The sequence below is a fragment of the Streptomyces zhihengii genome, assembly GCF_016919245.1.
In the GTDB taxonomy this organism is placed as follows: domain Bacteria; phylum Actinomycetota; class Actinomycetes; order Streptomycetales; family Streptomycetaceae; genus Streptomyces; species Streptomyces zhihengii.
Genome location: NZ_JAFEJA010000001.1, coordinates 4,811,659 through 4,868,387 on the forward strand (window position 1 = coordinate 4,811,659; position 56,729 = coordinate 4,868,387).

52 protein-coding genes and 1 tRNA gene (1 of these 53 running past the window's edge) are annotated in these 56,729 nt (G+C 72.8%); 33 read left to right on the forward strand and 20 right to left on the reverse strand.

Going from position 1 to position 56,729, the window contains the following annotated elements; genetic code table 11:
- Positions 1–250: 250 nt before the first annotated feature.
- Together JE024_RS20370 and JE024_RS20375 are read left to right on the forward strand one after the other, a co-directional pair.
- Positions 251–919: a TetR/AcrR family transcriptional regulator gene (locus JE024_RS20370; protein ID WP_205374958.1), complete on the forward strand. Its 669-nt coding sequence runs from the start codon at positions 251–253 to the stop codon at positions 917–919.
- A gap of 180 nt (positions 920–1,099) precedes the next feature.
- Positions 1,100–2,623 carry an MFS transporter gene (locus JE024_RS20375; protein ID WP_205374959.1) on the forward strand — a complete coding sequence of 508 codons (1,524 nt, stop codon included), beginning with the start codon at positions 1,100–1,102 and terminating at the stop codon, positions 2,621–2,623.
- A 249-nt stretch (positions 2,624–2,872) separates the two neighbouring features.
- Here JE024_RS20375 and JE024_RS20380 read toward each other — a convergent pair whose 3' ends face one another.
- Positions 2,873–3,388, reverse strand: a complete 516-nt coding sequence (locus tag JE024_RS20380; RefSeq protein ID WP_205374960.1) for a MarR family winged helix-turn-helix transcriptional regulator — start codon at positions 3,386–3,388, stop codon at positions 2,873–2,875.
- Positions 3,389–3,486: 98 nt separating this feature from the next.
- Between JE024_RS20380 and JE024_RS20385 the strand changes: the two genes are divergently transcribed.
- On the forward strand, positions 3,487–4,269 hold the full coding sequence (locus JE024_RS20385; RefSeq protein WP_205374961.1) for a dioxygenase family protein: 783 nt from the start codon (positions 3,487–3,489) through the stop codon (positions 4,267–4,269).
- Positions 4,270–4,706: 437 nt separating this feature from the next.
- Positions 4,707–5,705, forward strand: coding sequence for a sigma-70 family RNA polymerase sigma factor (locus JE024_RS20390; protein WP_205374962.1), 999 nt, complete (start codon positions 4,707–4,709; stop codon positions 5,703–5,705).
- A 260-nt stretch (positions 5,706–5,965) separates the two neighbouring features.
- Here JE024_RS20390 and JE024_RS20395 read toward each other — a convergent pair whose 3' ends face one another.
- The gene (locus tag JE024_RS20395) at positions 5,966–6,925 is read right to left on the reverse strand and encodes a helix-turn-helix transcriptional regulator (protein ID WP_205374963.1); all 960 of its coding nucleotides are present in this window, start codon (positions 6,923–6,925) and stop codon (positions 5,966–5,968) included.
- Between the two features lie 62 nt (positions 6,926–6,987).
- On the opposite strand from JE024_RS20395, the gene JE024_RS20400 reads away from it, so the two are divergent.
- Entirely contained in the window at positions 6,988–8,541 is a 1,554-nt protein-coding gene (locus JE024_RS20400) for an MFS transporter (protein WP_205374964.1), read from the forward strand.
- 83 nt (positions 8,542–8,624) lie between these two features.
- Here the strand turns inward: JE024_RS20400 and JE024_RS20405 are convergent, their stop codons facing one another.
- Complete coding sequence (locus tag JE024_RS20405; RefSeq protein ID WP_205374965.1) at positions 8,625–9,383, reverse strand: DUF6227 family protein; 759 nt, start codon at positions 9,381–9,383, stop codon at positions 8,625–8,627.
- Positions 9,384–9,527: 144 nt separating this feature from the next.
- Positions 9,528–10,598, reverse strand: a complete 1,071-nt coding sequence (locus JE024_RS20410) for a P1 family peptidase (RefSeq protein WP_205374966.1) — start codon at positions 10,596–10,598, stop codon at positions 9,528–9,530.
- 244 nt (positions 10,599–10,842) lie between these two features.
- Between JE024_RS20410 and JE024_RS20415 the strand changes: the two genes are divergently transcribed.
- The 6 genes from JE024_RS20415 to JE024_RS20440 are packed head-to-tail and all read left to right on the forward strand — an operon-like array spanning position 10,843 to position 16,322.
- Positions 10,843–11,964 (forward strand): MFS transporter, encoded by a 1,122-nt coding sequence (locus JE024_RS20415; protein WP_205374967.1) that lies wholly within the window; start codon positions 10,843–10,845, stop codon positions 11,962–11,964.
- The gene (locus JE024_RS20420; protein WP_205374968.1) at positions 11,961–14,273 is read left to right on the forward strand and encodes a molybdopterin oxidoreductase family protein; all 2,313 of its coding nucleotides are present in this window, start codon (positions 11,961–11,963) and stop codon (positions 14,271–14,273) included. The genes JE024_RS20415 and JE024_RS20420 overlap by 4 nt, the downstream gene beginning before the upstream one ends.
- An 8-nt stretch (positions 14,274–14,281) precedes the next feature.
- Positions 14,282–14,881 (forward strand): 4Fe-4S dicluster domain-containing protein, encoded by a 600-nt coding sequence (locus JE024_RS20425; RefSeq protein ID WP_147986884.1) that lies wholly within the window; start codon positions 14,282–14,284, stop codon positions 14,879–14,881.
- Entirely contained in the window at positions 14,878–15,654 is a 777-nt protein-coding gene (locus JE024_RS20430) for a QcrA and Rieske domain-containing protein (protein WP_205374969.1), read from the forward strand. Before JE024_RS20425 ends, JE024_RS20430 begins: the two co-directional genes overlap by 4 nt.
- Positions 15,651–16,085 (forward strand): hypothetical protein, encoded by a 435-nt coding sequence (locus JE024_RS20435; protein ID WP_244883003.1) that lies wholly within the window; start codon positions 15,651–15,653, stop codon positions 16,083–16,085. Before JE024_RS20430 ends, JE024_RS20435 begins: the two co-directional genes overlap by 4 nt.
- A gap of 33 nt (positions 16,086–16,118) precedes the next feature.
- Positions 16,119–16,322, forward strand: coding sequence for a hypothetical protein (locus tag JE024_RS20440; RefSeq protein ID WP_205374970.1), 204 nt, complete (start codon positions 16,119–16,121; stop codon positions 16,320–16,322).
- 137 nt (positions 16,323–16,459) lie between these two features.
- On the opposite strand, the gene JE024_RS20445 is transcribed toward JE024_RS20440, so the two are convergent.
- The 6 genes from JE024_RS20445 to JE024_RS20470 all read right to left on the reverse strand — a co-directional run bounded on the left by JE024_RS20445 (position 16,460) and on the right by JE024_RS20470 (position 22,717).
- Entirely contained in the window at positions 16,460–16,966 is a 507-nt protein-coding gene (locus JE024_RS20445; protein WP_205374971.1) for a large conductance mechanosensitive channel protein MscL, read from the reverse strand.
- A 138-nt stretch (positions 16,967–17,104) separates the two neighbouring features.
- Positions 17,105–17,929, reverse strand: coding sequence for a hypothetical protein (locus JE024_RS42095; protein WP_307840704.1), 825 nt, complete (start codon positions 17,927–17,929; stop codon positions 17,105–17,107).
- 142 nt (positions 17,930–18,071) lie between these two features.
- The gene (locus JE024_RS20455) at positions 18,072–18,947 is read right to left on the reverse strand and encodes an S-methyl-5'-thioadenosine phosphorylase (protein WP_205374972.1); all 876 of its coding nucleotides are present in this window, start codon (positions 18,945–18,947) and stop codon (positions 18,072–18,074) included.
- 189 nt (positions 18,948–19,136) lie between these two features.
- Positions 19,137–19,457 (reverse strand): FmdB family zinc ribbon protein, encoded by a 321-nt coding sequence (locus JE024_RS20460; RefSeq protein ID WP_205374973.1) that lies wholly within the window; start codon positions 19,455–19,457, stop codon positions 19,137–19,139.
- Positions 19,458–19,525: 68 nt separating this feature from the next.
- Positions 19,526–20,797, reverse strand: coding sequence for an MFS transporter (locus tag JE024_RS20465; protein WP_205374974.1), 1,272 nt, complete (start codon positions 20,795–20,797; stop codon positions 19,526–19,528).
- A gap of 408 nt (positions 20,798–21,205) precedes the next feature.
- Positions 21,206–22,717 carry a potassium/proton antiporter gene (locus tag JE024_RS20470; protein ID WP_205376639.1) on the reverse strand — a complete coding sequence of 504 codons (1,512 nt, stop codon included), beginning with the start codon at positions 22,715–22,717 and terminating at the stop codon, positions 21,206–21,208.
- A 218-nt stretch (positions 22,718–22,935) separates the two neighbouring features.
- Here JE024_RS20470 and JE024_RS20475 point away from each other — a divergent pair, with 218 nt between their 5' ends.
- Positions 22,936–25,773, forward strand: coding sequence for a penicillin acylase family protein (locus JE024_RS20475; RefSeq protein ID WP_205374975.1), 2,838 nt, complete (start codon positions 22,936–22,938; stop codon positions 25,771–25,773).
- Here the strand turns inward: JE024_RS20475 and JE024_RS20480 are convergent.
- Positions 25,739–26,356: a 5-formyltetrahydrofolate cyclo-ligase gene (locus JE024_RS20480; protein ID WP_244883196.1), complete on the reverse strand. Its 618-nt coding sequence runs from the start codon at positions 26,354–26,356 to the stop codon at positions 25,739–25,741. The two genes, JE024_RS20475 and JE024_RS20480, sit on opposite strands and share 35 nt — an antisense overlap.
- Before the next feature lie 94 nt (positions 26,357–26,450).
- Here JE024_RS20480 and galU point away from each other — a divergent pair, with 94 nt between their 5' ends.
- The 7 genes from galU to JE024_RS20515 all read left to right on the forward strand — a co-directional run bounded on the left by galU (position 26,451) and on the right by JE024_RS20515 (position 31,878).
- Positions 26,451–27,383 carry a UTP--glucose-1-phosphate uridylyltransferase GalU gene (galU, locus tag JE024_RS20485; protein ID WP_205374976.1) on the forward strand — a complete coding sequence of 311 codons (933 nt, stop codon included), beginning with the start codon at positions 26,451–26,453 and terminating at the stop codon, positions 27,381–27,383.
- A 4-nt stretch (positions 27,384–27,387) separates the two neighbouring features.
- Complete coding sequence (gene glp / locus JE024_RS20490) at positions 27,388–28,689, forward strand: molybdotransferase-like divisome protein Glp (protein WP_205374977.1); 1,302 nt, start codon at positions 27,388–27,390, stop codon at positions 28,687–28,689.
- 73 nt (positions 28,690–28,762) lie between these two features.
- On the forward strand, positions 28,763–29,254 hold the full coding sequence (moaC, locus tag JE024_RS20495; protein WP_205374978.1) for a cyclic pyranopterin monophosphate synthase MoaC: 492 nt from the start codon (positions 28,763–28,765) through the stop codon (positions 29,252–29,254).
- On the forward strand, positions 29,251–29,787 hold the full coding sequence (locus JE024_RS20500) for a MogA/MoaB family molybdenum cofactor biosynthesis protein (protein ID WP_205374979.1): 537 nt from the start codon (positions 29,251–29,253) through the stop codon (positions 29,785–29,787). Before moaC ends, JE024_RS20500 begins: the two co-directional genes overlap by 4 nt.
- Entirely contained in the window at positions 29,784–30,437 is a 654-nt protein-coding gene (locus tag JE024_RS20505; RefSeq protein ID WP_205374980.1) for a GNAT family N-acetyltransferase, read from the forward strand. The genes JE024_RS20500 and JE024_RS20505 overlap by 4 nt, the downstream gene beginning before the upstream one ends.
- A gap of 136 nt (positions 30,438–30,573) precedes the next feature.
- A complete protein-coding gene (gene sepX / locus JE024_RS20510) occupies positions 30,574–31,698 on the forward strand; it encodes a divisome protein SepX/GlpR (RefSeq protein WP_205374981.1) in 1,125 nt (374 codons plus the stop codon).
- A gap of 106 nt (positions 31,699–31,804) precedes the next feature.
- A tRNA-Ala gene (locus JE024_RS20515) sits at positions 31,805–31,878 on the forward strand.
- 199 nt (positions 31,879–32,077) lie between these two features.
- On the opposite strand, the gene JE024_RS20520 is transcribed toward JE024_RS20515, so the two are convergent.
- Positions 32,078–32,563, reverse strand: coding sequence for a GNAT family N-acetyltransferase (locus JE024_RS20520; protein WP_205374982.1), 486 nt, complete (start codon positions 32,561–32,563; stop codon positions 32,078–32,080).
- Between the two features lie 88 nt (positions 32,564–32,651).
- On the opposite strand from JE024_RS20520, the gene JE024_RS20525 reads away from it, so the two are divergent.
- Positions 32,652–33,449 (forward strand): exodeoxyribonuclease III, encoded by a 798-nt coding sequence (locus tag JE024_RS20525; RefSeq protein WP_205374983.1) that lies wholly within the window; start codon positions 32,652–32,654, stop codon positions 33,447–33,449.
- Between the two features lie 58 nt (positions 33,450–33,507).
- On the opposite strand, the gene JE024_RS20530 is transcribed toward JE024_RS20525, so the two are convergent.
- Positions 33,508–34,137 carry a MerR family transcriptional regulator gene (locus JE024_RS20530; protein WP_205376641.1) on the reverse strand — a complete coding sequence of 210 codons (630 nt, stop codon included), beginning with the start codon at positions 34,135–34,137 and terminating at the stop codon, positions 33,508–33,510.
- Between the two features lie 184 nt (positions 34,138–34,321).
- On the opposite strand from JE024_RS20530, the gene JE024_RS20535 reads away from it, so the two are divergent.
- The 3 genes from JE024_RS20535 to JE024_RS20545 are packed head-to-tail and all read left to right on the forward strand — an operon-like array spanning position 34,322 to position 37,667.
- Positions 34,322–35,884: a flavin-containing monooxygenase gene (locus JE024_RS20535; protein WP_205374984.1), complete on the forward strand. Its 1,563-nt coding sequence runs from the start codon at positions 34,322–34,324 to the stop codon at positions 35,882–35,884.
- Positions 35,881–36,789: an alpha/beta fold hydrolase gene (locus tag JE024_RS20540; protein WP_205374985.1), complete on the forward strand. Its 909-nt coding sequence runs from the start codon at positions 35,881–35,883 to the stop codon at positions 36,787–36,789. Before JE024_RS20535 ends, JE024_RS20540 begins: the two co-directional genes overlap by 4 nt.
- Positions 36,786–37,667 (forward strand): SDR family oxidoreductase, encoded by an 882-nt coding sequence (locus JE024_RS20545; protein WP_205374986.1) that lies wholly within the window; start codon positions 36,786–36,788, stop codon positions 37,665–37,667. The genes JE024_RS20540 and JE024_RS20545 overlap by 4 nt, the downstream gene beginning before the upstream one ends.
- 182 nt (positions 37,668–37,849) lie before the next feature.
- Here JE024_RS20545 and JE024_RS20550 read toward each other — a convergent pair whose 3' ends face one another.
- Positions 37,850–41,161, reverse strand: a complete 3,312-nt coding sequence (locus JE024_RS20550; protein WP_205374987.1) for a S41 family peptidase — start codon at positions 41,159–41,161, stop codon at positions 37,850–37,852.
- A gap of 233 nt (positions 41,162–41,394) precedes the next feature.
- On the opposite strand from JE024_RS20550, the gene JE024_RS20555 reads away from it, so the two are divergent.
- Both JE024_RS20555 and JE024_RS20560 read left to right on the forward strand, forming a co-directional pair.
- Entirely contained in the window at positions 41,395–41,970 is a 576-nt protein-coding gene (locus JE024_RS20555; RefSeq protein WP_205374988.1) for a TetR/AcrR family transcriptional regulator, read from the forward strand.
- A 175-nt stretch (positions 41,971–42,145) separates the two neighbouring features.
- Positions 42,146–44,317: an MMPL family transporter gene (locus tag JE024_RS20560; RefSeq protein ID WP_205374989.1), complete on the forward strand. Its 2,172-nt coding sequence runs from the start codon at positions 42,146–42,148 to the stop codon at positions 44,315–44,317.
- Positions 44,318–44,612: 295 nt separating this feature from the next.
- On the opposite strand, the gene JE024_RS20565 is transcribed toward JE024_RS20560, so the two are convergent.
- Positions 44,613–45,047: an SsgA family sporulation/cell division regulator gene (locus JE024_RS20565; protein WP_244883005.1), complete on the reverse strand. Its 435-nt coding sequence runs from the start codon at positions 45,045–45,047 to the stop codon at positions 44,613–44,615.
- A gap of 198 nt (positions 45,048–45,245) precedes the next feature.
- Here JE024_RS20565 and JE024_RS20570 point away from each other — a divergent pair, with 198 nt between their 5' ends.
- The 7 genes from JE024_RS20570 (at position 45,246) to JE024_RS20600 (ending at position 51,013) form a co-directional block, all read left to right on the forward strand.
- Positions 45,246–46,325: an energy-coupling factor ABC transporter permease gene (locus JE024_RS20570; protein WP_205374991.1), complete on the forward strand. Its 1,080-nt coding sequence runs from the start codon at positions 45,246–45,248 to the stop codon at positions 46,323–46,325.
- Between the two features lies 1 nt (position 46,326).
- Complete coding sequence (gene cbiQ, locus JE024_RS20575; RefSeq protein WP_205374992.1) at positions 46,327–47,088, forward strand: cobalt ECF transporter T component CbiQ; 762 nt, start codon at positions 46,327–46,329, stop codon at positions 47,086–47,088.
- Positions 47,076–47,864 carry an energy-coupling factor ABC transporter ATP-binding protein gene (locus JE024_RS20580; RefSeq protein ID WP_205374993.1) on the forward strand — a complete coding sequence of 263 codons (789 nt, stop codon included), beginning with the start codon at positions 47,076–47,078 and terminating at the stop codon, positions 47,862–47,864. The genes cbiQ and JE024_RS20580 overlap by 13 nt, the downstream gene beginning before the upstream one ends.
- Positions 47,861–48,352 (forward strand): MarR family winged helix-turn-helix transcriptional regulator, encoded by a 492-nt coding sequence (locus JE024_RS20585; protein ID WP_205374994.1) that lies wholly within the window; start codon positions 47,861–47,863, stop codon positions 48,350–48,352. Before JE024_RS20580 ends, JE024_RS20585 begins: the two co-directional genes overlap by 4 nt.
- Before the next feature lie 117 nt (positions 48,353–48,469).
- A complete protein-coding gene (locus JE024_RS20590) occupies positions 48,470–48,919 on the forward strand; it encodes an organic hydroperoxide resistance protein (RefSeq protein ID WP_205374995.1) in 450 nt (149 codons plus the stop codon).
- Positions 48,920–49,022: 103 nt separating this feature from the next.
- Positions 49,023–50,186, forward strand: a complete 1,164-nt coding sequence (locus JE024_RS20595; protein ID WP_244883197.1) for a serine hydrolase domain-containing protein — start codon at positions 49,023–49,025, stop codon at positions 50,184–50,186.
- Complete coding sequence (locus JE024_RS20600) at positions 50,183–51,013, forward strand: SDR family NAD(P)-dependent oxidoreductase (RefSeq protein ID WP_244883009.1); 831 nt, start codon at positions 50,183–50,185, stop codon at positions 51,011–51,013. The genes JE024_RS20595 and JE024_RS20600 overlap by 4 nt, the downstream gene beginning before the upstream one ends.
- Here the strand turns inward: JE024_RS20600 and JE024_RS20605 are convergent.
- From JE024_RS20605 to JE024_RS20620, 4 genes are all read right to left on the reverse strand, one after another.
- Positions 50,937–51,722 (reverse strand): DUF817 domain-containing protein, encoded by a 786-nt coding sequence (locus JE024_RS20605; protein WP_244883010.1) that lies wholly within the window; start codon positions 51,720–51,722, stop codon positions 50,937–50,939. The genes JE024_RS20600 and JE024_RS20605 overlap by 77 nt on opposite strands.
- A 77-nt stretch (positions 51,723–51,799) precedes the next feature.
- Complete coding sequence (locus tag JE024_RS20610; RefSeq protein ID WP_205374998.1) at positions 51,800–52,651, reverse strand: EamA family transporter; 852 nt, start codon at positions 52,649–52,651, stop codon at positions 51,800–51,802.
- Complete coding sequence (locus tag JE024_RS20615) at positions 52,648–53,166, reverse strand: YbaK/EbsC family protein (RefSeq protein WP_205374999.1); 519 nt, start codon at positions 53,164–53,166, stop codon at positions 52,648–52,650. Before JE024_RS20615 ends, JE024_RS20610 begins: the two co-directional genes overlap by 4 nt.
- Positions 53,167–53,342: 176 nt before the next feature.
- Positions 53,343–54,980 carry a penicillin-binding transpeptidase domain-containing protein gene (locus JE024_RS20620; RefSeq protein WP_205375000.1) on the reverse strand — a complete coding sequence of 546 codons (1,638 nt, stop codon included), beginning with the start codon at positions 54,978–54,980 and terminating at the stop codon, positions 53,343–53,345.
- Between the two features lie 238 nt (positions 54,981–55,218).
- Here JE024_RS20620 and JE024_RS20625 point away from each other — a divergent pair, with 238 nt between their 5' ends.
- The gene (locus tag JE024_RS20625; RefSeq protein WP_205375001.1) at positions 55,219–55,899 is read left to right on the forward strand and encodes a hypothetical protein; all 681 of its coding nucleotides are present in this window, start codon (positions 55,219–55,221) and stop codon (positions 55,897–55,899) included.
- Positions 55,900–55,977: 78 nt separating this feature from the next.
- Here JE024_RS20625 and JE024_RS20630 read toward each other — a convergent pair whose 3' ends face one another.
- A protein-coding gene (locus JE024_RS20630) for a dolichyl-phosphate-mannose--protein mannosyltransferase (RefSeq protein WP_205375002.1) crosses the window boundary here: on the reverse strand, positions 55,978–56,729 show its final stretch. Its footprint extends 985 nt past the window's final position; only the last 752 of its 1,737 coding nucleotides appear in the window; the start codon falls outside the window, past its right edge; its stop codon occupies positions 55,978–55,980.

Sequence of the window (56,729 nt, forward strand, 5' to 3'; positions counted from 1 at the left end):
TGTCGATCAGCCTCAGTCGGGCGGGTGCGCGGCGCGCGCCGGGTGGTCCGATCGGGGAGTCTTCGGGGCGCGGGGGATTGAGAAGCGCGAGAGTGACGCAGGTCACATCGAGCTCGGGAAATAACCGGGGATCGTTTCCCCGTTTGCACCCCTGTCCCCCGCGAAACGGGGATGGGCTCCCCGCTTACGGGGCGGCCCCGCACACGCACCCGGCGCACCCGCCGGAGTACGACCGGAAGGATGTGGAGCCGTGGGTACCGCCGCCACCGAGACGCCCCGCGTACCGCGACCGAGGGCCGACGCCCTGCGGAACCGTGAGCGGATCGTGTCGGCCGCGCGCGAGATGTTCGTCGAGTTCGGACCGGAGGTCCCGCTGGACGAGATCGCACGCCGCGCCGGCGTCGGCAACGCCACGCTCTACCGTCACTTCCCCGACCGGCAGGTCCTCGTCCGCGAGGTCGTCGTCTCCGTGATGTCCCGGACCACCGAACAGGCGGAGCGGATGACGGCCGAGGAGGCCGACCCGTTCACCGCCCTGCGGCGGTTCGTGCACATCGCGGCGGACGAGCGCGTCGGCGCGCTGTGCCCGATGCTCTCGGGCGACTTCGACGCCGACCACCCGGATCTCCACACCGGCCGCGAACGCCTCGACCAGGCGGTGCTGAGCCTCGTGGAGCGCGCGCAGTCGGCGGGCCGGATGCGCGCCGACGTGGCCGTCGGAGACCTGATGGTCGCCCTCTCCCAGCTCACCCGGCCGCTGCCGGGCACGGGCTGCCTGAGCATGGACCGATTCGTCCACCGCCATCTCCAGCTGTTCCTGGACGGACTCGAGGCGCCCGCGCGCTCCGAGCTGCCGGGCGCGGCCGCGACCCTCGAAGACCTGCGGAGCACCGCCATGACGGAGACGGAGCGCGGCTGACGCCTCGGCGGCACCGACCGCTCCCGCCGGACCGCACCCCACCCGGGCGCCCGTCCCGGCCCCTTCACCTCACCCCGCCCCGGGGCGTCCCGACGCCGTGACGCCCACCCGGCGGACTTGTTCACCGACCTTCCGCCGCGCCCTCGCGCGACCCTTTTCCGTACAGAGGTGGCCAGACCCATGCCGAAAACTCCTGACATATCACTGCCTGATCCGAGTCGCTGGAAGGCCCTGGTCTTCATCGCCCTCGCCCAGCTGATGGTCGTGCTCGACGCGACGATCGTGAACATCGCGCTGCCGACCGCCCAGCAGGACCTGGGGATCTCCGACGGGAACCGGCAGTGGGTCATCACCGCCTACGCCCTGGCCTTCGGCGGTCTGCTGCTCTTCGGCGGACGCATCGCCGACCTGTGGGGACGCAAGCGGACCTTCGTGGTCGGCCTGATCGGCTTCGCCGCCGCGTCCGCGCTCGGCGGAGCGGCCACCGGTGAGGCGATGATGCTCGGCGCCCGCGCACTCCAGGGCGCCTTCGGCGCGCTGCTCGCGCCCGCCGCGCTCTCCCTGCTCGCCGTGATGTTCACCGATGCCAAGGAGCGCGCCAAGGCGTTCGGCATCTACGGCGCGATCGCCGGTGGCGGCGGCGCCGTGGGCCTGATCCTCGGCGGCTTCCTCACCGAGTACCTGAACTGGCGCTGGACCTTCTTCGTCAACATCCCGTTCGCGATCGTCGCCGCCGTCGGCGCGTACTTCGTCATCCGGGAGCCCGCGGGCACCCGCAACCGGGCCTCGCTCGACATCCCCGGCGTCGTGCTGTCCACGCTGGGTCTGGTCGCGCTGGTCTACGGCTTCACCCGGGCCGAGTCGGCCGGCTGGTCCGACTCGCTGACGGTCGGCATGTTCGTGGCCTCGGCCGTGCTGCTGCTCGCCTTCGTCGTCACCGAGGCCAAGGTGGCCGCCCCGCTGCTGCCGCTGCGCGTCCTGACCGAGCGCAACCGCGGCGGTGTCTACCTCTCGCTGGGCCTCGCCGTCATCGCGATGTTCGGGCTGTTCCTCTTCCTGACCTTCTACCTCCAGGTCGTGAAGGAGTACTCGCCCGTGATGACGGGCTTCGCCTTCCTGCCGATGATCGTCGGCATGATCACGGGCTCCACCCAGATCGGCGCCCGGCTGATGACCCGTGTGCCGCCCCGGCTGCTGATGGCTCCGGGCTTCCTGCTCGCCGCCCTCGGCATGCTGCTCCTCACCCAGCTCGACGTGAACAGCTCCTACGCGGGCCTGATCCTGCCCGCGCAGCTCATGCTGGGCCTCGGCATGGGTACGGCGTTCATGCCGGCGATGTCGCTGGCCACGCACGGGGTGGACCCGGCCGACGCCGGAGTCGCGTCCGCCATGGTCAACACCTCGCAGCAGGTGGGCGGCGCCATCGGCACCGCGCTGCTGAACACCATCGCCGCGTCCGCCACCACCTCGTACATCGCCTCGCACGCCGCGGGCGCGAGCGACCCGAGGGTCCTGGAGCTCCAGGGCATGGTGCACGGCTTCTCGTCCGCGATCTGGTGGGCCGTCGGCATCCTGGCCGCCTCCGCCGTGATCGCCGCGACCTTCGTCAACACCGGCCGTCCGGGCGGCGGTTCGCCCGTCGCCGGCTCCGGTGCCGGTGAGGGCGCCGAGGACGAGGTCCGGATCCCGGTCGTCGCCCACTGAGGCGCGCCGGGGCCGCGGAAGGCCGCGGACCACGCCAGGGGCCCCGCACGGTGCAGACCGTGCGGGGCCCCTGGCGTCGAGGTGCGGCGCATTCCGGGGGTGCATCGCGGTTCGGCGAGGGCCGGCGAGCTGTGTCGCGGTGCCCTGCGGTGCGGTGTGGACTGTCGCGGTGCCCTGCGGTGCGGTGTGGACTGTCGCGGTGGGTGAGGCGAGGTGGGGTGCAGTCCGGCGAGGTGCCGGCGCGGTCCGTCAGCGCAGCCAGGGGAGGTCCGCGCCGGTGTCCTGGGGCTGGAGGGCCTCCGCCATCACCTGCATGATGTCGCCGAGCTGCCGGACCTGTTCGGGCGAGAGGCGGTCGAAGATCGCCTGGCGCACGGCCTCCACGTGTCCCGGCGCGGTCCGCCTGAGGACCTCGAAGCCCTCGTCGGTGAGGACCGCGTTCTGTCCCCGCCGGTCGGAGGGGCAGTCCTCGCGGCGCACCCAGCCGTTCTTCTCCAGGCGGGCGACCGCGTGCGAGAGGCGGGAGCGGGTGATCTTCGCGTCGATGGCGAGCTCGGTCATCCGGCGCCGGCGGTGCGGTGCCTGGGAGAGCTGCACCAGCAGGCCGTAGTAGACGTGCGGCATGCCCGCGTCCCGCTGCAGCTGGCGGTCGAGATGGTCCTCCAGGAGAGTGGTGGCGTGCAGGTAGGAGCGCCATACGCGCTGCTCGTCCGCGGTCAGCCAGCGCGGCTCGTCGCCGCTGCCGCCGATGGATGCCGTGTTCATGCGTCCCACTGTACGACCCCATCCTTGAATGTTGAACTAAATGGGTCTAGAGTGATTTTGAGCTTGAAAGTTCAAGTAGATTGGGAGCAGGAGCCGTCATGAATGCCACCCCCGCCGCGGAGCGCATGCCCGCCCTCTACCTCTCCCACGGCGCCCCGCCCCTCGCGGACGACCCCGTGTGGCCCGGCCAGCTCGCCGCCTGGTCGGCCGGCCTGCCCCGCCCCACCGCGATCCTGGTCGTCTCGGCGCACTGGGAGGAGGCCCCGCTCGCCCTCGGCGCCACCGAGACCGTCCCCCTGGTCTACGACTTCTGGGGCTTCCCCGAGCACTACTACCGGGTCCGCTACGAGGCCCCCGGCGCGCCCGCCCTCGCCGACTCCGTCCGCAAGATGCTGCGCCGCGCCGGCACCCCTGTGCAGGACGTGCCCGAGCGCGGCCTCGACCACGGCGCCTACGTGCCCCTCGTCGAGATGTACCCGGACGCCGGCATCCCGGTGCTCCAGATCTCCATGCCGACGCTCGACCCGGTCGAGCTCCTCGATATCGGCCGCCGCCTCGCCCCGCTGCGGGACGAGGGCGTGCTGATCGTCGGCAGCGGCTTCTTCACCCACAACCTCGCCGCCCTGCGGCACGGCGGGACGCCCGGCTGGTCCAGCGAGTTCGACGACTGGGGCCGCGAGGCCCTCGCCCACGCCGATGTGGACGCGCTGCTCGACTTCGAGAACAAGGCCCCGGCCGGCCGCCTCGCCCACCCCCGCACCGAGCACTTCGCCCCCCTCTTCGTGACCCTCGGTGCCTCGGAGGGCGAGCTGGGGACGGGGCGCAGCGTGATCGACGGCTTCTGGATGGGTCTGGCCAAGCGGTCCGTGCAGTTCGGCTGAGACGCGGCGCGGGACCGGAGGCCGGCGATACCGGTGAGGCCGGGGCGATGCCCGGAAAACGGCCGGGCATCGTCCGTGGACGAAGGGGAACCCTCCTGAGCAACCAGGAGGCGGCGGGGGCCGTCTTCCGGGGTGGGAGATCGACCGCGGACGGCGCTGTCCGGGGTGGATGCCGCGGTGCCGTACGTGACGGCCGTCTCACGCGCCCACCGGTCACCGGTGGACGCGAGGTCGTCGGATCACCCTCCGTGCCCGCTCTGACCTGCGCTTCGGTGGGAGGTCCGGTCGTCCCGTCTGCCCTGGTGGCCGGGCAGGGTACTGCATGATCACGGAAATCGATGCACCGCATGGGAATTCTGTCCGGATTCCAGTCGTTGTTTCCATCGGATGCAGGGCACCCGAAAGGGTGTCGCGACCTACTTTGCAAGGGAGCTCGCATGGCAACCCGTGCCGTCGCCCGTCGTCAGGCCGAGTCCGGAGGGACCGACAGGGCGGGCAGCGTTCGCGCCGTGGGCGGAGAGATCGCCGACCGCGACCTGGTCGGCATGTATCTCGACGAGATCGCGCGGACGCCACTGCTCGACGCCGCCAAGGAGGTCGAGCTTTCCCAGACCATCGAGGCGGGCGTCTACGCCCGTCAGATCCTGGACGGGGACGTGGAGAGCGAGGCCCAGGGGGCCACGCGTGAGGAGCTCGAGGCGCTCGCCGAGGCCGGTGAGCGCGCCAAGGACATCTTCATCCGCTCCAACCTGCGCCTCGTCGTCGCCGTGGCCCGGCGCTACCCGCGCAGCGGCCTGCCGCTCCTCGACCTGATCCAGGAGGGGAACGCGGGCCTGGTGCGCGCCGTCGAGAAGTTCGACTACGCGAAGGGCTTCAAGTTCTCGACCTACGCCACGTGGTGGATCCGCCAGGCGATCACCCGGTCCATAGCCGACCAGTCCCGCACCATCCGGCTCCCCGTCCACCTGGTGGAGGAGCTGGGCCGGATCCGCCGCGTCCAGCGCGAGTTCAACCGAGAGCACGGCAGGGACCCGGAGGCCGCCGAGGTGGCGGAGGAGCTGGGCTCCACCCCCGAGCGCGTCGTCGACGTGCTCGACTGGGCCCGTGACCCGGTCAGCCTGAACATGGGCGTGGACGACGCGGGCGAGACCCAGTTCGGCGACCTGCTGGAGGACACCTCGGCGGTCTCGCCCGAGCAGTCGGTGCTCACGCTGCTGCGCAGCGAGGAGCTCGACGGCCTGATCGGCAAGCTGGACAACCGCACCGCCTCGATCATCCGGATGCGCTACGGCATCGAGGACGGCCGGGAGCGCACGCTCACCGAGGTCGGCAAGGAGCACGGGCTGACCCGGGAGCGGATCCGCCAGATCGAGAAGCACGCGCTGCTGGAGCTGAAGAAGATGGCGCGCGACACGGGCTTCGACGCGGCGGCCTGATCTCCGGCCGCGCACGCCGGCCCGGCCCTGGCCGCGCCTGCCCCCCGGCAGGCGCCGACCACGACCGGGCGCCCGGTACGGCACCCGCCGGACCGGGCGCCGCCGTGTGCCGGGGCGCCGGCCCGACACCTGCCCGGCGGCGGCCTGCCCGCCGCGCGCACCGGACGGCACGCCCGGCCGGGCCCGGTGTTTGCGGACCGTCGTGAGCATCAGGCGAGTCACCCGGCCGGGCCCGGTGCCTGCCCGGACCGCCGCGCGTCTCAGGCGGTCGCCCGGCCGAGCCTGGTCGCCAGGCCCGCCATGTGCTCCCGCAGCGCGGGCGGCCCGTGCACGGTGAACTCGCAGTCCACCAGCGCCAGCCGCAGCGCCAGCCACTCCACCGAGTCCGCCGACCGGGTGCGCAGCCGGCAGGCGTTCTCGCCCGCGGGCACCGGCGCCCCGAGATGCTCGGGCAGCCGCGCCGCCACCTGCGGCGCCGGCGCGCGGAACGTCACGTCGATCTCGTGCTCCGGCTGCTGGCGCGACATGGTGTGACCGAGCAGCTCGGCCGCGTCGCCGACCGGAGCCGGCCGCGGGGTGAAGCGCGCCCCCGTCGCGAACGGCTCCGTCACCCGGTCCACCCGGAAGGTGCGCCAGTCCTCGCGCTGGAGGTCGAACGCGACCAGGTACCAGCGCCGCCCCGTGGAGACCAGCCGGTACGGCTCGACCAGCCGCTTGGTCTCGGCCCCGTCACCCGCCCGGTACGCGAAGCGCAGCCGCTCCTGGCCGGTGACCGTGCCCGCGATGGCCGTCAGGATGTGGGGGTCGATCGACGCGCCGTCGCCGCGGGCCAGCGGGAGCGTCGCCGCCTGGAGGGTGGCCACCCGGTGGCGCAGCCGGGACGGCAGCACCTGCTCCAGCTTCGCCAGCGCCCGTACCGATGCCTCCTCGATGCCCTCGATGGCGTGGCCGGCTCCGGCCCGCAGGCCGACGGCGATGGCGACCGCCTCCTCGTCGTCCAGCAGCAGGGGCGGCATGGCGGCCCCGGCGACCAGGCGGTAGCCGCCCACGGCGCCCTTGGTCGCCTCCACCGGGTAGCCGAGATCCCGCAGCCGGTCGATGTCGCGCCGGATCGTGCGCGGGCTGACCGTCAGCCGTTCGGCGAGCTCGCTCCCGGGCCACTCGCGCGGGGTCTGGAGGAGCGAGAGCAGATGCAGAAGTCGTGCCGGAGTGTCCGTCATGTCCCTCAGGATGCCCGTCATCTAGGCCGTGATCTGACCTATATGGCTTCCAGAATGCTCGTATGAGTTCACAGCAGGCACCCAAGCCCGCCGCGACGGGCGCGGCATCGGACCGCAGGCGATGGATCGCCCTCGCCATCGTCATGACCGCGGCGTTCATGGATCTGGTCGACGTCACGATCGTCAACATCGCCATCCCCAGCATCGAGCGCGACCTCGGGGCCTCCTTCGGCGCCATCCAGTGGATCACCGCCGGATACGCGCTCGCCTTCGCCGCCGGCCTGATCACCGGCGGCAGGCTCGGCGACATCTACGGACGCAGGCGCCTGTTCCTGACCGGCATCACCGCGTTCACCGTGGCCTCGGCGCTCTGCGGCTTCGCACCCAACTCGGAGATGCTCGTCGCAGCCCGGCTCCTCCAGGGCGCGTCGGCCGCGCTGATGGTGCCGCAGGTCCTGGCGATCGTGCACGTCACCTTCCCGGCGCACGAACGCGGCAAGGTGTTCGGACTCTTCGGCGCGATCGTCGGCCTCGGCGCCGTCTCCGGACCGCTTCTCGGCGCGCTGCTCACCCAGTGGAACCTCTTCGGCCTCGAATGGCGCCCGATCTTCCTGATCAACCTGCCGGTCGGCGTCGCCGCCCTGATCCTCGGCCGGAAGTACATCACCGAGTCCAAGGCGCCCCGCGCGCTCCGGCTGGACCTGGTCGGCGTCGCCCTGGTGACCCTCGCGCTGCTCATGCTGGTCTACCCGCTCACCCGCGGCCGCGAGCTGGACTGGCCGCTGTGGGGCCACCTCTGCATGGCGGGCAGCGTGCCGGTGTTCGCCGCGTTCGTCGTCTACGAGCGGTACAAGACCCGCAAGGACGGCTCCCCGCTGGTGGAACTGTCGCTGTTCCGGGTGAAGAGCTTCGCCGCCGGCATCGCCGTCCAGCTCACCTTCGGCATGGTGATGGGCATCTTCTTCCTGGTCTGGACGCTCTACATGCAGATCGGCCTCGGCTGGAGCCCGCTCAGGGCCGGTCTGACGGGCGTGCCGTTCTCCGTCGCGGTGTCGGCCGCCGCCGGCATGTCCGTCCAGCTCCTGGTGCCCCGCTTCGGGCGCAAGGTGCTCCAGGCGGGCGCGGCGACGATGGCCGCGGGCATGCTGCTCTACATCTGGGAGGCCGGCCGCTACGGCACCGCGATCCACTCGTGGCAGATGATGCTGCCGCTGGTCGTGATGGGCGTGGGCATGGGTCTGATCGTCGCGCCGCTGACCGACGCGGTGCTCTCGGAAGTGCCCCGGGAGCACGCCGGTTCGGCCTCCGGGCTCATCAACACCACCACGCAGATGGGCAACGCGCTGGGCCTCGGCCTGGTGTCCGTGGTCTTCTTCGGCGTGATCGACGAGGAGAAGCTCGCGCCGAGCGCCATGGGCCAGGCGTTCACCGACGCCTTCCAGAACTCGCTGTGGTGGGTGGTGGCGGTGCTGGGCGTCATCTTCGCGGTGATGTTCGCCCTGCCGGCCAAGCCGAAGCAGCACCTGGAGGCCGGTGCGGCCGACGAGCCGGAGAGCGGCGCCGGGGAAGCGGCCGGGGAGCGGCCCACCGAGCCGGAGCCTGCTCTCGCCCGCTGACCTCGCGCCGGTCGGTCCACCGGCACACCCGCCCGCCCGGCAGGCCCTCGGCCTGCCGGGCGGCGGCGCGTTTCACCGCGGGGTCAGCGCACCCGGGTGCGCAGTTCCATCGCCTCGCGGGCGGCCCGCTCGTCCTCGTAGACCTCGCACATGTGGCGGCCGTCGGGAGTCGCCGTGTGCTCGACCTCCCACAGGCTGGTCTCCGTGCCGTCGATCAGCAGGAAGGCGTGCTCGTAGAGGGTGAAGCCCGCGTCCTTGCCCAGCACGCGGTACTGGCGGCCGAAGACCTGGGTGATGTGGTGGGCGAACGCGGCCCGCAGCCGCCGGCCGGCCTCCTCCCCGGGGCGGTCCTCGTTCTCCGCCCGGCGCAGCACCCGGCGGGCGTGGTCCGCCGAGTCGTCGAGGACGTAGACCGGCGGGAGCGGCGGCGGGGGCGGCCCCATGAGCGAGGTGAGCAGTTCGAGGTCGGCGTCCATGTCGAAGCCGGTGGCGCCGAGGTCGTCGCCGAAGCCCGGGAAGCCCTCGGGCAGCCGGGACGCCGCGAGTCTGGCCTCGGACTCCTCCGCGTACAGCTCGTGCTGGTCGGCGCGGTCGCGCCCGGTGCTGTGCACCAGCTCCCACAGCGTCAGCGAGCCGCCGTCCCGCAGCAGGTAGGCGTGGCGGTACATGGACCGGTGCAGCCCCGCGGTGTGGTGCGAGAAGTGCAGCGAACTCACATGCGCCAGCGCCGAATCGAGACGCTCGACCATCGCGTCGGGCAGATCGAAGGAGTTGAGCGCCCGACCGAGGAGTCGCGCGAGATGAGCCCCGGTCGTCTCGTACGGATCGATGAGATCGTTCAAGAGGTGTCTCCAGGCCGTCGCCACACGTCACTTGCTGATTGCTAAACGTAGCGCTTGGGTCGGACAACGCGGTCAAGGTTCAGGTAAAACGACGGGGGACCCGGTGCAAGTTCCGGGAGACGTAAGGGCCTTGGCCGGGATCGGTCAGCCGGCCCCGTAGAGATCCCGGTACGAGGGGAACCAACCCCCCTGACCCTCGACCCCTTCCGCCGCGCGGACCGCCCGGACGATCGCCTCCGTGACGGTGTCGGCGCCCGCCGCCAGGATCTCGTTCAGCGCCAGCGGGTCCTCCTCACCGAGCGCCTTCGCGCCCGTGGCCAGGGCGAACACCGTGTCCCCGTCGTTGAGGAGATGCACCGGCCGCACGGCGCGGGCGATGCCGTCGTGCGCCGTGCCGGCGAGTTTCTGGGCCTGGGCGCGGGTCAGGTCCGCGTCCGTGGCGACCACCGCGAGGGTCGTGTTCAGGGGGGCGGGGCCGTTGCGTTCACGGGCCTCGGCCAGCCGGAGCTGCGCGGCGGCATGTACCGCGGGCGATGGACAGGTGGCGCGTTCGGTGACGTACGCGCCGTACAGCGCACCCGTGCGCGGGTCCACCGCCGAGCCCACCGCGTTGGCGACGACGAGGGCCGCCACCGTGACGCCGGAGTCCAGCACCTGGGACGCCGTGCCGACGCCGCCCTTGAAGGCCCCGATCACCGCGCCCGTGCCGGCGCCCACCGCGCCCTCCGGCACCGGGGCGCCCTCGGCCGTCGCGGCCGCGGCCTCCACCGCCGCACGGCCGGTCGAGGCGTCGGGCCGGGCCCGCCAGTCGCCCCCGCGGCCGAGGTCGAAGACACAGGCCGCCGGGACGACCGGGACGACCTGCGACGGGTCCGGGCCCACGCGCACGCCGCGCTGCCGCTCCTCCAGCCACGCCATCACCCCGGCCGCGGACTCCAGGCCGTAGGCGCTGCCGCCGGTCAGCACGACCGCCTCGACGCGCTGGACCAGGTTGCGGGGATCGAGCGCGTCGGTCTCCCGCGTCCCGGGACCCCCGCCACGCACGTCGACCGCCGCGACGGCGCCCCCGGCCGGGGCGAGCACGACCGTGGTGCCGGTGAGCGCCCGCGCTCCGGGGACCCGCGCATGACCGACCCGCAGACCCCGCACATCGGTCAGCCCGCCGCCGGCCCGCCCGTGCGCGCTGCCCGTCCCGCTGCTCTCGTCGACGTCCATGGTCCTCACGGTAGTTGAGCACCCGGCCTCGGCGAGAACGGTGCGGCGGCGGGGCAGGGCGGCCCGGGCCGGCCCGTGAGAGCTCCCGTGGCGCGGGCGCGGCCGGCCCTCGGTCGACTGCGCGCCCCGGCCGCGTGCCCCGGCCGGTGGCGGACCGGAGGGCGGCTGCGGGTGCCCGCGCCACGGCTCACCCCGCTGACGTACATAACGGGCTATTGGTGTCAAAGCAACCTAACGTGGCTCCGTGACCGAGCCACCAGAAGCCCCCGCCGAACCGGCGAAGCCGTCGGTCCCCCCGGCCGCCGCGCCCGCCGCCCCCGCCGAATCGGGGAGCCGCAGTCCGCTGCCCGTGGCGCAGCGGGCGACGCTCGCCGGTGTCGCCGTGTCCCTGCTGCTGATCCTCGCGATCGTCTTCGGCAGCCGGATGCTGAAGGACTTCGACTCCGCCCTGCTGCCCTATGCCGTCGCCACCGTCTTCCTCGCCTTCGGTGTCGCCTACCGCTACACGGTCTGGGTCTCCTCTCCGGGCGCGCGCCGGCTCTTCAAGGAGGGCTGGCGCAGCTTCTTCTCCGCGGCCAACTTCCGCCGGGCCCCGACGGCCCTGCCGAAGATGATCGCCACCTACCTCGGCTTCCAGAAGTTCCTCGGTGCCAGGTCCCACGCCCGCTGGGCCGCTCACCAGCTCATCTTCTGGGGCTGCGTACTCGCCGCGCTGATCACCTTCCCTCTGACGTGGGGCTGGTTCACCTTCACCTCCGGCACCGGCTCGGGCCCCGGGTACGAGATGCGCATCTGGGGCCTGAAGGTGCTGGGCTTCGACGCGCTGAACTTCTTCGGCTGGATCATGTTCCACGGCCTGGACATCGCCGCGGTCCTCGTCATCCCCGGGGCCTCCTACTTCCTGTGGCGCCGGATGAAGGACCGCGGAGCCATCACCGGCCAGCGCTTCGCCTACGACCTCGTCCCGCTGATCGCGCTCATCGTCATCTCCGTGACCGGGCTGCTGCTCACGTTCTCGTCGCTCTTCCTGCACGGCGGCGGCTACGAGTTCCTCGCGATCCTGCACATGGTGTCGGTGGTCTTCACGCTGATCTACATCCCGTTCGGCAAGTTCTTCCACATCGTCCAGCGGCCGGCCGCGGTGGGCATGCAGCTGTTCAAGTACACCTCCCGGCAGGAGGACGAGGACTTCGCCTGCCGTCGCTGCGGCCAACCCGTCGACACCACCGCCTACGTCGAGAACCTCCAGGGCACGATGCGCGACCTGCGGCTCGACTTCGCCGAATGGGCCGAGTACTGCCCCCGCTGCAAGCGCGTGCTCCGCGGCGGCGCGTACCTGACCCATGTCAAGAAGGGCTTCAAGTGACCGCCGAGCAGCACCGGGCGCCCGTCCCCCTCGACCCGTCCATCGCGCCGCCGGGCACCCGGAACTTCCGGGACGCCGGAGGCATCCCGGCCGACCAGTGGCACGCCGACCAGAACGGCGAGACCCTGGTGCCCACCCACTGCTGCTTCTGCGGTGTCCAGTGCGGCATGTATCTCCGCGTCGACCACGGCGGCAAGGTCTTCGGCGTCGAGCCCCGCAACCACGACATCAACCGCATGCGGCTGTGCCCCAAGGGCATCAACGCCTACCAGCAGGTCAACCACCCCGACCGGCTGACCGCCCCGCTGATGCGCCGCAGCCGGGACGAACCCTTCCGGGAGACGTCCTGGGAGGAGGCGCTCGACTTCACCGTCTCGGAGATCCGGCGGATCCAGGACACCTACGGCAAGGACGCCTTCGGGCTGCTCGGCGGCGCCAGCCTGTTCTCCGAGAAGACGTATCTGGTCGGCAAGTTCGCCCGGGTCGCCCTGCGTACCCGCCATGTCGACTACAACGGCCGGCTGTGCATGGTCTCGGCCGCCGGGGCGAACAAGCTGGCCTTCGGCATCGACCGGGCCGGCAACCCCTTCTCCGACATCCTCCTCACCGACTGCCTGCTGATCGCCGGCTCCAACGTCGGCGAGTGCTTCCCCGTCATGACCCAGTACGTGTGGGGAGCCCGGGACCGCGGTGCCTCGCTGATCGTCATCGACCCGCGCGAGACGGCCGTCGCCCGCACCGCCGACATCCATGTGGCACTGAAGCCCGGCACGGACGCGGCCTTCTTCAACGCCGTGCTCAACGTCGTCGTCGAAGAGGGCCTGACCGACGAGGCGTACCTCGCCGAACACGCCACCGGCTGGGCCGAGGTCCGGGCCAAGGCGGCCGAGTACCCGCCCTCCCGGGCCGCCGAGATCTGCGGCGTCCCGGCCGAGCAGATCGTGCAGGTCGCCCGGACCTTCGCGGGCGCGGAGAAGGCCATGGCCTGGCACGCCCGCGGTATCGAGCACCACTCCCAGGGCGTGGAGAACTGCCTGACCGTCATCAACCTCTGCGTCGCCACCGGCCACATCGGCAGGCCCGGCGCCGGATACGGCACCATCACCGGCCAGGGCAACGGCCAGGGCGGCCGGGAGCACGGACAGAAGTCCGACCTGCTGCCCGGCGGCCGGTCGATCATGAACGAGGAGCACCGCCGGCAGATCTGCGAGATCTGGGGCATCGACGAGTCGGACCTCCCGCCCGCCGGCACCTCCATGATGGAGATGGTCTGGCAGATGCAGCGCGGGGAGATCCGCGGTCTGATCGGCATCTGCAACAACCCCTTCGTGTCGCTGCCCAACTACCGGGTGGTGAAGGAGGGCTACGACGCCACCGAGTTCCACGCCCAGTTCGACTTCTTCCTCTCCGAGACCGCCGCCAACGCGCATGTGGTCTTCCCCGTCACCACCTGGGCCGAGGACGAAGGCGTGATGGCGAACGCCGAGGCCCGGGTGGTCAAGCACAACAAGGCGCAGGAGCCGCCCCCGGGCGTGCGCACCGACACCTGGGTGATGTGCCAGCTCGCCCAGCGGCTCGGCGCAGGCGACAAGTTCGCCTTCGCCGGCTCCCGGGAGGTCTTCGAGGAGCTGCGGATCGCCTCCGCCGGCACGGTCAACGACTACTACGGCATCACCTACGAGCGCCTGGAGGAGACCGGGGGCATCGCCTGGCCCTGCCCGTCCACCGACCACCCCGGCACGCCCCGGCTCTTCGAGGACGGCAGGACGTACCACCCCGACGGAAAGATCCATCTCCAGGTCGTCGAGTGGCACCCCCCGATGGACCCGTACAGCGACGAGTACCCCATGTCCCTGACCACCGGCCGTACCGTCGCCCACTTCCTCTCCGGCAACCAGACCCGCCGGCTGGGAGCCCTCGTGGAGCAGACGCCGCGGCCCTGGGTGGAGGTGCACCCCTCGCTCGGCTTCCGGTCCGGAGACCCGGTGCGTGTCGTCACCCGGCGCGGCAGCGAGGTCTTCCCCGCCCTCGTCACCGAGGCCATCCGGCCGGACACGGTCTTCGTGCCCTACCACTGGCCCGTGCCGACCTCCGCGAACGCCCTCACCATCGACGCCCTGGACCCCCGTTCCAAGATTCCCGAGTACAAGGTGTGCGCCTGCCGGGTCGAGGCCGGCGACGCGGTCGACCTCGTGCCCGCGCCGCCCGTCGCGCCGGGGCACACGGCCTACCCCGAGACCCAGGTGTCCCGCACCGACCCCCTGCCGCCCACGGCCCCCCAGGGCCGGGGCACCGCCGAGAGGAGCTGAGGCCGGTCATGATGGGCAGAACGATCTTCATCGACCCCGGGCGGTGCATCGGCTGCCAGGCCTGCGTGTCCGCCTGCCGCGAGTGCGACTCGCACCGCGGCAAGTCCATGATCCACCTCGACTATCCCGACGAGGGCCACACGGTCGCCTCCCTTCCGACGGTCTGCATGCACTGCGAGGACCCGGTCGCCCCCTGCGCCGAGGTGTGTCCGGCCGACGCGATCCTGGTCACCGCCGACGGAGTGGTCCAGCAGGCCGACACCACCCGCTGCATCGGCTGCGCGAACTGTGTGAACGCCTGCCCCTTCGGGGTACCGAAGATCGACCTCCAGGCGAAGCTCCAGATGAAGTGCAACCTCTGCTACGACCGCACGGCCTACGGCCTCGCTCCCATGTGCGCCACCGTCTGCCCCACCGGCGCGCTCTTCTACGGCACGGTCGAGGAACTCCAGGCGGAGCGCCCCGGCGTCCAGGTCGCCGACTCCTTCACCTTCGGCGACGTCGTGGTGAAGACGGGCGTCGCCATGGTGGTGCCCGCGGACAAGGTCCAGTGGCCCGTGCCCGGAGGGCTGCCCATCGTCCAGATCAACGGAGCCGATGTCACATGAGCGTCACCCAGCAGCCCGCAGCGGGCGACTCCGCGCCGGACGCGGCCCAGGAGGCGCTCCACGACAGGATCGCCGCCGACGCCCTCACCACCCGCCGGGACTACCTCCGTATCGTCGCCACCGTCTCGGGCGGTCTGGCCGTCGGCGGCATCGGTGTGGCGGGCGGCGTGCTGCACCGCCACGGCGACAACGACGAACTGCCCCGGCCGAAGAAGATCGCCGAGAGTCTCGCCCCCGGTGAGTCGCTCGCCTTCCGGTACCCGGGCGAGGACGACCGGGCCGTGGCCGTACGGCTCATGGACGGCACGCTCGTCGGATACTCGGCCATCTGCACCCATCTGGCCTGCGCCGTGCTCTGGCGCGCGGACCGGGGCCCGGAGGGAGAGCTCCTCTGCCCGTGCCACGAGGGCGTCTTCGACGTCCGCACGGGGGAGGTGACGGCGGGCCCTCCGCCGCGCCCGCTGCCGAAGGTGATCGTCGACGAGGACGCCGACGGTGCCGTCTGGGCGCTGGCCACCGTGCGGTCGGGGGAGACCGACCGCGACGCATGGTGCCGGCAGTTCGCCGAGCGCGATCCGGAGCGGGCGGAACTGCTGGAATGCCCCGGAGTCAGCGCGTCTCGGACCCGGGCCGGCACCCGGGACGCCGGCGTGCCCCGCTGGGGCGCACGGAACGGGGGCCCCTCGTCCCCGACCGCCAGGCGGCCGGGGAGCGCGGCGCCGGGCACCTCGTCGCCGGGCGGCCGGGACAAGCGGACCGGGGAGGGCACATGAGCCACGCCGCGGACCCGGGCGGGCCCGTCGGCCCCGACGGGCCGACCCACCACGGCGACGGACCGCTGCTGCCCGCCGCGGGCGATGCCCCCGTCTACCGGCCGGGCAGTGCCGACCCCCGGCTCAACCGGCCCCTCCACGAGCGGTATCCGCAGATCCGGCCCACGAGCGGCTATGGGGACCCCAGGGTCACCCGTACCGGGCCGGGGCCGGGAGCGGGCAGCGAGCAGGAGCCCGAGCGGGCCGCCCGCCTCAACGCGCGGATCGCGCTCGCGTGCACGGTGGTCATCGGCCAGCTCTGGGGCCTGACGATCATCGTCAACGAGTGGATGCAGGGGGACACCGGCACCGCCTGGTGGGGTGCGGGCTTCCTGTGTCTTTCGTTCCTGGTGGTTCTGGCGCTGTGGTGGGTCGACCCCAAGGACCGTTGACCCGGGGGGCCGGGGCGGCCGTACCCTGGAGGCATGAGCACCGCCCCCGCCCCCGGTCCGCGAGACGCGAAGCAGCCGGGCAGGCCGCAACCGAAGCCTGCGCTGGTCTTCGACGATCCGCTGGACCAGCAGTCCGCGGACGACACGGACCGCGGGTGGGGTGAGCGGCCTCATGGCTCCGACAGCGCCGCCGATCTCGCGCGCTTCCTCGACGAGAAGCCGCCCCACCACATCTGACAGCGGCCGCCGGGCGGCCGGCTCCGGGCCTCGAAGATCTGGAGCCGGCCGCTCCGTGCGTGAGGCCGGTCGCGGCCCTGAGGCCGGCGGCGGCCCCGCGATCAGCCGCGGGCCCGAAGCCTGCGGCCTCTCCGAGATCAGCCGCGGTCCTGCGGCGGTGCGGAGGGGCCGCCCGCGAGGCCGGAGCCACCGGCGGAGCGCTGTGCGACGACCGCGTCGCGGATCTCCTTCAACACCTCCAGCTCGGTCACCTCCAGCGTCTCCTTCACGCCTTCCTTCGCCCTGCGCTGCGCCTCCCGGCGGGCCAGGTACTTGGCCATCGGAAGCACCATCAGGAAGTACACGACGGCCGCCGTGATGAGGAACTGAAGGGTCGCGCCGAGGACCGAGCCCCACGCGATCTGGATGCCTTCCATCTCGCCGTCCGCACCGACCCGGCACGGCGCCTTCAGACACGACGTGTAGGAGTCCAGGTCCTTCGTGCCGAACGCTCCGACAAGCGGGTTGATCACACCCTTCACCACCGCGTTCACGATGTTGGTGAAGGCGGCACCGATCACGACGGCGACCGCGAGGTCGATCACGTTTCCACGCATCAGGAAGGCCTTGAAGCCTTCGAGCAGACTCGGCTTGCTCTCGCTCACGAATGAGCCTCTTTTCACATGTGCTGTTGGGGAGGGGGACAGTTGCGCAACCTACGGCAGCACCCTGTCGCCCTGTCCAATCCACAGCCGTGAAGAGGTGACCTGACAATACGTCAGTACGAGTCACGGCCTTTTTCGTCAGCACACCGTCACCGCCAGTCGTGACGTGGCCCCGGCTCCCGCGAGCGCCGTGGCGGTCGTGCGCGGGACGGAGAGCACCACCAGCGCTCCGGCCTCCGGGGAGCCGTCACCGGTCTCCGGCACCTCGGTGACCCGGACACAGGACGCCACGATCTCGGCGGGCGGCTCGTCGCCAGCGACGGACTCCGCCGCGGCGATCACATCGACCCTGTCGCCGGGGCGCAGCAGACGCACCGTCGCCGCGTCCGCGATGCGCACGGCGGCGGACACCAACTGCTCGCCCGCCTGCGGCTTCCGCGCCGATGCGGGTGCCGATGCCGGTGCGGCGGCGGTGGGCGCGGGTGCTCCCGGGCCCCTGGCCTCCGCGCCGCCGTCGTCGGCGCCGTGGGCGGTGGACGCGGCCAGCGCGGCCGCGGTGACGGCGAGACCCGCGGCCATCGCCCGGCGCTGCCTGCGCAGCGCGCGCTGAAGCCGCAGGGCACTGCCTCGGACCTTGAGCGGCTCGAAGGGCGGAACGCCCTGGAGCTGCGGGGCGTCGTGATCCGGCGGTGCACAGCTCGGGGAGTGGCCGCCCGTGCGCCGCCGACCGGCCGGGACCGGCCCCGTGGCGCCGCCGGCCGGGGCTGCGGCGGAGGGGAAGCCCGAGGGCGAGGAAGGGGCGGAGGCGAGGTCCGACGGCGAGGAGCCGGTGGAGGCGAACGTGTCGGGGAAACCCGAGGACGTGGAGCCGGCCGGAGGGGCCGTGGTGGAGAAGTCCGTGGCCGAGGCCTCGGCGGAGGGATCCGCGGTGGCCGGGAACGGGGGATGGGTCGGGAGTGCCATGTCGGTGGACCGCCTGTCGTGAGTGGGGACCGGGCCTGCCGCCCGTGTCCTGCACCGCTCACGATCCCGGTTCCCCGAAGCGCCCGCCGGGGCCTGTGGACAGGCCCCGGCTTGTGGACAACTCCGCCACCCGCAAGGGTGATCAGGGCAGTTCGATGCCCAGGTCCGCACCCGCCAGGGCGTTTCCGCACGGACAGTCCCGTCCGTCGCCGGCCGGCAGGGCGGCGACCGCGTCGAACAGGACGTTCCGCAGCCGGTCGACATTGGACGCGAATACCGCGAGGACCTCCTCGTGGGAGACGCCCTCACCGGCCTCGGCACCCGCGTCCAGGTCCGTCACCAGCGTGATCGACGTGTAGCAGAGCTCCAGCTCACGGGCGAGCACCGCCTCGGGGTGCCCCGTCATGCCGACCACCGACCAGCCCATCGCCGCGTGCCAGCGGGACTCGGCGCGGGTCGAGAACCGCGGGCCCTCGACGACCACCAGGGTGCCCCCGTCGACGGGCTCCCAGTCGCGGCCCCGGGCCGCGTCGAGGGCGGCCTTGCGCCCGCGGGGGCAGTACGGGTCCGCGGGGGAGACGTGGACGACGTTGGGGACGGCGCCGGAGGGCAGCGGCAGGCCGTCGAAGTAGCTCTGCGCGCGGGCCTTGGTCCGGTCGACGAACTGGTCGGGCACCAGCAGGGTGCCGGGCCCGTACTCCGGCCGCAGTCCGCCGACCGCGCACGGCCCGAGGACCTGGCGGACGCCGACCGACCGTAGCGCCCACAGGTTGGCGCGGTAGTTGATCCGGTGCGGCGGCAGATGGTGGGAGCGTCCGTGGCGGGGGAGGAAGGCCACCTTGCGGCCGGCGACCTCGCCGAGGAAGAGGGAGTCACTGGGAGGGCCGTACGGCGTCTCGACCTGGACCTCGGTGACGTTCTCCAGGAAGGAGTAGAAGCCCGAGCCGCCGATGACCCCGATCTCCGCGGAGCCGGGACGGGGGTCTGTGCCGGAGTCTGCGTTCGCGTTGGTCGCCATGGCCGTCACAGTAGCCGCAGTGGATCACCCTGCGGACGGTGCCGGGGGAGGTCGCGGCGGACCGCGCCGCGCGGTCGGCCGAGAGGGCCGCGTGCCCGTGTCGGCGGGAGGTGCCGGGAAACGCCGAGGACCCCGCCGTGGCAGGGCCACGGCGGGGTCCTCGGACCAGGTGTCCGGGGAGCCGCTCAATCAGGCGGCGGAGCCCGAGGAGCTGGACGTGCTCGAGGAGGAGGTGGTCGACGAGGCGGCCGGCGCGGCGGCGGGCTTCGTGTCCGACGACTTGGTGTCCGCGGACTTCGACGACGACGACGCCGGCGAGCTGCTGGACGAGGCGCCACGGCTGTCGTTGCGGTAGAAGCCGGAGCCCTTGAAGACGATGCCGACCGCGGAGAACACCTTCTTGAGGCGTCCGTTGCAGTTGGGGCACTCGGTCAGGGCGTCGTCGGTGAACTTCTGCACCGCCTCGAGGCCCTCGCCGCATTCGGTGCACTGGTACTGGTAGGTCGGCACTTGTCTTCCTCCTGGCACTCTCACTCGATGAGTGCTAACGACGGTCCATAGTGACGTATTCCGCTGGATCAGTCCACCGCCACAGGCACTCGGTGACCGATACCACGCGCCGCGACCCGTCCCACGGGCGGGGGCGTGAGCCGGGAACGCAGCAGCAGCAGGGTCATGAGGGCCAGGGCGGTGCCCACGAGCGGCACGAGGAATCCGGTGCTCGCGCCGTGTGCGTCGGCCAGCTGTCCGGCCACGGTGACGGCCGCGGCCTGCCCGAGCGCCACGGCTCCGGTCAGCCAGGTGAAGGCCTCCGTCCGGGCGGATGCCGGAACCAGCGCTTCCACCAGGGTGTAGCCGCTGATCAGGGCCGGAGCGATGCACAGGCCCACCACGAGGCCCAGCGCGCCCAGCACGGCGGCCGAGTGCGCCGTCCACAGCAGGGAGGCGGTGAGGGTGAGCGCGGTGTAGCCGACGACGAGGCGTCGACGGGGGCCGCTCTTCCAGGCGACGGCGCCGACGGCCACGCCGGCGAGCATGTTGCCTGCGGCGAAGAGCCCGTAGAGCAGGCCGTTCATCCCGGGGTTGCCGATCTCCTCGGTGAAGGCCGTCAGCGACACCTGCATGCCGCCGAAGACGGCGCCGATGCCCAGGAAGGCCACCGCGAGGACGCGGACACCGGGAACGGAGAGGGCGGACACCCGCTCCGCGCGCTCCGCCGCGAGGGCGTTGCCGTGGGCGGGCTGGGTGCGGCGCTGCGCGGCGAACAGCAGACCGCCGATCAGGGTCAGGCCCGCCTCGGCGATCAGGCCCGCGGCGGGGTGCACGCCGGTGCACAGGGCGGTGGCCAGGACCGGCCCGACGACGAAGGTGAACTCGTCCGTCACCGACTCGAACGCGGCGGCCGTCGGCAGCAGCGGGGATCCCTGGAGGCGCGCGGCCCAGCGGGCACGCACCATCGGCCCGATCTGGGGCACCGACGCGCCCGTGGGCACGGCGGCGGCGAACAGGGCCCACAGCGGGGCGCCGGTGAGCGCGAGCGTGGTCAGGACGGAGACGGACACCGTGTGGAGCACGACCCCGGGGACCAGCACCGCGCGCTGGCCGAAGCGGTCGGCGAGCTTGCCGCTCTGCGGCGCGAACAGCGCCATCGAGACACCCGTGACCGCCGCGACGGCGCCGGCGCTGCCGTAGGAGCCGGTGGTGTGCTGGACGAGGAGGACGATGCCGATGGTCAGCATCGCGAACGGCTGCCTCGCCGCGAATCCGGGGAGCAGGAACGTCCATGCCCCCGGGGTGCGCAGGAGTTGTCCGTAGCCGGGACGCTTGTCAGAAGCGACCGTGGACGCCACGGCCCTTGCCTTTCTGCCACCTGGTAGCGCTCGCCGGGATGCCGGGAGCAGCCGAGAGCTGTCCTCTTGCGCGGAACTGCGGTAGATACCGGGGTCCACAGCGGGGGACTCCGCGGCCGCCATACGGTCGCGCCAGCTCTGCGTCAGGCAGAGTTGGTCGATCAGTGTGCCTTCATGGTACAGGGACTTCGCAGGGGCCGACCGGCCGTGACCTGGGAAATGACGGACATCACGCGGCGGCCCCTGTGAACGGGAGCGGGAGCCACCCGGCGTCACGACGCGTGCGCACCGTGACGCCGGGACGGCAGACCCCCGTCGCCCCGGCAGTCCCGAGAACCGGGGCCGGGCGACCCCGGGCCCTGATCCGGGACCGGCCGGAACGAGCCGTGACGCCGCTTCCCGGGACGGTCAGCGGTGCCGGCGTGCCGCGGGGCCGCCGGTGCCGAGCCAGTCGGCCAGCTTGCCGCCCTGCGCGACCGCCCGCAGCCGCCGCTCCGCCGCGTCCCGCACCGGATCGGTGGCGACGACCAGCAGCTCGTCGCCGTGCCGCAGGACGGTGGTGGGCAGCGGCACGAAGCTCTTCTCCTCGCGGACGACGAGGGTGACCGCCGACCCCGCGGGCAGCCGCAGCTCGCCCACCTCGACGCCGTGCATCCGAGAGGACTCGGGGATGGCGACCGACAGCAGGTGTCCCCGCAGCCGCTCCAGTGGCGCGGATTCGACCCCGAGGTCGGCGGCATCCGACGAGGGGCCGAGGCGCAGCGCCCTGGCGAGCCATGGCAGTGTCGGGCCCTGGACCAGCGTGTAGACGACCACCAGCACGAAGACGATGTTGAAGATCCGGTCGCTGCCCGGCACCCCGGAGACCATCGGGATGGTGGCCAGAATGATGGGCACGGCGCCGCGCAGGCCGGCCCAGGACATCAGTGCCTGCTCCTGCCAGGGGATCCGGAACGGCAGCAGGCTGACGAACACCTCCAGCGGCCTCGCGACCGCCGTCAGCACCAGACCCACGATGACGGCCGGCCAGAAGTCGTCGACCAGCTCGTGCGGGGTGACCAGCAGACCGAGCAGGACGAACATGCCGATCTGGGCGATCCAGCCCAACCCCTCCGCGAAGCCGCGGTTGGCCGGGGCGTGGGGCAGCTTGCTGTTGCCGAGGACCATCGACGCCAGGTAGACGGCGAGGAACCCGCTGCCGTGCGCCATGGCGCCGGCCGCGTAGGCGACCACCGCGATGGCCATGACGGCGATGGGGTAGAGGCCCGAGGCGGGCAGCGCCACGTGCCGCAGCCCGTAGGCCCCGAGGAAGCCGGTGGCCAGGCCGATCGCGGCGCCGATCGCGAGTTCCAGGGCGATCTTGGCGACGAGCAGATACCACTCGTCGACCGGCCCGGAGGCGGAGAAGGCCACGACCAGGATGACGACCGGGGCGTCGTTGAAGCCCGACTCGGCCTCCAGTACACCGGTCACCCGGGACGGCAGCGGCACCTTGCGCAGCACCGAGAAGACGGCCGCGGCGTCGGTCGAGGAGACGACCGCGCCGATGATGAGCGCCTGCTGCCATTCGAGACCGACGAGATAGTGCGCGGCCGAGGCCGTGACGCCCACGCTCACCGCGACGCCGACGGTCGACAGTACGGCCGCCGCGGGCAACGCGGGTTTGATCTCCTTCCACTTGGTGCCCAGGCCGCCCTCGGCCAGGATCACCACCAGTGCGGCATAGCCGATCACCTGCGTGAGCTCGGCGTCGTCGAACTTGACGTCGAGCAGCCCGTCCTGGCCCATGGCGATCCCGATCCCGAGATACAGCAGCAGGCTGGGCAGCCCGCTGCGGGACGAGATGCGCACCGCCGCCACGGCGATGAGCAGGACGAGTGAGCAGACGAGCAGGAGTTCATTGAGCTGGTGGACAGTCAGTGGCCGATCCTTCCCCTCGCGCCGTGAGTGCCGGTGATCTTCGTACCGGCGGCGACACTTCGTTACCTTACCTAATCTTTAACGCTTCCTTGACGGTCTTTTCATCGGATGATCCGTCGGTCGGGGCCCCTTGTGGATACCGCGTCCTGGCCGGTCGGGCGCTGCGCCTAGAGTTGCCTCAGCATTCCCAGGACCACCCTGCCCCTCGAAGGACAGCGATGCCCGCCAACACAACAGCCTCTTCCCCCAAGAAGAAGAAGGGGCGACGCGCCCGACTGCTCGTGCTCGTCCTGGTGCTGGCGCTCGTCGCGGGTGTCGGATACGGCGCCTACTGGAGCATCAGCACGGTTCGTGCCTCGTTCCCCCAGACCACCGGCTCGATCGAACTCGAAGGCCTCGGCGGCCGGGTCGAGGTCAAGCGCGACGACTACGGCATTCCCCAGATCTACGCCGACAGCGACGAGGACCTCTTCCGCGCCCAGGGCTTCGTCCAGGCGCAGGACCGGTTCTGGGAGATGGACGTCCGGCGCCACATGACGTCCGGCCGCCTGTCCGAGATGTTCGGATCGGGACAGGTCGAGACCGACGCCTTCCTGCGCACGCTCGGCTGGCGCCAGGTGGCGCAGCAGGAGTACGACACCAAGCTCTCGCCGGAGACGAAGAAGTACCTCCAGGCCTACGCGGACGGCGTCAACGCCTACCTGGAGGGCCGCTCGGCCGAGGAGCTCTCCGTCGAGTACGCGGCGCTGGCCTTCACCAACGACTACAAGCCCGAGCCGTGGACCCCGGTCGACTCGGTCGCCTGGCTCAAGGCCATGGCCTGGGACCTGCGCGGCAACATGCAGGACGAGATCGACCGCTCCCTGCTCACCAGCCGGCTCAGCGAGCAGCAGATCCGCGACCTCTACCCCTCCTACCCGTACGACCGGAACAAGCCGATCGTCCAGGACGGCGGGATCGACCCGGCGACGGGCGAGTTCGACCCGGCGGCCGAGCCCACCGGCCCGGGTGAGGGCGACGGCGGTGACGGCACGGGTAACGGCTCCGGCTCCGGTACCGGCACGGGTACCCAGGGGACCGGCGACGGCACCGGCGCCTCTTCCGGTGACACGTCCGGCAGCCCCGCCGGAGCCGCCGCCGGGCTGAACTCGCAGCTCGGCGCCCTCGCCGACACCCTCGACGCCATCCCGGCCCTTCTCGGCCCGAGCGGCAGCGGCATCGGCTCCAACTCCTGGGTCGTCTCCGGCGACTACACGACGACCGGCAAGCCCCTGCTGGCCAACGACCCGCACCTCTCCCCGCAGCTCCCGTCCCTCTGGTACCAGATGGGCCTGCACTGCCGTGAGGTCTCGGACGCCTGCTCCTTCGACGTCGCGGGCTACACCTTCTCCGGCATGCCCGGCGTGATCATCGGCCACAACCAGGACATCGCCTGGGGCTTCACCAACCTCGGCGCCGATGTGACCGACCTCTACCTGGAGAAGCTCAACGGCGACAGCTACCTGGTCGGCGGCCAGGAGAAGAAGCTGACCACCCGCAAGGAGGTCATCAAGGTCGCCGGCGGCACCGACAAGACCATCACCGTCCGCTCCACCGGGCACGGCCCGCTCGTCTCGGACCGCAGCGACGAACTGGGCAAGGTCGGCGAACGGGCCCCCGTCTCCAACGCGGCGCCCGACCGCGGCTCCGGCTACGGGGTCGCCCTCCAGTGGACGGCGCTGCAGCCCGGCAAGACCATGGACGCCGTCTTCCGGCTGAACCGCGCCAAGGACTTCACCTCCTTCCGCGCCGCCGCCAAGGACTTCGAGGTCCCCTCGCAGAACCTGATCTACGCCGACACCAAGGGCCACATCGGCTACCAGGCCCCGGGCCGCATCCCGCTGCGCGCCGAGGGCGACGGCAGCGTGCCCGCGCCGGGCTGGGACCCGAAGTACACGTGGGACGGCTACATCGACTTCGAGGAGCTTCCCTACGAGTTCGATCCCAAGCGCGGCTACATCGTCACCGCCAACCAGGCGGTCGTCGACGCCGACAAGTACCCGTACCTGATCACCGAGGACTACGGGTACGGCGCGCGCAGCCAGCGGATCAACGACCTCATCGAGTCCAAGATCCGGGGTGGCGGCAAGATCTCCACCGAGGACATGCGCACCATGCAGATGGACAACAGCAGCGAGATCGCCAAGCTGCTCACGCCCTACCTGCTGAAGATCGACATCTCCGACTCCTACGTCCGCGAGGCGCAGAAGCTGCTCGAGGGCTGGGACTACACCCAGGAGCCGGACTCCGGCGCCGCCGCCTACTTCAACGCGGTCTGGCGCAACGTCCTCAAGCTGGCCGTCGGCAACAAGCTCCCCAAGGAGCTCAGGGTCGAGGGCGAGTGCCTGAGCGTGCTGCCCGCGGACAGCACGGCACCCGACGACGACCTGACCGAGCGGGTGCGCGAATGCGGCCAGCGGGACGCGGACTCCGCGCAGCCCGACGGCGGCGACCGCTGGTACGAGGTGGTCCGCCGGCTGCTGAAGGACGCCGACAACGAGTGGTGGCGCAGCCCGGCCACCCGCACGGACGAGGCCACCGACACCCGTGACGGGCTGCTCGCCCGCGCGATGGAGGACGCCCGCTGGGAGCTGACCGCCGAGATGGGCAAGGACGCCTCCAGCTGGAGCTGGGGCAGGCTCCACCAGCTCACGCTGAAGAACCAGACGCTGGGCACCGAGGGCCCGGGCTTCCTCCAGTACATACTCAACCGCGGCCCGTGGAACCTGGGAGGCGGCGAGGCGGCGGTCAACGCCACCGGCTGGAACGCGGCGAGCGGGTACGACGTCGTCTGGGTGCCCTCCATGCGGATGGTCCTCAACGTCGGCGAGTGGGACAAGTCGCGCTGGATCAACCTGACCGGTTCCTCCGGTCACGCGTACAGCGCCCACTACACCGACCAGACCGACAAGTGGGCCAACGGCGAGCTGCTGGACTGGGCCTACGGGCCCGAGGCCGTCCAGGCCGCGACGGTCGACACGCTCACCCTGGTCCCCCGGGGCCAGTCCGCTCCGTGAAGCGGTGCACCCCCTGAGGGGTGACCGCCGCGTGCACGGGGTGGTCGTGCGGTTCCGCCGGGACCTGCTCGACCACCTCGTTCGCGTAGAGGAGCACGACCAGCGCCGGGTCCGTACCCGCAGTGGCGATCCGGGCCAGCACCCGGTCGTAGGAGCCGCCGCCGCGGCCCAGCCGCATGCCGCGGCCGTCCACGGCGAGCCCGGGGAGCAGGACCGCCTCCGCCGAGAGGACGGCATCGGGGCCCAGCCGTTCGCCGTCCGGCTCCAGCAGGCCGCGGCCAGCCGGCAGCAGCCGCCCCGGTCCCTCGTAGACGGCCCAGTCCAGGTCGTTGTCCGGCAGCAGCACGGGCAGCAGCACCCGGGTGTCCTGGGCGCGCAGGGCGTCCAGCAGGGCCCGGGTGCCCGGCTCGCGGCCCACCGAGACATAGGCCGCGACCGTCGCCGCGCCGGCCAGCTCCGGCAGCAGCAGGGCCTGCCGGGCGAGGTCCGCCGCCGCCCCGAGGACATCGGTGGGGGACAGCAGCCTGCGCGTGGCGAGCAGTTCACCGCGGAGACCGCTCTTTTCGGACTTCTCGTCGCTGATTGCCTGCACGTAAACCTCGCGTATACGTCTGTATGAGGATGAAGTTAACCGGAGCATCATCTTCCCCCCATACTCAGTCGCTAAGGTGCTCCGCATGACTCAGTCGCACCCCAGGATCAGCAAGGCTGTCATCCCCGCCGCCGGCCTCGGCACCCGGTTCCTGCCGGCCACGAAAGCCACGCCCAAAGAGATGCTGCCTGTGGTCGACAAGCCCGCGATCCAGTACGTCGTGGAGGAGGCCGTGTCGGCCGGTCTCTCCGACGTCCTGATGATCACGGGCCGCAACAAGCGCCCCCTGGAGGACCACTTCGACCGCAACTACGAGCTGGAGGAGGCGCTCACCCGCAAGGGCGACAACGGCCGGCTGGCGCGGGTGCAGGAGTCGAGCGACCTCGCCACCATGCACTACGTCCGCCAGGGCGACCCGCGCGGTCTCGGGCACGCCGTGCTCTGCGCCGAACCGCACGTCGGCGACCAGCCCTTCGCCGTGCTGCTCGGCGACGACCTGATCGACCCCCGCGACCCGCTGCTCTCCCGCATGGTCGAGGTCCAGGAGCGGGAGGGCGGCAGCGTGATCGCCCTGATGGAGGTCGACCCGGCCCAGATCCACATGTACGGCTGCGCCGCCGTGAAGCCGACCGGCGAGGGCGACGTCGTCCTGGTCACCGACGTGGTCGAGAAGCCGGACCCGGCCGAGGCGCCCAGCAACCTGGCGATCATCGGCCGCTACGTCCTCGACCCCGCGATCTTCGCCATACTGCGGGAGACCGCCCCCGGCCGCGGCGGCGAGATCCAGCTCACCGACGCCATCCAGAAGCTCGCCGACGCCCATGAGCACGGCTCCGCGACGGCCGGCGGAGCGCCGGGCGGGGGCCCCGTGCACGGCGTCGTCTTCAAGGGCCGCCGCTATGACACCGGTGACCGGGGCGACTATCTGCGTGCCATTGTCAGGCTCGCGTGCGAACGTGAGGACCTGGGGCCGGAGTTCCGGTCCTGGCTGCGCAGTTTCGTGACCGAGGAGATGTAACACCGTGAGCAGCACGATCTGGTCGGTGGACGACCACCTGGAGGACATCCTCTCCGCGATCCGGCCGCTCGACCCGATCGAGCTGCAACTGCCGGACGCGCAGGGCTGTGTCCTGGTCGAGGACGTCACCGTCCCGGTCGCGCTGCCCCCCTTCGACAACAGCTCCATGGACGGGTACGCCGTCCGGGTCGCCGATGTGGCGGGCGCGAGCGAGGAGTTCCCCGCCGTGCTCACGGTCATCGGTGATGTCGCGGCCGGCAGCGACGGCCTGCCCACGGTGGGCCCGGGGCAGGCGGCTCGCATCATGACGGGCGCCCCGCTGCCCCCCGGCGCCCAGGCGGTCGTCCCCGTCGAGTGGACGGACGGCGGCACCGGCGGGGGCGCCGCCAGCACCATGAGCCCCGCCGGCCAGGCGCCGGAGGGCGCGAGCGGGGAGGTGCGGGTGCACCGCCCGGCCGGGGAGCGCGCCCATGTGCGCGCCCGCGGCAGCGACGTCCAGGCCGGTGACCTCGCCCTCGCCGCCGGCACCGTGCTCGGGCCGCCGCAGATCGGGCTGCTCGCCGCCATCGGCCGCGGCACCGTCCGGGTGCGGCCCCGCCCCCGGGTGGTGGTGCTGTCCACCGGCAGCGAACTGGTCCAGCCGGGGGAGAAGCTGGCCGAGGGTCAGATCTACGACTCCAACAGCTTCGCGCTCGCGGCGGCCGCCCGTGACGCCGGCGCGATCTCCTACCGGGTCGGCGCGGTCACCGACGACGCCGAGACCCTGCGGTCCACCATCGAGGACCAGTTGATCCGCGCCGATCTCTTGGTCACCACCGGCGGCGTCAGCGTGGGCGCCTACGACGTCGTCAAGGAGGCGCTCGCCTCGGTCGGCGACGAGGACGTGCCCGGCAGCGGCATCGACTTCCGCAGGCTCGCCATGCAGCCGGGCAAGCCGCAGGGCTTCGGCTCCATCGGCCCCGAGCACACCCCGCTGCTCGCGCTGCCGGGCAACCCGGTCTCCAGCTATGTCTCCTTCGAGTTGTTCGTACGCCCCGCGATCCGCGCCCTGATGGGCCTGCCCGACGTCCACCGGCCGACGGCCCGCGCGGTGCTCGCCGCCGACAAGGCGCTGACCTCGCCGGACGGCAAGCGCCAGTTCCTGCGGGGCACGTACGACCAGGAGGCGGGCAGCGTCGCCCCCGTCGGCGGGTCCGGCTCGCACCTGGTCGCCGCCCTGGCGCACGCCGACTGCCTGATCGTCGTCCCGGAGACCACCACCTCGGTGGAGCCCGGCGCCGGTGTCGACGTGGTCCTCCTGGGGTGACGGCCCCCGCGTGGCGGTACCGTGTCTGCCCACACAAGGCCCTCTTGGGGCCGGATCGGGAGCACAGGCGCACATGAGTACGCAAGGCAGGCTGACGCACATCGACGAGGCGGGGGCGGCCCGTATGGTCGACGTCTCCCAGAAGGACGTGACCGCCCGCACCGCCCGGGCGACGGGCCGAGTCCTGGTGTCGCCGCAGGTCGTGGAGTTGCTGCGGGGCGAGGGGGTGCCGAAGGGCGACGCCCTCGCCACGGCCAGGATCGCCGGGATCATGGGCGCCAAGCGGACCCCCGACCTGATCCCGCTCTGCCACCCGCTCGCGGTCTCCGGGGTGAAGCTGGACCTCTCGGTCGCCGACGACGCGGTCGAGATCGCCGCGACGGTGAAGACGACGGACCGCACCGGCGTCGAGATGGAGGCGCTGACGGCGGTGTCCGTCGCCGCCCTCACCGTCGTCGACATGGTGAAGGCCGTGGACAAGGCCGCCGTCATCACCGGCATCCGGGTCGAGGAGAAGACCGGCGGCAAGTCCGGGGACTGGTCCCGCGAGGGGAGCCCGTCGTGAGCGCTGCCGGCGCTCCCTACCGCGCCCTGGTCGTCACGGCGTCCAACCGGGCGGCGGCCGGCGTGTACGAGGACCGGGGCGGCCCGCTGGTCGCCGAGGGGCTGCGGCGGATGGGGTTCGCCGTCGACGGCCCCCGCGTCGTCCCCGACGGGGACCCCGTCGGGCAGGCCCTCCGTGACGGGATCGACGCCGCGTACGACGTCGTCGTCACCACCGGCGGCACGGGCGTCTCGCCGACCGACCGCACACCCGAGGTCACCCGGGCGCTGCTCGACCACGAGGTTCCCGGCATCCCGGAGGCGATCCGGGCGTTCGGGCGCGAGAAGGTGCCGACGGCGGCGCTCTCGCGCGGTGTCGCCGGTGTCGCGGGCCGCACGCTGATCGTCAATCTGCCCGGCTCCAGCGGCGGGGTGCGCGACGGTCTCGCCGTCCTGGAACCGCTGCTCGGCCACGCGGTCGACCAGATCCGCGGCGGCGACCACCCCGGCTCCGGCACGGGAGCGGGCCCCGGCGAGGCGCCGAAGCCCTCATGAACGTCACCTGGCCCGTGATCCTGGCGGACGGCGACGTCGTCCTCCGCCCCATAAGAATGCGCGACCAGCGGATCTGGCGTGAGGTCAACCGCCGCAACCGCGAGTGGCTGCGCCCCTGGGAGGCCACGATCCCGCCGCCCGCCCCGGGCGGCCCGGTGGCCCAGCGTCCGACGTACCGTCAGATGGTGCGCCATCTGCGGTCCGAGGCGAACGCCGGGCGCATGATGCCCTTCGTCATCGAGTACCAGGGCCGTCTGGTGGGGCAGTTGACGGTCGCCGGGATCACCTGGGGCTCCATGTGCTCGGGCCATGTGGGGTACTGGGTCGACCGCGAGGTGGCGGGCCGGGGTGTCATGCCGACGGCGGTGGCGCTCGCCGTGGACCACTGCTTCCGGGGCGTCGGCCTGCACCGCATGGAGGTCTGCATTCGCCCGGAGAACGGCCCCAGCCGGCGGGTGGTGGAGAAACTCGGATTCCGCGAGGAAGGGCTGCGGCCCCGCTATCTCCACATCGACGGCGCCTGGCGCGACCATCTGGTCTTCGCGCTGACCGCCGACGAGGTGCCGGAAGGTCTGCTCCGGCGCTGGCACCAGGCACGACGTCGGAGCCGGCCGGGATCGCCACCCGGAACGGCCCAGGAAATAAAATAAATGTTCGAAATAACTCGGCGGAGCGCACGAACCGGTCCCGGTAATCACAAAAAAAGTCCGTGATATCAGCCAGATCGTGCGACACACCGGGCCAATTGGCGGATGTCGTTGCGCAAATCCCTCTACGGTGTGTTGCGTGAGCAGCAGCGGCCTCATCTACGCAGTCATCGTCGGGGCCTGGGCCGCCTACTTGGTGCCGATGTGGCTCCGCAGGCAGGACGAGCTGAACGAAGCCCGTCCGACGGAACGCTTCTCCACCGCCATCCGGCTGTTGTCCGGCCGGGCGGGAATGGAGCGGCGCTACGCCAGGGAACTGCGGGGACGCGCGGCCGAGCAGCCCGAGTACGACGTCGACCCGGACGCGCCCACGGACCGTTTGAGTTCCGTGGACGTCCGGGCCTTCGCCGCGCCCCGAATCGAAATGCGCCCGGAGGCCCCCGCGGGGGCCGCTTCCGGCGCGCCCCGGCCGGAGTCCGCGGACGCCCCACGCCCCCGCAGGGGCGACCGGGCCCGCAAGGACGCCCGTCCGAACCGCGCGGCCGCGGAACGCGCGCGGCGCAGTCTGGTGCTGGCCCGCCGCAGACGGACCACCACGCTCCTCTTCGTCGCGTTCACCGTCGGCGCGATCGTGCCCGCGGTCGGCGGGCTCGGCTTCCTGTGGGCGCCCGCGCTGCCCGCGGTGCTGCTGAGCGGGTACATCGTCCATCTGCGGGCCCAGGAGCGGCGCCGGTTCGCCTTCGTCATGGACCGGCGGCAGGCCGAGGTCGCGGCGCAGCGTCTCCGGGAGAACCGGCCGCGCCGCCACCCGTCCGACGCCGCCGCGGCCGAGCCCGACGAGGAGCCTGCCGCACCGGCCGAGGCCGAACCGGAGCCGGTGGTGTCGCCCCAGGAGGCGGGCCGCCGCGCCCTGGTCGAGCAGACGGACCACGCGGAGTGGGTGGACCAGCAGCGCCAGCGCGGCCCGGCCGCGGGTGACAGCTGGGACCCCGTGCCCGTGCCGCTGCCCACCTATGTCACCGCCCCCGTCGCCCCCCGGGCGTCGAGCGGCGTGGACGTCACCGATCCGGAGACCTGGAGCGCGGCCCGCTCGTCGGCTGCCGGACCCACCGGCACGTCGCACGCCGAGCAGCGCGACCAGCCGCAGGCGGAGGCACCGGCCGGCCGCAGGCCCCCGCAGCAGCGCCGCTCCCGCGACCGGGGCCGTACGCCGCTGTTCGACCAGTACGCGGACGACGACCGGCCGCGCGCGGCCAATGAGTGAGACCGGGTGAGCCCGCTCCCGGCGGCGTTCGTGACCTGCGAGGCCGTCGCCGGGAGGCGGATTTTTGAGCACCGCGATCGGGGTGCTAGAGTTTCACTCGTTGCAAGGGCCTGTGGCGCAGTCTGGTAGCGCACCTCGTTCGCATCGAGGGGGTCTGGGGTTCAAATCCCCACAGGTCCACAACAGATGAAGTCCCCGCCGGATCCGTCCGGCGGGGACTTCGTCGTTTCCGGGTGCGGTGCCCGGCGGGCCGCCGCACCTCCGTGGTGGCGTAACTCACATTCCGGGGCGTGGCCTTGGCCGCGGGTCCCGGAGCGGACGTGCGACGGCCCCGGCGCGATGCGCCGGGGCCGCGTCCACGAAGGCCGGTCAGGGCCGGTCAGCGCCGGGTCAGGGGCTTGGCCATGCAGCGGCTGCTGTCCTCGAACCGGTAGTGGCCGAACTTCGCGCAGGGCTCGTAGCCCGCCGAGCTGTAGAGGGCGATGGCCTCGGGCTGCATGTCGCCCGTCTCGAGGACCATCCGGGTGCGGCCGGCCGCGAGGGCGTCCTCCTCCAGGGCCGCGAGGATGCGCCGGGCGAGGCCCAGGCCGCGTGCCGCGGGGATCACGTACATCCGCTTGAGCTCGGCGTCGCCGTCCGCGTAGCCCATCGGGTTCTCGTCCTGGGTGCGCCAGCCGCCGGTGGCGCAGGGGCGCTCGCCGTCGTAGGCGATGAGATACAGACCACGCGGCGGCAGGAACATCGTGGCGTCCAGCGGTGTCGCGTCCCCCTCGCCGTCGCCGTAGCGCCGGATGTACTCCAGCTGCACCTCGTCGTTGAGGGTGATGGCGTCGGGGTGGTCGAAAGCGGTGACTCGGAGCTGCATGTTGAAAAGCGTACGGCCATGCGGGCGGGCACCCGGGCGGGTGGTCTCGCGTTCCGGGGCGGGCTCCGCGGGTGGGTAGGGTGCAGCAATGCTCACCGTGACCTCCGTGAATGTGAACGGCCTGCGCGCCGCCGCGAAGAAGGGCTTCGTCCCGTGGCTGGCCGAGACCTCGGCGGACGTGGTCTGCCTCCAGGAGGTGCGCGCCGAGGCGGCCCAGCTCCCCGACGAGGTGCGCAGCCCCGAGGGCTGGTTCACCGTGCACGCCCCGGCCGCGGCCAAGGGGCGCGCGGGCGTCGCCCTCTACACCCGGCGCGAGCCGGACCGGGTGAGCGTCGGCTTCGGATCGTCGGAGTTCGACGGCAGCGGCCGCTATGTCGAGGCGGACCTGCCCGGGGTCACGGTGGCGAGCCTGTACCTGCCCTCCGGCGAGGTCGGCACCGAGCGCCAGGACGAGAAGGTCCGCTTCATGGACGCGTTCCTGGAGTACCTCCGGGAGCTGCGCAAGCGCGCTGCGGCGGACGGCCGGGAGGTCGTGGTCTGCGGCGACTGGAACATCGCCCACCAGGAAGCGGACCTGAAGAACTTCAAGGGCAACCGGAAGAACTCCGGCTTCCTCCCCGAGGAGCGCGCCTGGCTCACCAGGGTGTACGAGGAGGCGGGCTACGTCGACGTGGTGCGCGCCCTGCACCCCGGTCAGGAGGGCCCGTACTCGTGGTGGTCGTACCGCGGCCGGGCGTTCGACAACGACACCGGCTGGCGCATCGACCTCCAGGTGGCGACGCCCGGGCTGGCGGCCCGGGCCGTGAAGGCCTGGGTGGAGCGGGCCGCGACGCACGAGGAGCGGTGGAGCGACCACGCGCCGGTGAGCGCGGTCTACGGGCTCTGAGGCCCGCGCCCCGGCCCGGCGGGGGCTCCGGCCGCTGCCCGGCCCCGTGCGAGGTGGGTCAGCGGTCCTCGGGGGAGCCCGCCAGGCGGCGGTCCATCGCCATGGACAGCTCCGCGTCCACCACGCTCTTGGCGAGCGGGCGCAGGCGTTCCGCGTCGGGCTCCTTGGCGTGGGCGGCCAGGGCGTCGAAGAACAGGTCCGCCAGTGCCTCGGTGTGCTCGCGTATCCGCCGGCCCGACTCCAGGACGACGGCCAGGGGTATCCCCTCGCGGACCAGCGCGGCGGACACCTCCAGCAGCCGGCGGCTGATGTGGACGATCTCGTCGCCGTCGATCGCCAGATAGCCGAGCTCCAGGGCCCGGGAGAGGTTCTCCGGGGTGACCTCGCCCTCGAAGTAGTCCGCCAGCGCCTCGGGGGTCAGGCGGACGGGGGTCTCCTCGGTGGGCTCCACGAGCCCGAGGGCCTCGCCCATGTCGCGGCCGCTCTCCAGCGTCGTGGCCAGGTCGGCGATGCCGTTGAGGGTGTGGCCGCGCTCCAGCAGGGCGGCGATCGTCCGCAGCCTGGCCAGGTGGTGTTCGTCGTACCAGGCGATGCGGCCCTCGCGGCGCGGCGGCTGGATCAGCCCGCGTTCCCGGTAGAAGCGCAGGGTGCGCACCGTGATGCCGGCCTCGTCGGCCAGCTCCTCCATGCGGTACTCACGCGGTCCAGTCACACCCGCAGCCTATGTTGTACCGCCGGTAACTTGTGGGGTCGTACCCCTACCGCTCGGTAGGCCACTGCTCTACCCTCCCAACCATGCCAGTGATTGCTGGCAGCGTTCATGAAGGAACGGCTACACGGGACGTTCGGCGGTTTCAGCAGGAGGCGGCGGTATGACCGAGCAGCAGCACGAGCATGTACGAGTGGCGGTGATCGGATCCGGATTCGGCGGCCTCGGGGCCGCGGTCCGGCTGCGCCGCGAAGGGATCACGGACTTCGTCGTGCTGGAGCGCGCCGACTCGGTGGGCGGCACCTGGCGGGACAACAGCTATCCGGGCTGCGCCTGCGACGTCCCGTCCCACCTGTACTCCTTCTCCTTCGCGCCGAACCCCGACTGGCCGCGCACCTTCTCCGGCCAGGAGCACATCCGCGCCTATCTGGAACACGTCACGGACACCTTCGGGCTGCGCCCCCATGTGCGCCTGAACCACGAGGTCCTGATGATGCGCTGGGACGGCGACGCGTCCCGCTGGGAGATCGAGACCTCGCAGGGATCGCTCACCGCGGACGTCGTCGTCTCCGCCACCGGCCCGCTGTCCGACCCGAAGACGCCGGACGTCCCGGGCCTGGCCGGCTTCCCCGGCAAGGTGTTCCACTCCGCGCGCTGGGACCACGACTACGACCTGACCGGCAAGCGCGTCGCCATGATCGGCACCGGCGCCTCGGCCATCCAGATCGTGCCCGCGATCCAGCCGAAGGTCGCCGGGCTGACGCTCTTCCAGCGCACGCCCCCGTGGGTGATGCCGAGGGTGGACCGGCGGATCTCCGGCGCCGAGCGCTGGCTGCACCGGCAGCTGCCGTTCACCGGCACGGCCCGGCGCGGTCTGCTGTGGGGCATCCGGGAGCTCCAGGTGCAGGCGTTCACCAAGCGCCCCGGCGAGCTCGGACTGGTCGAGCGGCTGGCCAAGGCCAACATGAACAAGGCGGTCAAGGACCCGGAGCTGCGGGCCAAGCTGACGCCCTCCTACCGGATCGGCTGCAAGCGGATCCTGCTGTCCAGCACGTACTACCCGGCGCTCGCGCAGCCCAATGTGGATGTCGTCGCCTCCGGTCTGACCGAGGTGCGCGGCTCGACGCTGGTCGCGGCGGACGGCACCGAGACCGAGGCCGACGTGATCATCTTCGGCACCGGCTTCCACGTCACCGACATGCCGATCGCGGAGCGGGTCGTCGGCGCCGACGGGATCACGCTCGCCGAGGCGTGGAAGGACGGCATGGAGTCGCTGCGCGGCGCCACCGCCGCGGGCTTCCCCAACTGGATGACGATCATCGGGCCGAACACCGGCCTCGGGAACTCGTCCATGATCCTCATGATCGAGTCCCAGCTCAACTACATGGCCGACTACATGCGCCAGCTCGACGTGCTCGGCGAGGGCAGCGTGCTCTCCGCCCGCCCCTCCGCCGTCCACGCCTGGAACCGGCGGGTGCAGGAGCGCATGAAGCGCACCGTCTGGAACACCGGCGGGTGCACGAGCTGGTACCTCGACGCCAGCGGCCGCAACACCACCATCTGGCCCGGCACCACCACCGAGTTCCGCAGCGCCACCCGCTCGGTCGACCTGGCCGAGTACGAGGTGACCAGGGCGGCCCGGCACAGGCCGCTCGCCCCCGTGGGGGCGGCCGCCCCGGCCGGCGAGGCCGACGGCGGCGCGAAGGACACGGAGGCCGTCGCATGAGCCGTCTCCTCCGCCGCGCCGGCGCGCCCCCGGTGGCCGCGCGCGAGCTGGCCGCCGTCTCGGCCGACGGCTCGCGCGTCCATGTCGAGGTCCACGGCCCCGAGGGCGCGCCCACCGTGGTGCTGGCCCACGGCTGGACCTGCTCGACCCACTTCTGGGCCGCCCAGATACGCGACCTGGCCACGGACCACCGCGTCGTCGCCTACGACCAGCGCGGTCACGGCCGCACCCCGCTCGGGGCCGTTGGCACCGAGCGGCTCGCCGACGACCTGGAGGCCGTGCTCACGGCCGTCCTCGCCCCCGGGGAGAAGGCCGTCGTCGCCGGCCACTCCATGGGCGGCATGACGATGATGGCCGCCGCCCGCCGGCCGGCCTTCCGCGAGCACACGGCCGCCGCCCTGCTGTGCAGCACGGGCAGCGCCCGGCTCGTCGAGGAGTCGCTGGTGCTGCCGATGCGTGCGGGCCGGGCGCGGACCCGGCTCACCCACCTCGTGCTCGGGGCGAAGGCCCCGCTCGGCCCGGTCACGCCGGTCTCCCGGCGCATCCTGCGCTACGGGACGATGGGCCCCGGATCCGCTCCGGAGCGGGTGGACGAGTGCTCCCGGATCGTGCACGCCTGCCCCCGCGCCGCCCGGGTGGCCTGGTCGCAGGTGCTCGGGGAGCTCGACCTGGACGAGGGCGTGCGGGCGCTCGACGTCCCCACGGTGGTCGTCGCCGGCACGGTGGACCGGCTCACCCCGCTGGTGCACGCCAAGCGTCTCGCCCTCGACCTGCCGCAGTGCCTCGGACTCGTCGAGCTGGAGGGCGTGGGCCACATGACCCCGGTCGAGGCCCCCGAGGTCGTCACCGCCAAGATCCGTGAACTCGCCGGCACGTACCTGACGGAGAAGGAGAAGGCCGCATGACCAGAAGGAGCCTCGAAGGACAGGTCGCGGTCGTCACCGGCGCCGCCCGCGGAGTCGGCGAGCTGCTGGCCCGCAAGCTGTCGGCGCGCGGCGCGAAGGTGGCGCTCGTCGGCCTGGAACCGGACGAGCTGAAGCAGGTCGCCGCCCGGCTGCACACCGAGTGCGAGCACTGGCACGCGGACGTCACCGACCACGAGGCGATGGCGCGGGTCGCGCAGGAGGTCAAGGAGCGGTTCGGCAAGGTCGACATCGTGGTGGCGAACGCGGGCGTCGCCTCGGGCGGCCCGTTCGCCGACTCCGACCCGGTCGCCTGGCGGCGGGTCATCGAGGTCAACCTGATCGGCAGCGCCGTCACCGGCCGGGCGTTCCTGCCTGTCCTGGTGGAGAGCCGCGGCTACTTCCTCCAGATAGCCTCGCTCGCCGCGATCACCCCGGCGCCCATGATGTCGGCGTACTGCGCCTCCAAGTCGGGCGTGGAGGCCTTCGCGCACAGCCTGCGGGCCGAGGTCGGCTACCGCGGCGTGCGGGTCGGCGTCGGCTACCTGTCCTGGACCGACACCGACATGGTGCGCGGCGCCGATCAGGACGACGTGATGCGGGAGCTGCGGCAGCGGCTGCCGTGGCCGTCGAACCGCACGTATCCGCTGGGGCCCGCCGTGGACCGGATCGTCGCGGGCATCGAGCGCCGGTCGGCCCATGTGTACGCCCAGTGGTGGCTGCGCGGCATGCAGTCGGTGCGCGGGTACCTGCCGGGGATCATCGCCACCGTGGGGCAGCGCGAGATGCGCCGCTTCGGGCCGCGGCTCGGCGGGGTGTCCAAGGGGCTGGTGGGCGCGGGCGGAGCGGCCGACGAGGCCAAGCGGACCGCCGACCGCTGACCGCGGGCGGCCTCCCGCGCCGGGGGCGCACCCGCGACAGCGGGCGGCCCCCGGCGCGGTACGCGACAGCACCCGGCCCCGGTAAGCACCCCTGCCCCGGTGCGCGCGCCCCGGTACGAGCGGGCGCGACCGCCCCGGAACGGGCCGCCGCCCCGCGTCAGCCGTGAGTCGGCCGCGCTTCGTCAGCCGCGCGGCGGCAGCTCGGGGCGGCGCAGGTCCGGGACGGCGGAGTAGTCCGGGGGCAGCGCCGCCGGGGAGGACCTGAGCAGGTCCGTGGCCAGCCGGATCGCGTCGTCCATGTCGGTGTGGCGTCCCTCCGCCCAGTCCAGCGGGGTGCGGAGCGCGTACAGGTCCGGTTCCACGCCGTGGTTCTCGACCGACCAGCCGTACGCGTCGAACCAGGCCGCGTTCATCGGCACGGTGATGACGGTGCCGTCGATCAGCCGGTGACGGCCCGTCATGCCGACCACGCCGCCCCAGGTGCGGGTGCCCACCACCGGGCCGAGGCCCAGCAGGCGGAACGCGGCGGTGATCATGTCCCCGTCCGACGAGGTGGCCTCGTCCGCGATCGCGACCACCGGGCCGCGCGGCGCGTTGGAGGCGTACGACACGGGCTGGGCGTCCCGGGTCAGGTCCCAGCCGAGGATCTTCCTGGTCAGCTTCTCGACGACCAGTTCGCTGATGTGCCCGCCCGCGTTGCCGCGCACGTCCACGATCAGCGCGGGCCGTGACACCTCCAGCCGCAGATCGCGGTTGAACTGCGCCCAGCCCGAGCCGCCCATGTCGGGGATGTGCAGGTAACCGCACCGGCCGCCGCTCAGTTCCCGGACGACCTCGCGCCGCTTGGCGACCCAGTCCTGGTAGCGCAGCGGCCGCTCGTCGACCAGCGGCACCACGGCCACCCGGCGGGCCGGGCCCTCGCCGTCCGGTGACTCGAAGGTGAGCTCCACCGTGGTGCCCCCGGCCGCGGACAGCATCGGGTACGGCCCGGCCACCGGGTCGACCGGGCGCCCGTCGACATGGGTGAGCGCCGCGCCCGCGCGGATCCCGGTGCCCGCCAGCGGGGAGCGCGCCTTGGAGTCGGACGAGTCGCCGGGCAGGATCCGCTTGACGATCCACCTCCCGTCCCGGCACACCAGATTGGCCCCGAGCAGGCCCATCGCCCGCTGGTAGTGCGAGGGGCCCTCGTTGCGCCGTGCCGGGGTCACGTACGCGTGCGAGGTGCCGAGTTCGCCGAGCACCTCGCGCAGCAGATCGGCGAACTCGTCCGGCGAGGCGACCCGTTCGACCAGCGGCCGGTACTGCTCCAGCACCCCGTCCCAGTCGATGCCGCACATGTCCGGTTCCCAGAAGTAGGCGCGGATGAGGCGCCCGGCCTCGTCGTACGCCTGGCGCCACTCGGCGGCCGGGTCGACCTCGTGGAGGATCCGGCGCATGTCGAGGTAGACCGTGGAGTCGCCGTCGCCCGGCTCGGTGGCGGGCACGGCCCGCAGCTCGCCCTCGTCGACGACCACGAGCCGGCTGCCGTCGTTGCTGACCGAGAACCAGTCCAGATGGTCGACGAGCTGGCTCCTGCGGGCCTTGGAGAGGTCGAAGTGCTCCAGGGTGGGCCGCCCCGAGGTGTCGGCCGGGTTGGCGAAGGTCTCGCCGAGCGCGCCCGAGATCGGCCAGCGCAGCCACACCAGGCCGCCGCCGTCGACGGGGTGCAGCGCGGAGTACTTGGAGGCGGTGACGGGGAACGGCACCACGCGGCTCTCCAGGCCCTCCGTCTCCACCGTCACCGTGCCGTCGCCGCTCTCGTCCAGGGGATCGAGCCCGCCCGCGGCCGGGCGGCCCTCGGGGGTGAGCGCGAAGGGCGACGGGGTCGCCGAGGAGAGCGGCACGAGGTAGGGCCGGCAGCCCAGGGGGAACGACAGGTCGCCGGTGTGCACGTCGTAGACGGGGTCGAAGCCGCGCCACGACAGGAAGGCGAGGTAGCGGCCGTCGCTGGTGAAGACCGGGTTCTCGTCCTCGAAGCGGCCGTCGGTGACGTCGACGACGGTGCGGTCCGCGATCCTGGCGATCCGGATCTGCCGCAGCGAGCGGCCCACACCGGGGTGCGACCAGGTCAGCCAGGCGCCGTCCGGGGAGAAGGCGAGGTCCTTCACCGGCCCGTTCTCCGAGCGGACCAGTTCGGTGACCTCGCCGGTGCCCTCCTCGGCGGTGTCGACCAGCAGCAGCCGTCCGTCGTGGGCGGCGACCGCGATCCGCTCGCCCTCCGGGTCGGGTGTCATCTCCAGGACGCGCCCCAGCCCGCCCTGCGCCAGGCGCCGGGGAGGCCGGTCGCCGCTGGCCCGCGGCAGGTACGCGATCTCGACGGCGTCCTCGCCCCCGGCGTCGGTGACATAGGCGACCTGGCCGCCGCTGCCGAGCATCTCCGGCAGCCGCACCCGGACGCCCGGGGTGTCGGCGATGGTCCGCGCGGGCCCGTCGCGGTGGGTGAGCCAGTACAGGCTGCCGCGGACGCCGACCGCGCTCGCCCGGCCCGTCTCGTCGACCGACAGGGCGTCCACATGCCCCGCGGCCGGCACCTGGTAGGTGCGCCGGCCGGCGCGGGGGCCGCCGAGCCGCACCTCCAGGCGGCGCGGGACGGAGCCCGCGGTGAGCTCGTCGACGATCCACAGCTCGCCCGCGCACTGGTAGACGACCCGGCCGCCGTCGCTCGACGCGTGCCGGGCGTAGAAGGCGTCGTGGTCGGTGTGGCGGAGCAGACCGGTGCCGTCGGGCCGGCAGGAGTAGAGGTTGCCGACGCCCTCGTGGTCGGAGAGGAAGGCGATCCGGCCGCCGGTGCCCGGGTCCCAGCGGTCGGTGCCGGGGCCGCGGACGAACATCGGGCAGTCGAGGTGCCCGTCGATGTCCGGCAGCAGCCGTTCGCCGTGCAGCCACAGCCGGCCCGTGGCGCCGCCCCGGTAGCGCTTCCAGGCGGCCGGCTCGTGCGGCGGCTTGCCGGTCAGCAGCAGGGTGCGGCGTTCGCAGCCGGTGCCGCCGGCCCGGGCGGGGGCGTCGGCGACGTCCGTGACGGCGATGTCGGAGACCGGGCCCCAGGGCAGCCGGCCGCCGGGCGCCCCGTCGACGGGCACGCTGTAGGCCCAGGAGAAGTAGGAGAACGGCTGGCCGTGCGAGGAGACGGCGAGGATCTGCCCGTCCGGGGTCCAGCCGCACACCCGGGTGTCGGTCGAGCCCCAGTAGCCGAGCCGCCGCGCGGGCCCGCCGTCCACCGGCACCACATGGATCTCCGGGTCGAGGCTGCGCCAGTTCGTGTAGGCGATCCGGCTGCCGTCGGGGGAGAAGCGGGGATGGCCCACTCTGGTGCGGTCCACGGTGAGCCGCCAGGCCCGGCCCGGCCGCTGTCCCTCCGGCGCCAGGGGGGCGACCCAGAGGTCGTCCTCGGCGGCGAAGCACAGCACGTCGTCGTGCAGATGCGGGAAACGGAGATACGCGCCGTGGTCACTCACCCCCCAATGCTTTCCGCGCCCCGGGGGTGCGGCAACTCGTGGCACCGGGTGGATTCCGGGGGCGGCCAGGGGGCTGCCCGCACGCCGGCGTGACGGCCCGAGGGCGCGGCGGGGACGGCCCCGGGTGCGGCGTGACCCACTCCACAAGCGAAACGGTTTCGTTTCGCTGGACCGGTGGGATACCTTCGAGGTGTACGAAACCGTTTCGTTCAGCGACGCCCGGGGAGGACGCCATGACCACGCGCAGCAGGCTGACCCCCGAGCGTGAGACAGAGCTGTACACCGCGGTGCTCGACCTGCTGCGCGAGGTCGGATACGACGCCCTCACCATGGACGCCGTCGCCGGCCGCACCCGTGCCAGCAAGGCCACCCTCTACCGCCAGTGGGGGAGCAAGGCCGAGCTGGTCGTCAAGGCGATGAGGCACAACAAGCCCGCCGGTTTCGGCGACATCGACACCGGCAGCCTGCACGGCGACTTCCACGCGATGCTCGACCGCACGGACGACTGTCAGATGGAGAAGGACTCCGCGCTGATGCGGGGCCTCGCCCAGGCGATCCACACCAACCCCGATCTGCACGAGGCGCTGCGCGACCTGCTGATCGAGCCCGAGATGTCGGGGCTCGACGTGCTGCTGCGCAGAGCCGTGGACCGGGGCGAGATCCGGCGCGACAATCCGGCGCTGGGCTATGTCGTCCACATGATGATCGGGGCCTTCGTGGCCCGCCAGATGATCGAGGACCGGACACCCGACCGGGCCTTCCTGACCGACTATCTGGACGCCGTCGTGCTCCCCGCACTCGCCGCCTGATCACCCAAGGTCCCGGAGTCTCCCCACTCCGGCCTCTCGGAGCCCCCACCTCCGCGGTCCCCTCTCCCCGGATCAACCAGCACGATCCGCTCACCCGCAGCACCTGACGCGCGCCGCTCTCGTCGTCGGGCCGGCTCCCCCTGCCCTGTTCATCTCACACACGGGAGTAGCCCTCGTGGCCTCGTTCCTCTACAAGCTCGGCCGGCTGGCGTTCCGCCGCCGCCGACTCGTCGCCCTGCTGTGGGTGGCCCTGCTGGCACTCGCCGGTTTCGGCGCGGCGTCCGCGCCCACCGCCACCTCCTCGTCCTTCTCGATCCCCGGCACGGAGGCCCAGAAGGCCTTCGACCTGCTGGAGGAGAGGTTCCCCGGCGGCAGCGCCGACGGAGCCACCGCCCGCGTCGTCTTCAAGGCCCCGGCCGACGCGAAGATGACCGACGCCGAGCCGAAGGCCGTCGTCACCGACGCCATCACCGCGCTGAAGTCGGGCTCGGACCAGATCGCCTCGGTCAGCGACCCCTACACCGCGCAGGCCGTCTCGCAGGACGGCTCCACCGCCTATGTCTCGGTGACGTACAAGGTCAACTCCATGGAGCTGACCGACGCCACCCGGGACGCGCTGGAGAAGACCGGCGAGAGCGCGCAGAAGAGCGGGCTGACCGTCGAGATCGGCGGTGACGCCCTCCAAGCCATGCCCCACACCGGGGCGGGCGAGATCATCGGTGTGATCATCGCCGGCGTGGTGCTGGTCATCACCTTCGGTTCGCTCGTCGCCGCCGGTCTGCCGCTGCTCACGGCGATCATCGGCGTCGGCATCGGCATCTCCACCATCACCGCCCTGGCCAGCGTGCTGGACCTCGGCACCACCACGTCGACGCTGGCCATGATGATCGGCCTCGCCGTCGGCATCGACTACGCGCTCTTCATCGTCTCCCGCTACCGGGCCGAGCTGGCCGAGGGCCGGGAGCACGAGGAGGCCGCCGGACGCGCGGTCGGCACCGCGGGCTCCGCGGTCGTCTTCGCCGGTCTGACCGTCGTCATCGCCCTGGTGGGCCTCGCCGTCGTCAACATCCCGATGCTCAGCAAGATGGGCTTCGCCGCCGCCGGCACGGTCGTCATCGCGGTGCTCATCGCGCTGACGCTCATCCCCGCGCTCCTCGGCTTCGCCGGGAACAAGGTCCTCGGCCGCAAGGCGCGCAAGGGCCTGCCCGCCTCCGAGAAGCCGAACGCCGGCACCCGCTGGGCCCGCTTCGTGCTGCGCCGTCCGGTCACCGTGCTGCTCGTCGCGGTCGCGGGGCTCGCCGCCGTCGCCGTGCCCGCGGCGTCGCTCCAGGTCGGTCTGCCCGACGACGGCTCCCAGCCCGTGAGCACCACCCAGCGCCAGGCGTACGACCTGCTCTCCGACGGCTTCGGCCCCGGGTTCAACGGGCCGCTGATGGTCGTCGTGGACGGCGACAAGGCCGCGGCCGACCGCACCATCGAGATCGTCAAGGACCTGCCGGGCACGGCCGCCGTCACCCCGGCGACGCCCAACAAGGCCGGCGACACCTCGATGATCACGGTCATCCCGAAGGACCGGCCCTCCTCCGCGGCCACCGAGGACCTGGTCCACGACATCCGCGCCAAGAGCGGCGACGACGTCTACGTCACCGGCGCCACCGCGATGAACATCGACTTCTCGGAGAAGATGAACGACGCGCTGGTGCCCTACCTCGCGCTGGTCGTGGGCCTCGCCTTCCTGCTGCTGATGCTGGTCTTCCGCTCGATCCTGGTGCCCCTCAAGGCGGCGCTCGGCTTCCTGCTGTCGGTCGTCGCGGCGCTCGGCGCGGTCGTGGCCGTCTTCCAGTGGGGCTGGCTGGGCTCGGTCTTCGGCGTGGAGCAGACCGGTCCGATCATGTCGATGATGCCGATCTTCATGATCGGTGTGGTCTTCGGTCTGGCCATGGACTACGAGGTCTTCCTCGTGACGCGGATGCGGGAGGCGTACGTCCACGGCGAGCGGCCCGGCGAGGCGATCGTGACCGGCTTCCGGCACGGCGCCCGGGTGGTCTCCGCGGCGGCCGTCATCATGATCGCGGTCTTCGCCGGGTTCATCGGCTCCAGCGAGCAGATGGTCAAGATGATCGGCTTCGGCCTCGCGATCGCCGTCGTCTTCGACGCGTTCGTGGTCCGTATGGCGATCGTGCCCGCGGTGCTGGCCCTGCTCGGCCACAAGGCGTGGTGGCTGCCGCGCTGGCTGGACCGGATCCTGCCCAACGTGGACGTCGAGGGCGAGAAGCTGCACAAGCAGCTCGCCGACGAGCCCGGCAGCGGAGGGCCGGACGAGGACCGCGAACTGGTCCGCGTCTGATCACGGGCCGGGCCCCGCGCCCGGCCCCTCGGACCCGGGAGTCCCCGGCCGGCCGGCAGGCGGCCGGGGGCCGGTGCCCAGGCACCGGAGGAGCGAACTCCCGGACGCGCGACGGCACCGTGGGGACGGGGGCCGTCGCGCGGTGAAGGCCGCTCCGGCCGGGCATCGGCCCGGCCGGAGCGGCCTTTCGCCGTGGGGGCGCTCCGTGCGCACGGGGCGCGGCCACCGGGCGGGCGGGCCGCGCGAGGCCGCCGGGCCGCGCGGCCGGGTCGCCGGGCCGCGGCCTCGCCGGGCGTCAGGCGGTGGTGGCCGTGGGGGTGGTGGGTTCCGCCGCCGGGGCGGCCGCCGCGGGCGCGGCCGTCGCGGGGCCGCCGCCGGGGGCGGTGGCAGCGGTGGGGGCGGTTCCGGGGGCGGTGGCGGCCACCGCGTAGGTGTGGCGGAGGAAGCGGAGCAGGGTCTTCGCCTCGAACTGCACCACGGCGACCCCGTCGCGGGTGTGGAACTCGACCACCGCCTGCACCCGGCCGCAGGGCCAGACCTCTATGTCGCCCCGCCTGACCGGCGCCTTCAGGCCCGTCTCCAGGAGTTCACGGGGGAAGGTCCACTCCCGGCCGCTGGGGAAGGAGAAGCAGACGGAGGCGGGGTCCTCGGTGGGGTCGTAGCGGAGCGAGACGCGGACGGGGCGGTACTGGGGAGCGTCGGTGACGATTCGACCTCGTGCGTTTTCCATGACGGCGGGGGACATCGGCCGGCTCCTCACACTCGTCTGCTTTGTCATCTAATGTCCCATATTTCCGATAGAACGCCCGTTCACCTCCGCTCCGGCGGCCGAGGCCGACCGCACCTGTGACCCATGCGCTCTTGCAAGCACTTCGCAAGAGGGCTCTATCATTGGCCGGTTATTCGTCTGTCCGAAGCGAGGCTTCCCATGCATGTGCCCGATGGATTCATCGACGCACCCGTCTCCGTGGCCGCCGGGGTCGTGGCCGCGGGCGCGGTCGCCGTCAGCCTGCGCGGCGCCCGGCGCGAGCTGGGCGGCACGGACGCCGGCCCGGCCGGCGCCGAGCGCACCGCGCCCCTCGCCGGGCTCGTCGCGGCCTTCGTCTTCGCCGTGCAGATGCTCAATTTCCCGGTGGCCGCCGGGACCAGCGGCCACCTCCTCGGCGGGGCGCTCGCGGCGATCCTCGTCGGGCCGTACACCGGGGTGCTCTGCATAGCCGTGGTGCTGCTGATGCAGGGCGTCCTCTTCGCCGACGGCGGGCTGACCGCCCTCGGGGTGAACATCACGGTGATGGGCGTCGTCACCGTCGTCGTCGCGTACGCCCTCTTCCGGGGACTGGTCACGGTCCTGCCGAGGACCCGGCGGTCCGTCACCGCGGCCTCCTTCGTCGCGGCGCTGGTCTCCGTGCCCGCGTCGGCCGCCGCGTTCACGCTGCTCTACGCGATCGGGGGCGTCACCGAGGTCCCGATCGGCTCGGTCCTCACCGCCATGGTCGGCGTGCACGTCCTCATCGGCATCGGCGAGGCCGCGATCACCGCGCTGACCGTCGGCGCCGTGCTCGCCGTGCGCCCGGACCTGGTCCACGGGGCCCGGGGGCTGTCGGCACCGCTGAAGCTGCGCGTCGGCGGGGAGCTGGTCGACGCCCCCGCCGCCGAGCCCGCCCCCGCCCGGCCCCGCTCGTCCCGGGCGGTGTGGGCGGGCGGTCTGATCGCCTCGCTGGTGCTGGCCGGCTTCGTCTCCTTCTACGCCTCCGCCAGCCCGGACGGCCTGGAGAAGGTGGCCTCCGACAAGGGCTTCGACCGGTCCGTCGAGGAGCACGCGGCCGCGGACTCGCCGCTCGCCGACTACGGCGTGGAGAGCGTCTCCGACGCGCGGATCTCCGGCGGCCTCGCCGGGGTGATCGGCGTCGGCGCCACCGTGGCCCTGGGCAGCGGGATCTTCTACGTCGTCCGCCGCCGCAGGGCGGCGGACGACCACCGGAGCACCTCCGCCGGGAGCTCCGCCTGACATGGGCGCGGGACACGCGCACCGGCTCTACCGGCACGGCCGCTCGCCCGTGCACACCCTGCCGGCGCACTGCAAGCTGATCGCCGTCCTGTGCTTCGTGCTGATCGTGGTCTCCACCCCGCGCGAGGCGGTCTGGGCCTTCGGCGTCTACGCCGTGCTGCTCGCCGGGGTGACCGCGGCGGCCCGGATCCCCGCCGGCTTCGTGCTGAAGCGGCTGCTGGTGGAGATCCCGTTCGTCGCCTTCGCGCTGCTGATGCCCTTCGTCGTGCCGGGGGAGCGGACCGAGGTGCTCGGCGTCGCGCTGAGCGTCCCCGGGCTGTGGGGCGCGTGGAACATCCTGGCCAAGGGCACCCTCGGCGTCGCCGCCTCCGTGCTGCTCGCCTCGACCACCGAGCTGCGTTCGCTGCTGCTCGGCCTCCAGCGGCTGCGGCTGCCGTCGCTGCTCGTGCAGATCGCCTCGTTCATGATCCGCTACGGGGACGTGATCGCCGACGAGATGCGCCGGATGTCCGTCGCCCGGCGGTCCCGGGGCTTCGAGGCCCGCGGGGTGCGGCACTGGGGCGTGCTCGCCAAGTCCGCGGGCGCCCTCTTCATCCGCTCCTACGAGCGGGGCGAGCGGGTCCACCTGGCGATGGTCAGCCGGGGCTACACCGGGACGATGCCCGTCCTGGAGGACGTACGGGCCACCCGTGCCCAGTGGACGTACGCCGCCGCACTGCCCGTGGCCGCCCTCGCGGTCTGTCTGCTGGGATGGAACCTGTGACCGGTACCGACGCACCCCGAACCCCCGCTCCGCCCTCGCTCGACGTGCGCGGCCTCGCCTACGCCTACCCCGACGGGCACCAGGCCCTGTTCGGGGTCGACCTCACCGTCGGGCGCGGGGAACGGGTGGCGCTGCTCGGCCCCAACGGCGCCGGGAAGACGACGCTGGTGCTCCACCTCAACGGCATCCTCACCGGCGGCGTCGGCACCGTCACCGTCGCCGGGCTGCCCGTGGCCAGGGCGAACCTCGCCGAGATCCGCCGCCGGGTCGGCATCGTCTTCCAGGACCCGGACGACCAGCTCTTCATGCCGACCGTCCGCGAGGACGTCGCCTTCGGCCCCGCCGCCGGCGGACTGCGCGGCCCGGCCCTCCAGGAGCGGGTCCTCGCGGCGCTGCGGCAGGTCGGGATGGAGGAGTTCGCCGACCGGCCGCCGCACCACCTCTCCTTCGGGCAGCGGCGCCGGGTGGCGGTCGCGACGGTGCTCGCCATGGAGCCGGAGATCCTGGTGCTGGACGAGCCCTCGTCCAACCTGGACCCGGCGTCGCGCCGGGAACTCGCCGACATCCTGCGCGCCCTGGACGTCACCGTCCTGATGGTCACCCACGACCTGCCGTACGCGCTGGAGCTGTGCCCGCGCTCGGTGATCCTCAGCGAGGGGGTCATCGCCGCCGACGGCGGGACGCAGGACCTGCTGAGCGACGACGCCCTGATGCGGACCCACCGGCTGGAGCTGCCCTTCGGCTTCGACCCCTCGTCCGTGACAATGGGCGCGTGAACGACGACCACACCGCCGCCCCGGCGTCGCTGCTCATCGACGACCAGCTCTGCTTCGCGCTGTACGCGGCCCAGCGCGCGGTGACCGCGGCCTACCGCCCGCTGCTCGCGGACCTGGGGCTGACCTATCCCCAGTACCTGACGATGCTGGTGCTGTGGGAGCGCGGCGAGGTGCCCGTCAAGGAGCTGGCCGCCGCGCTGCGGCTGGACTACGGCACCGTCTCGCCGCTGCTCAAGCGGCTGGAGTCGGCCGGTCTGGTGCGCCGTGAGCGTTCGGCGGCGGACGAGCGCTCGGTGCTGCTGCTGCTCACCGAGGAGGGCGCGGCCCTGCGGGAGCGGGCCCGGCGGGTGCCCGAGGAGCTGATGCGCAGCACCGGTCTGGACGCGCCGGAGGTCGCCCGGCTGCGGGACGAGCTGCACCGGCTGGCCCGGACGGCCTCCTCGCCGGAGGACCGGCGGGCCGCCGAGGCGGGCACTACCCCCGGGTAACACCCGGGCGGGGCTCGGATACATTGTGGGCGATGCAGTTTCGCGGCGCGCCACCCATCGCGGCGCACCGCCCTCATGCCGCACCACCCTTCGCGGCGCACCACCCGGGGAACGCACATGATCGACGACACCGAGCCCGCCGACACCCGGCCCACCAGGATCGTGTACGTGGCGGAGGCCACCGCGCACGGCGGCCGCGAGGGCTGGGTCACCAGCCAGGACGGGCAGCTCGACCTCCGGCTGGCCATGCCGCCCGCCTTCGGCGGCGACGGCGCGGGCACCAACCCGGAGCAGCTCTTCGCCGCCGGGTACAGCGCCTGCTTCCACAACGCCCTGGTGATCGTCGGCCGCCGGGCCGGCCTCGACCTGAGCGGCTCCACCGTCGCCGCCAAGGTCGGCATCGGCCCCAACGACGCCCGGGGCTACGGCCTGGCCGTCGCGCTCAGCGTCTCCCTCCCGCTGGTGGACCAGGACCTCGCGGCGCGGCTGGTCTCCGCCGCGCACCAGGTCTGCCCGTACTCCAACGCCACCCGCGACAACATCGACGTCTCCATCGTGCTGAGCTGAGGGCCGGCCGGGTCGCGGGGCCGGGCCGGGGCCACCCGCGGTCATCCTGGTCCGGACCACGTTGCACCATGGGGGGATGGACGGCGGCGAAGGAGCACCTGTGGTGGATGTGCGGGGCACGGTGGCGGACGGCTTCGAAGCGGTCGCGGACGCCTTCGTGCGCAACTTCGAGCAGCGCGGCGAACGCGGCGCGGCCGTCGCCGTCTACCGGGACGGGCGCAAGGTCGTCGACCTGTGGGCCGGCACCCGGGACGTCGACGGGACGGAACCGTGGGCCGTGGACACGGCCCAGGTCGTGCGCTCGGCGACCAAGGGCGTGGCCGCGGCCGTCGTCCTGCTGCTCCACCAGCGCGGCCAGATCGACCTGGACGCCCCCGTCGGCACGTACTGGCCCGAGTTCAAGGCGGCCGGCAAGGAGCGCGTCCTCGTCCGCCATGTGCTCGCCCACCGCGCCGGACTCCCCGTGCTGGACCGGCCGCTGACCCCCGCCGAGGCGGCCGACGGGGTCAGCGGCGCCGCCGCCGTCGCCGCCCAGGCACCCGCCTGGGCGCCGGGCACCGACCACGGCTACCACGCGCAGACGTACAGCTGGCTGCTGGCCGAACTCGTCAAGAGGGTCAGCGGACGCACCATCGGCCGCTGGGTCGCCGAGGAGATCGCCCGCCCGCTCGGCCTCGACTTCTGGCTGGGCATACCCGCCGACGAGGCCCACCGGGCCGGCCGCATCGGGCCCGTCGCCGAACCGGAGCCGGCCGAGGGCGGCGGGCTGCGGCTGCGGCCCAAGCGCTCCGTCTCCGAGGCGTACCGCGATCCCGGATCGCTGACCCGGCGCGCCTTCGGCGCCATCGACCCGCTCCCCGACGAGAACGACCCCGCCTACCGCGCCGCCGAACTCCCCGCCTCCGGCGGCATCTCGACCGCCCGCGCCCTCGCCCGCTTCTACGCCGCCACCATCGGCGACGTCGACGGCGGCAGCCGGCTGTTCGCCCCCGCGACGCTCACCCTGGCCCGCACCGAGGAGTCGGCCGGCCCCGACCGGGTGCTGGTGGTCTCCACCCGGTACGGGCTCGGCTTCATGCTGCACGGCCCGGCGGCGCCGCTGCTCGGGCCCGGCTCCTTCGGCCACCCGGGCCGCGGCGGCTCGCTGGGCTTCGCCGACCCCGAGTCCGGGATCGCGCTCGGCTACACGACGAACGGCATGCGCAAGGGAGTCACCGCCGACCCCCGTGCGCAGGCGCTGATCCGCGCGGTACGTTCCAGCCTGTGACGGACGAGGCGGAAGTGCGGGCGGGGCGGTTCGAGGGCCACGGGGTGCTGATCACCGGGGCGGCGCGCGGCATCGGCGCGGCGACCGCCCGCCGGCTGGCGGCCGAGGGCGCCCGGGTGCTGGTCACCGACATCGACGCGGACGCGGCCGCCGCGACGGCCGGGTCCGTCCCGGGGGCGCTGGCGCTGCGCTGCGACGTCGCCGACCGCGCCTCGGTCGAGGCGGCCGTCGCGTACGCCGTCGAACGGTTCGGCACCCTCGACGTCCTCGTCAACAACGCGCTCTCCGCCACCCCCGACGCCCCGCGGTTCGAGGAGCAGCCCGACGACGGCTGGTCGCGCGACCTGGACATCTGCCTGACCGGCGCCATGCGGTGCGCCCGGGCCGCGCTCGGACATCTGGCGGCCGGCGGCCGGGGCGCGATCGTCAACATCGGCTCCGTCAACGCCGAGCAGTCCTTCGGCGGTCACGCCTACAGCGCCGCCAAGGCCGGACTCGCCTCGCTCACCCGCACCCTCGCGGCGGAGGCCGCCCCGCGAGGCGTCCGCGTCAACCAGATCAACCCCGGCACCATCCGCACCCGGGCCTGGGAGGGCCGCGAGGAGATGCTGGAGCACCTGCGCGGGGTCTATCCGCTCGGCCGGGTCGGCGAGCCGGAGGACATCGCCGCCGCCGTCGCCTTCCTCGCCTCCCGGGACGCCGCCTGGATCACCGGCACCACCCTGCGCGTCGACGGCGGGCTGCTGGCCGTCAACACGGGCTTCCGCCCGCCGCGGGATGCCGCGGCCCCGAGCGCCCCGTCGACGCCGCCGCCAGCACGAACGTGACCGAGATCAGCAGCGCCCACGCCCCGAACTTGGCCACCGACACCGGCTGCCAGCCGTCGAGCTGGTCCGGATAGCTCCAGGCGCCCGCCCAGGTCGCAGCGTTCTCGGCGACCCACAGGAAGAAGCCGATCAGCACGAACGACAGCGCCAGCGGCATCCGGTGGTCGCGGGCCCCCACCCGGAAGCGCACCCAGGTCCCGGCCGTGGCCGCCAGCAGCAGCGCGGCCAGCGGCCAGCGGGCGTCCGGCAGCCAGTGGTGGCTGAAGAAGTTCACGTAGACCGCGCCCGCCAGGACCGCCATCACCCGGGGCCGGTATCCCGTCAGCCGCAGGTCGAACAGACGCCACGCACGGCAGATGTAGCTGGCCACGGCCGCGTACAGGAAGCCCCCGTAGAGCGGCACGCCCCCGATCTTCGTCAGCGCCTCCTCGGGGTAACTCCACGAGCCCATCCGCACCTTGACCAGCTCGAAGAGCAGGCCGATGGCATGGGCGCCGGCGATCACGGCGAGGTCCCGCGGGCTGTCCCAGCCGGCCTTCCAGGCGACGGCGGTGAGCACGGCGCCGTAGAGGAGCAGCAGGTCGTAGCGGGCGACGGGCAGTTCGGGCAGCAGATTCGAGACGGCGATGCCGCAGACCAGCGCGACGGCGAAGGCGCAGCAGCGCGCCTCCAGCACCGCGAACCGCAGCAACTGACGTGTCCCGTCCATGAGCGTCCCCATGGGGAGGGGGACGCCGCGGCGGCGGCGGCGGTTCGCCCCGCGCCGCGGGCACCGGCTCGTGCGGATCACCCCGCCTTGAGCATCAGCCCGATGCCGACGACCATCAGGCCCGCGGCGATCACCCGGGGAGCGCCGAAGCGCTCCTTGAACAGCAGCGCGCCGATCGCCGCGCCCGCGATGATCGACGACTCGCGCAGCGCCGCCACCGGCGCCAGCGGCGCACGCGTCTGCGCCCACAGCACCAGGCCGTACGCGGCGATCGACATGGCCGCTCCGAGCAGCCCGCGCGCCGCGTGCGGGCGCAACTGGGCGAGCAGCGCGCCCCGGCGCGTGGCGACGGCGTACGCGGGGATCAGCACGCCCTCCAGGATCATCAGCCAGGCGATGTAGCCGATCGGGGTGCCCGAGGCGCGCACCCCCACCCCGTCCACCACCGTGTACGCGGCGATCGACACCCCGGTCGCCAGCGCGGCCACCAGGGCCGCCCAGTGCGGGCGCCTGCCCGAGCCCCGGATGCCCCACAGCGCCACCCCGACCAGCCCCGCGGAGGCGATGGCCACGCCCGCGAGCTGCCAGCCGCCGATGTGCTCGCCGACGAACAGCGCCGCCGCGACCGTCACCACCAGCGGGGCCGTGCCCCGGGCGATCGGATACATCTGGCCGAAGTCGCCGAGGCTGAACGACCGCATCAGCAGCGCCTGGTAGCCGACGTGCAGCAGCGCCGAGACGACCAGGTACGGCCACGCCCCGGCCGCGGGCAGCGGGGCGAAGCAGGCCATCACGGCGCCCATCACGGCCGCCCCGCCCGCGATCAGGGTGAAGGCGACGAGCTGGTCCTTGATCCGGTGGGCCAGCGCGTTCCAGCCGGCGTGGGTGACCGCGGCCACCAGCACGGCGGCCACGACCAGGGGCGTCACGCCGTGCGCTCGCGGACGTCCACGACGGTCGCGCCCGCGTGGGCGATCAGGGCCTGGGGGTCGAGCGGGAAGACGGTGTGGGGCGTGCCGGCCGCCGCCCACACCACCGCGTGGTCCAGCAGCCCCCGGTCGGCGAGCACCCGGCTGCGGGTCAGGTGGCCGAACGGCGGGACGCCGCCGATGGCGTAGCCGGTGGTCGCGCGGACCGTGTCCGCGCCCGCCCGCTTCACCGCGGCGGCGCCCAGCTCCTGGCGGACCCGCTCGACGTCGACCCGGGACGAGCCGTCCACCAGGACCACCACCGGCTCGCCCGGCCCGTCGTCCCCGGCGTCCGCCGCCCGGACCTCGAAGACCAGCGACTTGACGATCTCGGCGACGTCGCAGCCGATCGCGTCGGCCGCCTGCTGGGCGGTCCGGGTGGCGTCCGGGAAGCGGCGCACCGGGACGGTGAGACCGAGCGCGCGCAGGGCGTCGGCGAAACGGGGGTGGGCGTCCGCTGTGTCGTGGGTGCTCATGGCCCGCACGCTAGCGGTAGGTGTACGGGCCACGCGAATCTGTTTCGGGACCCGGTCACCCGGCACGCGCGGCCGGCGCCGGGACCGGTGCCGGGTTGGGCGCCGGGTCGGCCGCTTCGGTGGGCGGGCCCCGTCGTCGGTCGCCCGTGCCGGTGGCCGGCGCGGGCGACCGTGCCTCAGCGGGCGTTGAGGACGCGCGCCACGACATCGCCGCCGGAGTCGCCGCCGTGCCCGCCGGAGTCCACGACGGCCGCCGCCGCCAGGTCCCCGGCGTATGCGGTGAACCAGGCGTTGGAGTCGCCCTGGCCGTCGACCTCGGCCGAGCCGGTCTTGGCGCCCTTGGCACCGCCGACCGAGGCCATCGCCCGCGCCCCGGTGCCCTCGCCCGTCGCGGCGGCGGCCATGAGCTGCCGCAGGGTGGCGGCCATGGTGCCCGGGAGCTGCCGGGTGGGGGCGAGGGTGCGGTCGTCGAGCGACTGCGGGACGATCACCGGCTGCCGGAAGGCGCCGCCCTTCACGGTGGCGGCGATCGAGGCCATGTTGAGGGCGTTCATCTGGATCTTGCCCTGGCCGATGTAGGAGGCGGCCGTCTCCGCGCCCGAGGACGCCGGGACGGAGCCGTCCCAGGTCTTGACGCCCGTCTGCCACTCCTCACCGATGCCGAAGTACTTCTTCGCCGTCTCGCCGAGGGCGGTGCCGGCGTCCGTGCCGAGGGGCTTGACGGGCTTGATGAAGGTGGTGTTGCAGGAGTGGGCGAAGGCCCGCTGGAAGCTCGGCGTCCCGAGGTCGAAGTCCTTCAGGTTGTGGAACTCGCGCTCCCAGGTGACCGTCGCCGGGCACTCGACCTTCGAGCCGGGGCCGCTGACCAGCCCCTTGTCGATCATCATCGCGGCCGTGACGATCTTCATGGTGGAGCCGGGCGCCTGGGCGCCGCCGAAGGCGGTGTTGAAGCCGGCCGCCGGGTTGTTGGCCACGGCCCGTATGCGGCCGGTGCTGGGCTCGACGGCCACCACGGACGCCTTGTCGTACCGCTTGACCGCATTCTCCGCGGCGGCCTGCACGCCCGCGTCGAGGTAGGTCTGCAGCGTCCCCTCCTTGCCCTTCGTCAGGGTGAGCAGGGTCTTGTCGGGCACCGTCCTGTCGGCCGAGGTGATCGCCAGCTCGACCCCCGCGACGCCGCCCGCCTTCGCGCCGTACTTCTGCCGCAGTTCGGCCAGGACGCCCTTCAGCGAGGGGAACTTCTCCTCGGTCAGCTCGACGCCGTCCTTGTCGACCGCCTTGATGGGCGGCGCGGACGCCTCCGAGGTCACCAGCGAGGTGCCCTCGGTGAGTTCGGGATGGATCACCGAGGGCTGCCAGTCCACCAGCGGCCGGCCCGTGGTGAGCCCGCGGACCACGGTCAGCGACGAGGAGTACGCGAGGGGCTTGGACGCCCCCGCGTACTCCACGGTCGCCCGCACGGTGAACGGCACCTTCGCGCCCACCGCCTCGCCCGGCTCGATCACCGCCTCGGTGACGTGGGCCGTCGCGCCGTAGCCGGTGATCAGCGGTTCGGCCGCCGCCGCGTTGTTGGTGAGCTGGGCGGCGGTCGGGCCGTCGCCCGAGGCCCAGGCCGCCAGGAAGTCCGCGGCCGTCTTCTCGATCTCCTCCGCGTCGGGCGGACCGGTCTTCTTCGGCGCGGACTGCGTGGAGACGCCGCCCCCGTCGTCCCCGCCCGTCATCCCGTTCCAGAGGTTCCATCCCCCGTACCCCACACCCGTCGCCACGACGGCGAACACACCGCCGACGACGGCCACTTTCGCACCGCTGCGCATGACCGCAGCCCCCTCCCCAGAGTGCACGCGCTTTCCATGAACGTGTTCAAATGCGCGAGTCATCAGCACCCTACGGGACGTGAGTGACGTGCGGGCCGGCGTTTCCCGGACCGTGACCGTGAGCTGACGACCCGTGGGACACGCCCGGCGCACCCCGGGGAACCATGAGGTGTCCATGCCGCGTCCCCGAGCGTGCGCGGTCCGGCGCCGCGCTCCCGCCCCGACGAGGAGATCCGGCATGACCAACCCGTACGCGCAGCAGCCTCCGCAGCCACAACCGCAGCCGCCGGCCCCCCGGCGCTCCGGGGGGTGCCTCCAAGGGGTGGTCTCCCTCGCGGTGATCCTCGGCCTCGGCTACGGGGCCTCGCAGGTCTTCGGCGACGACGACTCCTCGTCGTCGAAGCCCTCCTCCTCCTCGTCGTCCGCCTCGGACGGGCAGGGCGGCTCCTGGAAGGTCGGCGACTGCGGCGGCCCGGACCCGGAGAACCGTCCCGACGGCTACCGCGCCTTCGACTGCGACGACTCCGGCGCGACCTTCAAGGCGCTGGAGATCCAGGACGCGAGCATCCTGCCCGACTCCGTCCAGTGCCCGGCCGGCACCGACCTGATCATCCAGGTCTCCATCTCCTACGGTTCCTCGAACAAGGGCGGCGGCATCCCCACCAACACGGTCTGCGGCCGCAACCTGGCCGGCGAGCACCCCGGCGACGCGGGTGCCGGCGGCGGCCAGCTCGTCAAGGGCGACTGCGTCACCTCGACCGCGCAGGAGGTCGCCTGCGCCTCCGGCGGCGCGGGCACCTACAAGGTGCTCGACCTCGTCAAGGGCAAGGAGAACTGCCCGGCGGGCACCACCGAGCCGATGGAGCTGCTGATGGCCATCGGTCGCCCCTACGACACCATCTGCGCCGGCAAGGCCTGAGCCGGACCGGGCGGCGGCGGCCCTCAGGACGGCGCGGGGCCCGGCACCTCACCGGTGCCGGGCCCCGCGCCGTGCGCGCTACACCCAGGTGTCGAGCCACATCCGGTTGCGCCACTCGTCCATCGGGATCGGCTGGCCGGTATAGATCGGATAGAAGTAGATGAAGTTCCACACGATCAGCAGCACCAGCACACCCGCGCCGATGGCGCCCACCGCGCGGCGGCGTTCGTCGGAGCCCGGTGGGCCGAGGATCGCGCCGATCATCATGGCGACGGCCAGGCAGAGGAACGGCACGAACACCACCGCGTAGAACAGGAAGATCGTGCGCTCCTGGTAGTGCAGCCACGGGGCCCAGCCCGCCAGGAAGGCGCACAGGATGGCGCCCGCGCGCCAGTCGCGGCGGAACAGCCAGCGCCAGGCCACGTAGAGCAGGGCGAAGCAGGCGGCCCACCACAGCAGCGGGGTGCCGAGCGCCAGGACCTCGGCCGCGCACTTGTCGGCCGTGCCCGCGGGGCAGCCGCCGGTGCCCGCGGACGGGTCCTCGTAGAAGTACGAGACCGGGCGGCCGACCACGAGCCAGCTCCACGGGTTGGACTCGTAGGTGTGGCCGTCCGTGAGCCCCACATGGAACGTGTAGACCTGCGACTCGTAGTGCCACAGGCTGCGCAGCCAGTCCGGGAACAGCCAGTTCCAGGCGCTGTCCCGCCCGGGGCCGGTGCTCGCCCACTGGCGGTGGTAGCCCTTGTCGGTGACGATCCAGCCCGTCCAGGACAGCACATAGGTGGCCAGCGCGACCGGGACGGTGGAGACGAACGCGGGCACCAGGTCGT

Coding starts and splice junctions, on each gene's coding strand:
- JE024_RS20430 (WP_205374969.1), top strand. CDS start 14,878: ATGAGCGTCACCCAGCAGCCCGCAGCGGGCGACTCCGCGCCGGACGCG.
- galU (WP_205374976.1), top strand. CDS start 26,451: ATGACTCAGTCGCACCCCAGGATCAGCAAGGCTGTCATCCCCGCCGCC.
- JE024_RS20580 (WP_205374993.1), top strand. CDS start 47,076: ATGGAACCTGTGACCGGTACCGACGCACCCCGAACCCCCGCTCCGCCC.
- JE024_RS20525 (WP_205374983.1), top strand. CDS start 32,652: ATGCTCACCGTGACCTCCGTGAATGTGAACGGCCTGCGCGCCGCCGCG.
- JE024_RS20570 (WP_205374991.1), top strand. CDS start 45,246: ATGCATGTGCCCGATGGATTCATCGACGCACCCGTCTCCGTGGCCGCC.
- JE024_RS20540 (WP_205374985.1), top strand. CDS start 35,881: ATGAGCCGTCTCCTCCGCCGCGCCGGCGCGCCCCCGGTGGCCGCGCGC.
- JE024_RS20475 (WP_205374975.1), top strand. CDS start 22,936: ATGCCCGCCAACACAACAGCCTCTTCCCCCAAGAAGAAGAAGGGGCGA.
- cbiQ (WP_205374992.1), top strand. CDS start 46,327: ATGGGCGCGGGACACGCGCACCGGCTCTACCGGCACGGCCGCTCGCCC.
- JE024_RS20410 (WP_205374966.1), bottom strand. CDS start 10,598: ATGGACGTCGACGAGAGCAGCGGGACGGGCAGCGCGCACGGGCGGGCC.
- JE024_RS20520 (WP_205374982.1), bottom strand. CDS start 32,563: ATGCAGCTCCGAGTCACCGCTTTCGACCACCCCGACGCCATCACCCTC.
- JE024_RS20590 (WP_205374995.1), top strand. CDS start 48,470: ATGATCGACGACACCGAGCCCGCCGACACCCGGCCCACCAGGATCGTG.
- JE024_RS20400 (WP_205374964.1), top strand. CDS start 6,988: ATGAGTTCACAGCAGGCACCCAAGCCCGCCGCGACGGGCGCGGCATCG.
- JE024_RS20625 (WP_205375001.1), top strand. CDS start 55,219: ATGACCAACCCGTACGCGCAGCAGCCTCCGCAGCCACAACCGCAGCCG.
- JE024_RS20565 (WP_244883005.1), bottom strand. CDS start 45,047: ATGGAAAACGCACGAGGTCGAATCGTCACCGACGCTCCCCAGTACCGC.
- moaC (WP_205374978.1), top strand. CDS start 28,763: ATGAGTACGCAAGGCAGGCTGACGCACATCGACGAGGCGGGGGCGGCC.
- JE024_RS20615 (WP_205374999.1), bottom strand. CDS start 53,166: ATGAGCACCCACGACACAGCGGACGCCCACCCCCGTTTCGCCGACGCC.
- JE024_RS20435 (WP_244883003.1), top strand. CDS start 15,651: ATGAGCCACGCCGCGGACCCGGGCGGGCCCGTCGGCCCCGACGGGCCG.
- JE024_RS20385 (WP_205374961.1), top strand. CDS start 3,487: ATGAATGCCACCCCCGCCGCGGAGCGCATGCCCGCCCTCTACCTCTCC.
- JE024_RS20380 (WP_205374960.1), bottom strand. CDS start 3,388: ATGAACACGGCATCCATCGGCGGCAGCGGCGACGAGCCGCGCTGGCTG.
- JE024_RS20535 (WP_205374984.1), top strand. CDS start 34,322: ATGACCGAGCAGCAGCACGAGCATGTACGAGTGGCGGTGATCGGATCC.
- JE024_RS20425 (WP_147986884.1), top strand. CDS start 14,282: ATGATGGGCAGAACGATCTTCATCGACCCCGGGCGGTGCATCGGCTGC.
- JE024_RS20390 (WP_205374962.1), top strand. CDS start 4,707: ATGGCAACCCGTGCCGTCGCCCGTCGTCAGGCCGAGTCCGGAGGGACC.
- JE024_RS20505 (WP_205374980.1), top strand. CDS start 29,784: ATGAACGTCACCTGGCCCGTGATCCTGGCGGACGGCGACGTCGTCCTC.
- JE024_RS20440 (WP_205374970.1), top strand. CDS start 16,119: ATGAGCACCGCCCCCGCCCCCGGTCCGCGAGACGCGAAGCAGCCGGGC.
- JE024_RS20395 (WP_205374963.1), bottom strand. CDS start 6,925: ATGACGGACACTCCGGCACGACTTCTGCATCTGCTCTCGCTCCTCCAG.
- JE024_RS20375 (WP_205374959.1), top strand. CDS start 1,100: ATGCCGAAAACTCCTGACATATCACTGCCTGATCCGAGTCGCTGGAAG.
- JE024_RS20555 (WP_205374988.1), top strand. CDS start 41,395: ATGACCACGCGCAGCAGGCTGACCCCCGAGCGTGAGACAGAGCTGTAC.
- JE024_RS20620 (WP_205375000.1), bottom strand. CDS start 54,980: ATGCGCAGCGGTGCGAAAGTGGCCGTCGTCGGCGGTGTGTTCGCCGTC.
- JE024_RS20530 (WP_205376641.1), bottom strand. CDS start 34,137: ATGGAGGAGCTGGCCGACGAGGCCGGCATCACGGTGCGCACCCTGCGC.
- JE024_RS20545 (WP_205374986.1), top strand. CDS start 36,786: ATGACCAGAAGGAGCCTCGAAGGACAGGTCGCGGTCGTCACCGGCGCC.
- JE024_RS20605 (WP_244883010.1), bottom strand. CDS start 51,722: ATGGACGGGACACGTCAGTTGCTGCGGTTCGCGGTGCTGGAGGCGCGC.
- JE024_RS20455 (WP_205374972.1), bottom strand. CDS start 18,947: ATGGCGACCAACGCGAACGCAGACTCCGGCACAGACCCCCGTCCCGGC.
- JE024_RS42095 (WP_307840704.1), bottom strand. CDS start 17,929: ATGGCACTCCCGACCCATCCCCCGTTCCCGGCCACCGCGGATCCCTCC.